The following is a 57,671-nucleotide window of genomic DNA, read 5'->3' on the forward strand; positions in this document are numbered from 1 at the left end:
AAAATCATAGCCGAGACCGTTAGCCACCATTATGAAAAAAATATGGACATCATTTCTAATTCTTGGTTTCATGATGATGTCTTGCACAAAAAAAGTTCCGTCGAATACATACTGGCTGGCAGTAGAATCCTACTCAACCTTCCCAAATGGAGGACGCAGCGTTTTAGATGGAGTAATTCTTCATTTCGAACAGGATTCCATTGAAACAGGTAATGTTTATTCGGGTTTTACGGAGAAACAATCCCTCGCTACTTCGAGAGAAGGAATTTACCTAAACGACACATTAACTTTCAATATATCCCAAATTTATTCAGACAGTATAATACTCGATTACGGTTTTGACACTCGAGTGAAATTTGTTAAGCTCGGAAGAGCCAAAAGTCTTGACGAAAAACGTAAATCGTTTTACTTAAGACATTGGAGTTTAACTTTTGATGAACAAGAAAACAAAAAGTTTGACAAAAAATTGATTTTAACTGACCTGCCATTTTACAACGAGAAAGGACCCCTAGTTTGTATTGAGAAAGATATTCTGAATAATCGCTTTACAAGCTCAACGGAAAAATGGAAATTCGATATCATAAACGGGGAACATATTTTTGCGATGTCAAGTGGACAATTAAATGATGATTTTTATATCATCAATGAGTATTTGGATAATTCTTCTGCTTCATTGATATGCGCTAACTGCAAAGACAGTATAAAAGCTAGACTTACTCCTATTAAAGGAATTGATAAATATCAGAAACTTGATATTTTAGAAACCATTTCAAATAAAAACTGGAAAATAGCTAGGCTTAATCAATGGGACACTATCTCATCAAGCTCTAGATTTCATGATTCAATTCCATTTCGGTTAAAATCAATTGAGAATATGAATTTGACATTCACTTTTTCAGACAACCATAAATTTATAATCAAAGAATCTGGAGGAACTGAAGTTTCAGGGAGTTGGAGTTTATCAGAAACTGGTCAAGAAATTGTTTTAAACAAAGGAATTAATCCTTCAGATTATATTGACCTAATAAACGTAACCGACGATAGTTTGGAAATTGGGAATTTGCGACTTTTTGAACCTGAGGGGAATAACTACGGAATGAAAGTTAATATGTATTTTAAGGTGACCCTAAAAAATAACGGTGGCTAACAATGGCTATAATTTATAGCTAGCCATTTAAAGGCTTCTCAGGAAATCCTAACGGATTTCCAAAACTCAATCCCTTTTTGCTAACTTTAGTTCTTCGGCTACAAAATCATAGCCGAGACCGTTGGCGGTAATTAGATTAAACCTTAAAAGAATTTGAAAGTCTAAAAAAGAAAATTAAATTGATGAAACTATTTCTTTACTTTACAATTATCGGAGTTCTATTTTGTTCGTGTAACTCTGATGATGAAACAAGCAACCCAGAACCCAATAACCCCTTGACTGAAAGTTTAGTGGAATTAGGAATTGAGTATGGTTCGGAGGATAGGCAATTTTTGGATTTATATAAGCCCGAATCCGATTGTCCCACGCCAATTTATTTTGATGCACATTTCAATGGCGGAACTACTACTTCTATTTCACCTGAAATTATAGCTGATTTAAATGCCAAAGGCATTACAGTGATTTCTTGGGAATCATCAACTTCTGTAGGTACACCAGAACAAGTTGAAACAGGATGGAATGATGCTGAACTTATGTTTCAATGGGTTATTGATAACGCGGAAACGTATAATTTAGATATATCCAACATAATTATAGGTGGTTCATCAAGAGGCAGTATCCTCAGTTGGGTTTACGGACACAAGCCTAATACTAATATTAAAGGACTTTATTTTTATAATGCGTTGCCAAGTACAGTATGGCAAGACCCAAGTTGGTGGTTGCCAACAGAAAATTTGACTATGGCGTCACCACCAATTTATTTTGTTTATAACAGAGAACCAGGTTCATCAACTGATCCCACTGACCCAGATATACACGACCCAAATAATGGAATAACGATAGTGAATCAATATCAAAGTCTCGGTATTGGAGATAGAACAACCCTTGTTCATAGCATAGGACAAACCAACAATACTGACAGATACCAATTTCTTGTTGATTTTGCTTTATCAGTATTTGAAACTTGTCCGTAAAGAATAATGGGAAGTAAAATAACTACCGCCAACACGGTGTATAAGTAATAGCGGTTTAAGTGAGAACATGAAAGTATAAATATAAAACAGAGGTAAGTACAAAACCGAAAGGTTTGTGAGTAGAAATCCGCTACTACTCATACACAAGACCGTTGTGCACAATTTGAGAAAATGGCGAAGTATTTAAGAGACATAAGCATTCATATTGAGTTTTCTCAAGAATTACCAAACGGATTCACACAAAAAGATTTTAATCTGACTACACATACTGTTCAAAACATTTTTTGGTATCAAATTCCGAAAAAGTTTGAATTAGACGGAATTTCAAAACTGAATATTCAAATTACCTCTAAAATTCCTAAATCTAATTATAGAAATTCAGCCGATGGAATTTCAGAATATACTTTCGGTGGATTTGACTTTGAAAAGTATTTTAAAAAAAGTATTGTCGATAAGAATAGAACAATTCTAAAAGTTTTGGAAACTGCCATTTCTGACATCTTAAAATCGGATAAAAAGAAATCTAGTGAATTGCTTAATATCACAAAATCGATTGCAGTAAACGGATTTAAATACCAAACCGAAAGTAAGAAATTATCGAAATGGAATAAAAATCGGACTTTAAGAGCATTGGTAGTTTGCTCGGTTGACGAAAATGGACAAAATGCTTTTGTGAAAATAGTTGATGAAAACGGAATTGAAGTTCTAAATGAACACTTGATTAAGAATAATATTTATGAATATTATAATAATTTGTACAAAACGAATTGGACAGAAAAAAAATTCCAAATATTAACAAGAGACGGAAAAATATTTAAAGAAATAGAACCAAAAAAAACTGTGCACAACAATGTATAACCCCAATTACGGCGGATTCGACTACGTCCGAACCCACTCGGAATTGCGAGCGTCAGTGCTTAACCGAAAAACAATAATTTAAAACCCGTAACTGGCGGTTATACGAGACCGTTGTGCTTCATTATAACCAACCACCAACCAATGATAAAATTCTTTAGAAAAATTAGACAAAATTTGCTTCTGGAAAACAAAACTGGAAAGTACTTGAAATATGCTATTGGAGAAATTCTTCTTGTGGTTATTGGTATTTTATTAGCCTTACAAATCAATAATTGGAATGAGCGTCGCAAATTGAAAATTAATGATCTTCAACTCTGCAAAGAATTACTGAATGACGCAATAGCCGACTCAATATTCTATGAGTCTCGACATGTGGGATTGAATGAATTAAAAGCTACAGTTAATTATATACTTGAAAAACCTGAACTACGCAAACCTGATTCTACTATTACAGAACTTGTAAATGAAGGTGACCAATTTATGACTATCATAGGATTTCGTTATCTATCAAATGTTGTAAGCAATAGAAAAAATAGCATACAGGAACTACAATCCAAATCGGTCATTAATGCTTTAAGACGTTATTTTTTAAGATACGATTATGTAGCCGCTGCCTTTCAAAGATTGAATACACTTAATGAAACGGAATTGAATCCTTTGAAAAAAAAGCATATGAATCATTTCATAAATTTAAAGGAAACCCATGACCTGAATATCTTGAATACCATTTACGATGATGAAATGGTGCAGAAATCTATGTTTATAATTGATGGTTACATTGATGATGTGATAAGTCACCTTCTTGTATTTCAGGAAGATAATCGAGAGTTAATAATAGTATTGAAGAAACGAATAGATAATAGTAAATAAATTGCACTTTCAAGAAGTTCCTATTTAAAATGATTAAAACATTTCGATTATCGAACCTTAAACATCAAATAATTAAAATAGTAACGCAAGCACAACAATGGCTATAATTCATAGCTAACCATTTAAAGGCTATTCAGGAAATCCTAACGGATTTCCATAACTCAGTCCCTTTTTACTAACTTTAGTTCTTCGGCTACAAAATCATAGCCGAGACCGTTGTGCGTAAGCTAAAAAAAGGTAGAATAACTCAAAGTTCTTATGAAAAGGTTACTCATTCTAATATTAATTTTTTCTCTATTAAGTGGAGGTGGCTATTTATTTTATTTGAATAAACGAATAGAAGGCGTTTGGGTACTTGACTATTCAACCGACAACGATAACTCTGAATTCAAAAGTCATGGATCAGGTTTATGGAATGTTCAAAATCAAAAAGTTTATTATCACCATTTAAGTTCTACAGAAAATGTTCAGGGTAGTAATTATTTTGATTATGGTATAAATTTCCAATTAGAACCAGATGCGAGTGAAAATGGTTTGTCTTTCAAGGTTAATCAAGTTAAAGGAGATAGCATAGTATTGCTAATAACTGGTGCGGTAAAACGTAAAATTGTACTAAAAAAAATTGCGGACACTCTAAAAAATAATTCCGATTGGAAAAAAAAATTGTCTGGGAAGGCCTTTGAATTTAAAATTTCTAATTCTGTTAAATTCTCGGAATTTGCCAAATTTCCAAAATCTAAGGATACTATTTATTTCGACAGCCAATTTATTATGCGCAAGAACCAAGCTTTTAACATTCCGAACTGGGAATCGCCTAGTTGGAGTTTAGCGAAAATTGAAGGGTTTGATATAATGTTTGCTCATAACTGGCCTACTTTGATTTTAACCGAAAATACTGATGGTATTGTATTTTATGGATACGATATAAATGGAGAAATATTTAAGTGTGAGTTGAATGAAATTCAAATAAATCTTTTGGAATTCAAAAAGAAAATAAGGTTCTAATAAAACACAACTCGGACCGAAAAGCCTACGCACAACAATGCCTAAACGTAATGCGGACTTTAGTGCTTAATCGAAAGGTCTGTGTATATTTATAAAGTCGCTAAATCTTCGGGATTTAGCTTAAGACAAGAAAAAATAAAACTAAACCAAAAGCTTTAGCTTCGTGCTCAGACGGAAACGAAAAGTTTCTTTAGCACCGCACTACGCTTAGCCTAGACCGTTAGGCACAATTTATACCAAACCTTATGATAAGAGAAAAAATATTTATACTGATATTTTTCATTATCTCAATTAATTGCTTTGGGCAAACTAATAATTGGACTAATGAAAATTTTGAATCTAAATTCATAACGTATGTTCCTGTAAAAAAAGAAAATGTTTCAAACAAAAATTTCTCCATTGGAGAAATGATAATTTTAGAAACAAAAAAAAATATTAAAAACAAACCTGAAAATTTCAATTATGCAGACTACTGGAATGCTACTACAGCATTATATGCCTTAAATGAAGAAAAAGAAATTTGGGAAATCTCTTTGAGAAAATTGGGGAAATCAAAAGGTGGATGTGAATATCTTGAATCATTTAAAGAACAATCAAAATTTTATAATGACTCTAAAGAACTTTATGATTCATTGATTCTGAATTGCAGCTCATTTTTAAAACAAAAAGAAATAGAATTTAACCTTTCTGAATATGTGAAGAAAAATGAATTGGATTTGGAGCTTGTTAAACTCGTTAATAATGTATCCGAAAACGACCAAAAATTTCGTATTGCAGATATGGAAAAGCAACATGACTTAGATTTTAAAAATCAAAAAATTATTGATTCTTTGTTTCAGAAATACAAAACTTATATTGGCAAATCGTTAGTTGGAAAAAAATACCAAAGTGCGATGTGGGCTGTGATTCAGCATTCGAATATAGAAATGATGGAAAAATATCTGCCAATAATTCAAAATGCAGTTAAAGAAGAAGAATTATCTGTAGTTCCATTTAAAATGTTAATTGATAGGGTTTATTGGATTAATAACGGGTATCAAATATTTGGAAGTCAAGCAGGAGTAGATTTAGCGGATAAAAAAACAAGAACGGAAGTTGCTAAAAAATATGGTGTGGAATAAAACTGTGCCTAACAATGGCTATAATTTATAGCTGCATTCTGCTAGCTTAAAAATAATTACTTTTAATACGGCTGGATTTCAGTCCGACAATTCCCGTTGGGAATCGCCGCTACGAAATCATAGCCGAGACCGTTATACACAAATAAAAACAAATATGAAATTACTAAAAACTATTACGCTATTATTTATATTTTCTACAGGGATATACGCTCAAACCACTATTTGTCCAGATGTTGAAGGTGCAGAACAACACCCACTCTTAAGTAGTTATAAGAATAGCTGTATCGTTGGTTATAATGTAACAAAATTTGATATGGTTACACTTCCCATTTCAAAAATAACATATGAAGGGGCTGAAAAGGAACTAACCGTAGAAGGTAAAGTTACGGATATACTTTATGGAATTGAGAGTAGTCAAAGTACCACCATTTTAGAAGTGCAACGCAATTATGAACAAGCACTAAAAAGTAGTGGTTTAGAAATTATATATTCTGCATTTGGCAAAAAAGGTGTTATGAATAATAACAGTGCTATTTCAAGAGAGTATGAATCTATTGCAAGCACAGAATACTTAGGTAGTTTTAAGTTTTTAAAAGATAAAGACTATCGTTTAGCTTTTAACTATCTAGGCAGAAATAAAGATAATGAATTAGCCTATTTTGTTGCACAAGGCAAAAGAAATGGTATTGATTATACCCTAATGCTCTATATAAATTATGGGAGAGGAAACTCCGAATTAATTGAAGATAAAATATTTATACAAGCCAAGATTATTGAGTCTGAATCTATGGAAACAGGACAGGTTTCAATCTTATCAATTGATGAAAAAATTAAGAATGAAGGAAAAGAAATATTTCATAACATTTTATTTGATTTTGGGAGCGATAAGCTTACTGAAAACTCTTATGATGTTATAAAAACTCTATCGGACTATCTAAAAGCAAATCCAAATCAAGAGTATTACATCGTAGGACATACAGATAATGTAGGTTCATTATCAGCAAATCAAACACTTTCAGAAAAAAGAGCCAAAGCCGTTTCTAATGCGTTAACTACCAAATATGGTATTAATGAGTCTCAAATTTCAGCTCACGGAGTAGGACAATTATCACCATTAACAATAAATACAACAGAAGAAGGAAGAGCATTAAATAGAAGAGTAGAAATAGTTCTGAAATAATATCAGTGTATAACAATGGCTATAATGTATAGCTACATTCTGCTAGCTTAAAAATAATTACTTTTAATACGGCTGGATTTCAGTCCGACAATTCCCGTTGGGAATCGCCGCTACAAAATCATAGCCGAGACCGTTGTGCAACATTTGACCAAAATATCGTGGAATGAAAATTGAATATATCGAAACAGAAAAAACAATTCAAATAAAAGACGGATTGAAAAATCAATATCTTTTTATAAAAATCCTAATGATACTCAACTTGACCAATGCTCTAATACGAATATTTGGAAAAAACACAACCGAATATGGATTTATTGAATATTTCTGGATTGGATTAGGACTTCTTTCATTGATTATACTTGTCATGTTTATAATTAAAATGTCAACATCGGAAAAAATTTCAATCGAAGAAATAAAGGGACTTGAAGAAAAAACTGTATTTGGAAAGAAAAGGTTTGCGCTGAAATTAAAAAACGGAAAGAAAAGGAATTTGGGAAATTTTAAAGACCAATTTGAGTTAGTTAAAGCTCGTGAATTATTTACAGAAATCGGAATTGCAAACTGAATTTAAAAAACGTTGCACAACGGTCTGAGCTATGAACAGTACGGGAGCAAACTAACGTTTTCTTTCCGTTTGGGACTTAGCCAAACCTTTTTGTTTTGCTTTTTCTTTTTTTTATTTAATGCCAAATCCAAAAGATTTGGCGGTGATCGTTGATATTCCGGGTTTATAACTTAAGCAGCTAAGCCCTTATTGTTTATAGGTTTTGTTAGGTTTTCGTACTTATTCCTTTATGAAATATTCAACTATTGTAAAACCTTGCCTACCTGAGTTATCTTTATAACTCCTTTTATTTGTCATTTTTAATTTTCCACCCATTAGCTCATACGTCACGAAACTCTCAGCAAAATTTGAGTCCCAAAGGAGTTCGAATTTACTAACTCCTTCTTCAATTCCATCAGCGTTATTTTTTCCCATATCACAATCTTTGGGTGTACATGAACCCCACATTTGAACAGCGTATTGATTGTCCGAAAATGTTATCTCACATTTTGTAATCCCACGTGTATTCTTGTCCTCATTTACCCATAGACCTACAAAATCATTATTCCATTTTTTTTCTGACCTATTATCTTTAGATTCAAAAGAGGTTTTTGATAATTTAACGTTGTTACTAATAATAAATGTAAAAAGGGAAATAGCTACGATGAAAATTTTCATGATTTTGAGTTTTTTTAGTATGAAACCTAACAATGGCTATAATTCATAGCTAGCCATTTAAAGGCTATTCAGGAAATCCTAACGGATTTCCAAAACTCAGTCCCTTTTTGCTAACTTTAGTTCTTCGGCTACAAAATCATAGCCGAGACCGTTAGCTAACATTTGCCAATGAAAGGATTTTTACCATTTCTGTTACTTCTAATCGTTTCATGCAAAGGCGACATGGAAAAGCTGGATGACAAAATCGACCTCAGAGGTAGAACTTTTGTCTTAAATCCAACAAATGATAAGGGAATTCTAACTATCCAGTTTATGGACTCAACTTGTAATATTTTTGAGGTACATGAATTCAATCAACCTTGGAGATTGGTGAATTTTGAAAATTCGAATACTTTAGTTTTAGGCCGTTTGATGATTGCTCTGCATCAACTAAACGATTCAACCATCACCGGACTCAATATCGGAGAAAAAGAAACCAAACTCATTTTAAACGAAAAACGACCAAAATGGAAATTAGACAAAATATTAGGGAAATGGACTGAGGAAATCTGGGTAGGAATTGAAAATTCTAAAATACCTCCACCTCCTCCTGCTATTCCTGAGCATGATACTATTTGGCCACCATATTATGAAATTTACAAAAATAAAATCATCAGCTACTGCCTGGGTATCGATTCTACTGAAACTCAACTGGATAACTCTTTGGTATATTTTAACATGAAGAAGAAACTTCATACTGATTTTGTTGGATATCAAAACAGTTGGAAAATATTAGACGTTAGTGATAGTGTGCTGACCATAGAGCGCAGATATACTAAAAAAACTTTTGATGCGCACACATCGCATTATTTGGACAGTATTGAAACTGTACGATTGATTAAAAAACGTAAGCTAACAATGGCTATAATTTATAGCTAGCCATTTAAAGGCTACTCAGGAAATCCTAACGGATTTCCATAACTCAATCTCTTTTTGCTAACTTTAGTTCTTCGGCTACAAAATCATAGCCGAGACCGTTAGCAAACATCTTAATAATGAAAAAAATCGTCGCGCTTACAATTTCATTATTTCTACTCCAATCCTGTTTGAATAAAGAAGAAAAAAATCATTCAAAGGATACTAAAATTGTGGATTCTGAATTTTATGGACTTTTGAAAAATGTGTACGAAATAGATGGAGAATTAATCGTGGAAGTGGACTTAATTGAAATTGACGAAAAAAGTAACATTAATAATCAAGATTTGAGGATTAGGAAATTAACTCTTGCTCCATCATGGGGACTAGAAAGACCTAAAAACAGCCTGTTTAGTGGAATAAAGGAACTTCAAGAATCAAAAGACATTTTCATATTCAAAACAAATTCGGACGGAAAAATAACCAGAATTACAAAACGTGAATAAAATAACGTTTGCTAACAACGGCTATAATTTATAGCTGATCTGCTTAAAGGCTACTCAGGAAATCCTAACGGATTTCCAAAACTCAATCCCTTTTTGCTAACTTTAGTTCTTTGGCTACAAAATCGTAGACGAAACCGTTGTGCTTCATTATGACCAACCAATAACCAATGATAAAATTCTTTAGAAAAATTAGACAAAAAATGCTGACTGAAAATAAATTTAGTAAGTACCTGATTTATGCAATTGGAGAAATTATTCTTGTCGTTTTAGGAATCTTGATTGCACTTCAGATTAATAATTGGAATGAAAACAATAAAAAGAGAAAATCTATCGAGCAATCCTTAATAGAAATTCGAGAAAATTTGAGAACGGATAATCTCGAAACACCTAAAATTATCGATAGAGCTGAAAACGAAATAAAAATTCAAGAAGAATTAATAGAAATTCTTGAAAATAAAGCATTATTAGATTCTACTCACAATTACAAAATTGGTAAATGCAATACGCTTAATGGTATATCAATTACTGTAACTGGATATGAAAAAATTAAAGAAATTGGATTGGGTAACTTGAAAAATAAAGAATTGGAAACTGAGCTTATTTTCTATTACGAAAAGCTTAAGAAAAGATTTGAACAGCAACAAGTTTATGACCGAAATAGCTTAACAAATATGTGGTTCCCATATATACAAGCTAATTTTAAGGACTTCAGCTATCGAAATTATGCTATTCCAAATAGTTATGAAGCCTTGAGTAGAGATAGCGAATTCTTGGTTTTGTTGAAAATAAATCTAGATACAAGGATACCAACTTTAAACAGTTTGATGGATTTACATGATTCGTCAAAAAAGTTAATTGAATTAATAGATAGTGAGCTTAAAATTAAAAAATAACGAAAGCACAACAATGGCTATAAATAATTGCTTGTTCTCGCCTAATTTGGAATTTCCAACTTGGTATGTACTTGCAAAGTTATGTACTAAACCACGCAACTACTCATAGCCGAGACCGTTAGCTGTAATTTCAAAAAGTTTAAATGACAAATTCCAAATACCAATCAAATACAGGCGCCAGGATTTTGGCTACAATTATTGATTATATCTTAATCATGTGTTTTACCATAATTTATGTTTATCAATTCGGAGAACCCAATGAAGAAGGAAGTTATGGTGTTAGCGGTATTAAGGCAATGGTTCCTATTTTATTTTGGTTTTTTTATCTACCATTTTGCGAGTGGAAAACTGGGACAACATTAGGCCATTGGGTAGTAGGACTTAAAATTATTTCGGAAAATGGGGCGGAACTGACACTTGGACAAAGTTTAAAAAGAAGGATTTTCGACTTAGTTGACATTTCTTTGTGCTTCGGACTTGTTGCCTTTATCGTTGTAATATCGACTGAAAAGAGACAAAGAATTGGCGATATTGTAGCAAAAACATTAGTTATAAAAAAGTAAAAACCACAGCTAACAATGGCTATAATTCATAGCTACATTTTGCTAGCTTAAAAATAATTACTTTTAATACGGCTGGATTTCAGTCCGACAATTCCCGTTGGGAATCGCCGCTACGAAATCATAGCCGAGACCGTTAGCACCAATGCAAAAGAAACAATGAGATTAAAACTAACATTGAGTTTTCTTATATTATTTTCAGTTAGAACATTTGCTTGTTCTTGTGTTACTGAACCTGATTTCAAAACACAAGAAGACTTAAACGAATATAGTTTCATTGCTCACATAAAAATAAATGGAATAAAAGAAGCCGAGAATATTGAAACGGACTCGTATGTTCACCAAATGAATTTTGAAATATTAGAATTATATAAAGGAGAACAAATCAAAAACATTCTTGTTTCAGGCTCTCATCCATTACTTAAAGGTTGGACATCTTGTGATTTAGGCGAAAGAGTCGGTGATGAATGGATAATTTTTGGCTCTTTAAATGACTATTTTAAAAAGTTAACAACTGGCTATTGCACTCGATCAGAAAGAATAAAAATTTTTAATGGATATGAAAATATCAAATACCCTAATCAGGTCACTTTAAAGAAAAAACTACAACAATTATTTAATAAAGAAAACATTGAACCGAAATACGACGGAAAGAGAATAAAATATTACCAGAATGGAAATAAGCAATTGGAGGAAAATTATGAAGGTGGTGTTATAAATGGTCAAAGGTTGTTGTGGTATCCTAATGAAACTATTGAAAGTAAACAAACTTATAACAATGGAAAGAAAAATGGGGTTTTTAAATGGTTTTCAAGTAAAGGAAATTTAACTAAAATTGAAAAATTTAAAAAAGATATTCCAATTGATACAACAACTATTTGGAGGGCAATAGACACTTCATATTTAAATTTAAAAATCTACTCAGACTTAAATAAGGTCAATTTAAAACAAGCTAAAGAAATACTTTCCAAAAGAAAGATATGGATAGAAAGAGTATATAACGATAAAGGACAGATAATTTCAAATATTGTCTTTCGTCAAAATGGAGAAAAGGACCAAGAGAATATTTATTACCCTAAGCAAGAAAAACAAGTAGTTAGGTACTTTCACAAAAACGGAATTTTAAGCTCTGAAATGTTTCGCGAAAAAGGAAAAACTACAGGAATTTATAAAGATTGGGACGAAAATGGAAAATTATTGAGGTCTTGGGAATATGATGAAAACGGGGAAATTATAGAATCGACAAGAAAAAAATATTAAAAGCAAAGGTGCTAACAATGGCTATAATTTATAGCTACATTCTGCTAGCTTAAAAATAATTACTTTTAATACGGCTGGATTTCAGTCCGACAATTCCCGTTGGGAATCGCCGCTACGAAATCATAGCCGAGACCGTTGTGCTTCATTATGACTAATCAATAACCAATGATTAAATTCTTTAGAAAAATTAGACAAAAACTGCTCTCTGAAAATAAATTCAGTAAGTATTTAATCTATGCAATTGGAGAGATTGTGCTTGTCGTAGTTGGAATTTTGATTGCGCTAGCCATTAACAATTGGAATGAACAAAAAAAGAACGATGAAGCAGAAAGAGAATACTATTGTCGTATTCTACAAGATTTGGAACTTGATAAGCAAAAAATAAATGAAATCATCGCAACTTATGATAATAGAATAAGGGTCTCTAAAGAAATTCTTTTAGAATTAGATTCTGGTAAAAATGACAAGAATTTTCTTCTAAATAAATTTCTGATAGCGTTTAGAGGTGAAGCTTTTGTTCCTCGCAATGTAACTTTTCAAGATATGGTTTCTTCTGGTAACATAAGACTTATTACAGACAGTGAAATTAAAAATAGTCTAATTCAATTTTATAGTGAATTGGAAAATAAAGTTTCTCACCTTCAACAGAATTCTGATGAAAATTCTAAGCAAACTTTCAGCCTAATCAATTCCTCAATTGAATTTGGAATTTCTGAATTCAATTACGTCAACATTTTATTGGGAAATGAAATCATTCAAACTTTGCCTGAATTAGATTGGTCTAAAGACAGAAATAGTAAATATTACAAGGATTTTCAGTTGATGGTAGTATTTAATATTACTATGAGCGACAGAAATAAACAGGTTATAAATGAGATTATTAAATTAATGGATGATCCTTATGACTTATTAGCTAAAAAATGTAAATAGGATAATAATTAACGAAAGCACAACAATGGCTATAATTCATAGCTACATTCTGCTAGCTTAAAAATAATTACTTTTAATACGGCTGGATTTCAGTACGACAATTCCCGTTGGGAATCGCCGCTACGAAATCATAGCCGAGACCGTTGTATTCAAGCCAAAACAAATATTCTACAATGAAACAAACATTTATAATAACATTCTTATTTCTTGGAATAAATGCATATTCCCAAGAATTGGAAAATCCAATAATTGACAGGCTCGACAGTCAGATTGAGAAATATATCGATGGGATTTCGCCAGGAATGGCAGTCGGAATTGTAAAGGATGGAGCAACTGTATTCGAAAAGTATATTGGTTATTCAAACCTTGAACACGAAATAAAAATAGACAAAAATACAAGTTTCAATATAGCCTCAAATGCCAAACAATTTACCGCTTTGTGCATATTGAGACTAATTGAGCAGGACAAATTAGCCTTAGATGATGATATCAGAAAATATTTACCCGAATTATATAAAGAAATTGGATACAAAATTACTGTATCAAATCTATTGACACATACAAGTGGAATTAGAGATGTTTACGGTTTATGGGCATTGAAAGGTAAAGATTGGTATGAACTTTTTATAGATAACGATGATGCAATCGAACTTTTACAATCTCAAACAGACTTGAATTTTGAGCCAGGAAAAGAGTATCTATACAGCAACTCTAACTATATACTTCTTACAGAAATCGTTGAAAAAGTTACCGGCATTAAATTCAAAGATTTTTCTAATTCATTGTTTACAGAATTAGGAATGAAAAATTCATCATTTCTCACCAATTATATGGCCATAATTCCAAATAAGGCAAGACCTTACGGTAATTGGAATGGTTGGCGAGAATATCCAATAGTAACAGAATTGAATGGAGATGGTGGTTTATTCACAACTTTGGAAGACCAATTAAAATGGGAGCAAACTATTCAACAAAATAATGGGAAATACCTATCAACTTCAATGATCGACCAAAGTCAATCGACTATAGGAAATGTAGATTTTGACGACTACGGATACGGATTAATGTTTGGAAATTATGAAGGCTTAAACTACACATATCACGATGGTAGTACTGGAGCATATAATGCGACATTTTTTAGATTCGCAGATAAAAACCTATCGATAGTCATAATGTCAAATAATGGCAACGTACCTACAAACTATTTAGCACAACAATTGACAGATATTGTTTTTGAATTAGACATAAATAATGATAAATACCCATCAGTTCCCAAGAAAACGGAAATACTGAAAAATTTCAAAAGTGTTGTAGGTAATTATCAAAACGTTGATGGGACGATAATAAAGATAAGTGAAAAAGATGGTTCTTTATTTCGAGAGATTTATCAACGAGAGCCAGTAAAAATGATAAAAGAAAAACAAAGCTTGTTTCATTATGAGACGAACGATAAGCTTAAAATGAACTTTTCGAATATTGGGAAAGAGCAACAAAAATTCACTTTATATTTAGCTTCTCAAAAACCAGGCGTTTATCATAAATTACCAACTGAAGAAATAGAAAATGGTTATGATACGAGCTTAAACGGAACCTATTTCAATGAAGAAACCGATACAGAGATTGTAATTGAACACGTCAAAGATGCTAATTACAACATTATCAAAAATGGAAGAAAACGAGATGGAAAACTCATTACAAAAGACTTTCTAAGAATGATGAGCTCATACAAAATTATAGTTATTAGAGATGAAAATGGAGATGTACAAGGGTTAAATTTAGAGAACGGACGAATTAAAAATGTCATTTTCAAAAAGCAATCCGTCTAAAAAAGACTTGAAAAAGGCCAGTGTACAACATTGTATAAAAATATTAGCGGTTTAATCGCTTAAACGAAACAAAATGAATAATTTAAAGGTCATTACCAAACTGAAAATTAGTGCATAAAACCCGCTACTTTTCATATACAAGACCGTTGGCAATAATTAAAAGAAACAGAGAATCTAAAATAATATGCTTGTAAAAAAATGAAATACTTCTCTGCAAATCTTTATGTAAAAATGCTTAACTGCGCCATAGCAGAAGGCATGAATCATGAAGATTTTGCAGATTGGACAACTTCTTTGGAGGAAGCTAAAAAATTAGAGGTTATTTCTGCTGAGGAGTTTTTAACCGCACACGAATTACTTGATGATAGATTAGGTCCTGGTTTTGGTGTACGTGTTGGACAGCAAATGATTATTGAAGATTATGGCGTGTTAGGTTTATCTTGGCGTACCTGCTCAAGGGTAGGCGAAATTTTTGAGCGGAGTGAACGTTTTTTTAAACTATTATCCAACACTTTTGTATGGCAAATTCAAAAAAAAGGTGATGTCTCTCATGTTATTCTTCATAGGGAAGCACTTAGAAGAGGCATGGAATTATCCACAGAAGCTAGTCTTTCTGCTACGGTTGTAGTATTGCAAGCCATGTCTGAGCAGAAAATAGCACCAACTCAAGTCAGTTTTAAGCACAGTACACCAAATGACTTATCCAGCTTTCACAAAGCATTTAATTGTTCCATCTTATTTAACCAACCTCAATATGCGATAAGCTATAAAACAAAAGACCTTAATTTAAGAACAGCCAAAGCAGATGCCAGTATTAATAGTTATCTACTACAACAAGTGGATGAAAAAACTAATGGTATCAAAATCCCAGGCTCAAAATTTGTGCGCGACGTTGAATCCCTGATAAAAGACTCGCTACCGACGGGTATTCCTAGTATTCATCATATTGCTGACCTTACGGCTATGAGCAACCGAACACTAACAAGAAGACTTTCTGAAACTGGCGTAACCTATCGTGACTTAATTAAAAAAACGCAAGAATCTATTGCAAAAGATATGCTTTTCAATACTACGCAAAGCGTAGGCGAAATTGCCTTCTTAACAGGTTTTTCCGAGCAAAGTGCATTCAATCGTGCTTTTAAGAAATGGACTAACCAAACACCTTCCGAATTTAGAAAATCTAACTAAAATTAGCCTTTTGGCGTAAAATGTCAAAACGTTGTCTTTAAGTGTCAAAAATTCCTTTTGAACACTTTGCACCTTTGTATCATCAAATTAATTAATACAATTTAATGATGGTTACACTAGTAAAATTTTTAATCGGAATTAGTATAGCACTTCTAGTTAATTCAACAAATAATTATCAGTCGATTCGTGAGTCTAATAAATTGACTGAGGTATATGTTTCAAGCAATGGAATAAAAGAGTCAAAGCCAGACGCTTTTCAAATTTTGGACCATAAGTGTAACGTTTGTCATCGTAAACGCAACAAAAAACGTGTATTCACAACAGAAAATATGAATACCTGGGCTGATGATATTTACACGCAAGTCTTTGTAAAGAAACGCATGCCTAAAAGCAAAAAAATAAAGCTCACTTCTAAAGAATATCAAGATTTATTAACCTGGATATCATCCACTAGAACTTCAACCAATGGAATTTAAATTAAAATTTATCGTGTTAATACTAGGCTTAGTATTTACTGGTTTAACGGCTGGACTATGTTTTACTTGGTCTAATGCTGTAACACCAGGAATTGGACGACTTGATAACCTAAGCTTCCTTAAATCTTTCCAAGCCATGAATAGAGCAATCATTAATGGCAAATTTATGATTGTATTTTTTGGCCCGGTTCTACTACTCTTTCTTAATACTTATTTATTTAAGGGAAACAACACTAGCTTTTGGCTATTTCTGATTGCAGCAATACTATTTTTTATAGGAATAGGTTTGGTAACCATTTTTGGAAATGTGCCTTTAAACGAATTATTGGATAAATCGAATCTGGAAGCACTCTCTAAAATAGAATTGCAAGAGCTTCGAGATAAATTTGAGAAACCATGGAACCTATTGCATACTATAAGAACACTCTCATCATTTAGTGCTTTTATGCTCTTAATTATTGGAATGCTGTATTCAAAATAAGACAACTCATCAATCAAAAAACGAACAATAAATTTATAAAATAACAATCATGAAACAATTTAGAATCATAGCTGTAGGGATTATAATTTGGATAATCGGAGTATGCTTATACGCATCGTCCTACTATGTACAACTTCTCGAAAATGCAGAACAACAAGCCAATATATGGTTATCAATAGTAATAATTCCCTTGGTTTGGTTTGGGGCAAGATTATACTACGTAAAGGATAATCGTGCTCATGGGTTTAAAGTAGGATTGATATTCTTCATCATATCCGGAATTTTAGACGCACTCATCACAGTGCCCTTTACTATACTTCCCTATGGAGGAACATATTCTGATTTCTTCCTCGATTTCGGATTTTGGTTCATTGGTCTCGAGTTTATAATAACAACAACTTTGTATTGGTATCTCAAAATAAATCGTAAAAGGACTACTACTACTTATTAATAGAAAATAGGATCAAAAAGCTTCAGGTATTTGAAGGATAGATTATTAACAATCGTAAAAACGTACAATTAATTTAAAAAAATAAATCATGAAAAAAATAATCACAATCGCAGGAAGTAATAGTCAGAAATCTATCAACAAAAGTTTGTTGTTATATACTTCCAACTTATTAGAACATGTGGAAATCATTTCAATCGACCTAAACGATTATGTCCTACCAATGTATGGAGTCGATTATGAAATTGAAAATGGCATACCAACAGCCGTAAAAAAACTCAATGAATTATTGGATAACGCTGATGGATTTATAATAGCATTGGCAGAACATAACGGAACCTACACAGCAGTATTTAAAAACACCTTAGACTGGTTGTCTCGTGCTAATGTAAAAGTATGGCGAGACAAGCCCACCTTCTTAATGGCAACCTCACCTGGTGGTCGCGGTGGAGCTACTGTTTTAAAAGCAGCGGTTAGCTATTTTCCATTTTTAGGGGCTAATGTCGTTGCAGACTATTCCTTGCCTAGTTTCTTTAATAATTTCTCAGATAATGATATTTCAAACACAGAATTAAAAGAAGAGCTGACTCAAAAGGTTCAACTTTTCAAACAACACTTAATTCTCAATTCAATCCTATAATAATTATAAACTTTAAAAACAGAAAACATGAAAACAGAGAACATTTTAATTATCGGAGGGACTGGAAAAACGGGTCGCCGAGTTGCAAAAAATTTAACACAATTAGGTCACAACGTAAGAGTTGTTGGACGAAAAACAAATCCAGCATTTGATTGGGAAAATCCTGAAACTTATGACGCAGCTTTAAAAGATATGGATAGAGCCTACATTGTATACTATCCAGATTTGGCGGTTCCTGGTTCTAGAGATGCCATTACAACACTTACTAAAAAAGCATTAGAAGCTGGTTTAGAAAAAGTAGTATTACTTTCTGGTAAAGGTGAGACTGAAGCTGAAGCTTGTGAGGATATCGTAGCTAATTCAGGTTTAAATTACACCTTAGTTAGAGCCTCATGGTTTAATCAAAATTTTAGCGAAGGTGCATTCTTAGATTTTGTATTAGATGGAGTGGTTGCACTACCTATGCCGGAGGCGGAAATTCCATTTGTTGACGCCGATGATATTGCCGATGTTGTATCTAAAGTGCTAATCGATGATTCATATAATGGACAAACAATTACAGTTACTGGACCTCAAAAAAGAACCTTTAAAGAAGTCGTAGAAATTATGGCTGAAGCTTCTGATAAACACATTCAATTTATACCTATTACGATAGAGGAATTTAAAGATGGTATGCGAAAAGCAGGATTACCAGATTCTTATGTGTGGCTCTTTGGGTATTTGTTCCAAGAAGTATTAGGAAATCCAGATAACCAAGAAGTTTCAAATGATATTACCAAAGTTTTAGGTAGACCTGCAAAAGATTTTGAAACCTACGCAAAACAAACGGCTGCTACTGGGATATGGAACCATTCCATTACACAGAATTTTTAATGACATTTAACAATTTTTAAAAACATATAACATGAAAAATAAGAAAATGGCATTAGGCGTCCTTTTTGGCGCAGGAATCGGACTTTGTATTGGAATCTTGTCAAATAATATTGAAATTGGTTTGTCTTTAGGAGCTGGCGTGGGTTTAGTCTATGGAACCGCTATTGGAACTAGATTTAAAAAAGAGAATGAGAAATAAAAAATCATAATTAAACTATTGCCAACAACGTGTATAATTAATAGCGATTTGAACCTTAATCCAAGTCGCTATTCTTTTTTATTTTGTATTTTAATTTCCCAAATGTAATACAGATAAACTCGCTACTAATCATAAGCAAGACCGTACGAAATTATACCAGACATTTAAATGGCAACTACAAAATGACAAAATACTCAGGATAGCAAGGACAATGGACTTAGGAACGATTGTAATCATACTTCTACTGGCTATTGGCTCAATTCAAGGATTAATTTATGGATTCATCCTACTTAAATCGAATAAATATAATCGGTTGGCAAATAGAATATTAGCAGTAATTCTTCTTTTACTCTCTTACCGACTTTCTATTCAAATAATGCGGCTATTTGGTTTAGGATATTATGATAGTTGGTATTATATAATGATAGACATAAGTTGGGTCTATGGTGCACTTATCTACTTTTACACAAAAGCACAAACACAATCTAATTATAAGTTTTCAAGTAAAGATTGGGTGCATTTTCTTCCTTTAGTCATTCAAATATTCTGTAGTGTTTTTGTGAGACTACAGAATTTATATTGGGATGGCACAAAAGAAAGTTTGTCGTGGTTAGGCTATTATGGCTATGTGGTATGGATGAACAATTCAACCATTTACATAGTGGCAAGTATTTTAATTATTGCGTATGCCTTTAAATCTCAAAAGCTATTGAATTCAGTAGATGAAAGGTTTGAAATCGATATAACTAAATTGGCTTGGATTAAACGCATTATAAAATCATTTTTGGTCTACTTTTCCTTGGTACTTTTTGTTCTTTTAGTTGACCTAGTGATTTATAAATCCATTAACGATGGATCTTATTTTTACTTTACACGATTTTACTACTATCCATTTTTTATAGGGATTGCTGTTATAACATATTGGATAGGACTAGAAGGTTTTTCCAGACGAAACGACCCAGAGCTTACCATCAAGACTATTATTAATCCTGACGATTTAGAACGACTTAAGGATATTTCTAAAAAGCTTGAAAACGCAATGGAGAACGACAAGTTATTTAAAGACCAAGAGCTTTCTCTAAAAAGTGTTGCAGAACAACTAAATATTAAACCATACCTCATTTCAAAAAGCCTCAGTGAAATTTATAACAAAAGATTTAATGATTTTGTAAATGAATACAGAGTAAAAGAAGTGCAATCACTTTTGCAAAACTCCAATAATTCAAAATATACTTTACTCAGTTTAGCTATGGACGCAGGTTTTAATTCAAAATCTTCATTTAACCGTGCAGTTAAAAAGCAATTCGGTATTTCACCAAGCGAATTAAAGATTAAAAAGTAAGGTGTCAATTTTCATAATGACACCATTTTAACCCACTAAATAGGTTTCAATTTGCCATTTGAAACCATTTTTTATTTGCCAAAGCATAGGTTTGTCTAAAATCAAAAAAAATTATGATAAAGAAAATAGCATACTTTCTATTAATGGCATTTCCTCCTCTAATAATAAATTGTCAATCGATACAAGAGAATGTCAAAGGTTCGTTTAATACAACCTTTACCATTTCTAAGAAAACAACCCATAAAATAAATAAGAAACAGAAATATACATTTGGTTACCTAGAAGTACCGGAAAATAGACAAGACTCAAATAGCCAAACGATTAAGATTCCTGTTTATATTTTCAAAAGTCGCAGTAAAAGCCCAAAGAAAGACCCTATTATTTATACCGTTGGAGGGCCTGGGCAAACCACTATGCCAAGTGCTCAATATATGGAGTACTACAAATACTTAGATGACAGAGATTTTATACTTATAGAACAACGCGGCAACTATTACGCAAAACCGCATTTGGACTGTCCTGAATTGGCAAAAGCGACGTTTAGATCCAATCTGCCAGATTTCGATGAAACGGAATATGATGTTCTAGTTGCGAAAGCAACTAAAGATTGTAGAAATAGACTTGCTAAAAAAGGTATCGATTTTGATGGATATAATACGAATGAAATAGCAGCCGATATAAATGATTTGGTCAATATTTTAGAAATTGAAAAATACAACCTACTTACCATATCCTACAGCACCAAAATAGCTCAAGTTTTGATGCGGGATTACCCTAAAAAAATTAGAAGTATAGTAATGGATTCACCACTTCCCTTAGAGTCAAACTATGATGAAGAAAGTGTGAAAAACTTATTGGAAACAGTTGATAAATTGCTTTCTGATTGTGAGGCAAATGAAGGGTGCAATAATGCTTTTCCAAAAATAAAAACTAGGTTTTATAATTATCTAAAAGAAAAGACAGAAAAACCTCTGGAGGTCAAAATAGATAATCCAAACAATGGGAAAATTGAAACCTTTAATCTAACAGGTGCAGATTTAATAGGGGTTTTCACTATAGCTTCTACTGAGGATATCGTAAATATACCTTATGAAATAAATAAACTGCTCAGTGATGATTTAACTTCGGTAAAAGAACAACTTTCATATCTATTTCAAGAATCAAATTATGGTTCTGGATTGGGCATGCGGCTTTCTGTTTGGTGTGCAGAAGAATATCCATTTAGTTCTCAAAGCATTATTAAAACTGAAACTACAAAATACCCAGAAGTTAAGGGGTTATCTTCTGAAACTTTTGAAGAAGAGATATGTAAAATTTGGGGTGTTCAAAAAGTATCGGAAATTGAAGATTTAGCGGTCAAAAGTGATATTCCTGTTTTACTTATAAATGGCGAATATGATAATTTGACTCCACCTAAATGGGCAAATTCAATGAGTAATAACCTCGTAAATAGCTATCAATTCGTTTTTAAAGGATGGAAACATACCCCAACAACCAATTGGGGTAACCCATGTGCAATGATCTTAGCAAATGAATTTTTCAATAACCCTAAGGAAAAACCAAATTCTGACTGTTTTGAACAAATTGGAAGTCCGGAATTTAAAACAGAATAAATAACTTTTTACAACAACTTGTATAGTTTATTGCTAGCATAGGTACCTACGAAAATCTTGGCGGATTTTCTATTCGAGTCACTTCAAGAATTGTTAAAACAGGAGATGGAGGTCAGCAGAACGCTTACCACTGAGAAAATAAAAAACTTTTTTTTTAATCCATCTTGTTAGGATTATTTTATTCAATATAAACTTAATCAAAATTGAATTAACTCATACCTGCAAATACTTCTTGTGACGACGCAAATAATTTTCTTAGAAAAATTATTAATGAACTTCCAAAATTCAAATAATGAAGTGAACGATATCATATGATTGCAGAAAAAATGAAATACCCTGACAACCAAAAGACTAGCAGGGTATTGAATTTGCCAAAAAGATGGTCCGTCGGGATGACAGGATTTGAACCTGCGACCACACGGCCCCCAGCCGTGTACGCTAACCGGACTGCGCCACATCCCGTAAAAAGAAACGCAAAAATATAAATTTATTATGATTTGTGAAGGTGCAACAAGCCGAAATTACGTTGAATTAGTTGCCTATAAGAAATTCTCGTATATCCATATAAAATGCCTCTCGAGCTCCTGCCGAATCGTTCTGTGGATTAAAAAGAAAGTAACTTATAGTTTGGTTCTCACAAAAATCTTCAATGTCATCGCCTTTCCATAAATGGTAGCTCATCAAAAGGGTATTATAGTCTATAGAATAGGGTTTCTCATCAACAGCATTTAAATATAAATTCATCATAAAGATGGATTCTTTATTAATATCAAAATCACTATTGAATAAAAAGGAAGTTGCGTGGGATTGTCTTTCTTTTTTCATTAATTATGGTAATGGAGAAGGTTCGTTCCAGTTTAACATTACTTTACTTACAGCAAATTAGACCAATATATAGTAATAGCAATGCTGTTAATAGGTGAATCGACTATTTATAACGGTGAATAGACAATATTATATAGTGAATTGAAAATGTAAATTAAGTTTTATTTAACATATTGATTATCAATAGATTAAACTAGCTATTATCTATATAAGGTGAAATGACCGAAGAACTGCTGTTTTTCATTGTCATTGGTGTTCACAACATACCAGTAATCTCCTGTTGGAAGTGGATTACCCTCATAACTACCATCCCAACCTTTAACTTCGTTTAAAACGGCTACAACGCGGCCATACCTGTCGTAAACTTTAACTTCAATATCAGGAAAGAACTCACTATTCTCTGGGAACCATTCATCATTTAAATTATCGCCGTCTGGCGTAAAGAAATCTGGAAATTCTGGCATTCCATCAAAATCAAAAGGCATTACTAAATTAGCGACACACCCGTTTTGGTCACGAACCATGATATTAATGTTTGCATCTTGATTTATGGTAAAAACGTTGACATCTCCGTAAGATTCATCTTGAAAAAAGAACTCATATCCTCCAAAACCACCAGTAACCGTTGCAGTAACTTCATTAGGTCCAGTCTTCTCTGCTTCTAAAATTAGTGGCATATATTCATCAATTTCAAACTCCGTAAATGTTACACAACCGTTTTCATGATAAACATATACAATGTGTTGACCTGCTGGCAAATCACCAAATACTCTAGTATCAGTGGCTAAAGAAATATCATCAACATCTAAAGAAAAGAGAACATTAGAAAGTAGCGAGTTATCGGTAAGTTCAATTGTGGTAGTGCTATTTGGGAAAATTCCATCACAGCCATATTGAACAATTGGTTCAGCCATTAAATCAATACCAATACCGACTGGCACGATAATATTTGTTTCGCATCCGGCTGAATCTCGAACAAATATCACATAGTCTTCTCCACCAGCTAAATTATCGAAGAATAGCGCATCATTCTGAACAAAATCAGCATCGTCAGCAGAGTTAACACTTGTGAAATAAGGTGCTGTTCCTCCCATGACATTTAAAGTAATGGTACCATCATCATCACCTAGACAAGTTTCTGGAGTTGAATCGGCTAAGCCAGCAACTAATTCCATTGGCTGCTCAATAACCACAGTTCTCGTAATAGTACAACCAAGCTCATCTTGGACGATAATATCATATTGTCGTGGAGCTAAATCAGTAAAGGTTTTTCTATTAGGATTTGCGGGATCATCACCTTCAAAAAACTCACTTAAGGTATCAGAAATTGAATATCTAATTACTCCTGTTCCACCGCTTGCTTCTAAGATTATTTGTCCATTAGTTTCTCCAAAACAGGAAGCATTCATAACTTCAAAATACTCTAATACTAATGGTGGTTTAGGCTCAATAACTATTGGAGGTGAAATGGCCTCACAGCCTCCACTTGTTGCGAAAACATAATAAGTACCAGGTGCTAAATCTCTAAATATACCAGAGCTTTGTGCAGCACGAATGGTATTACTAGGGTTTGGATACGGAGGCACGTTGGTACTAAGCAACATATAAGAGTAGTTACCAATTCCGCCAAATGCTTCTGAACGAATAATACCAGTTGCTTCTCCAGCACAATTAATTGTTGCGTTTGTTAAATCTAAAGAAATAACTAATGGAGCTGCGGGATCAAGCGAGATTTGATTTGATAATTCAAAAGGACAACCATTAGAGTTTTGAACATCATATTGAAAAGGTCCAGGATCTATGGTAATATCTTCTGCAATTTCAATACTGGTTAAACCCGTACCAAAAGGAACAAAAGGGTCTGTAGTGCCTGATCGACGGTAATAATAATCAACGCCTAATTCCGGATTTGTTACGGTTAATAACATTCTACCCAAATCGCCGCAACCTGGCGGCTGAAGTTCAACTAATTCAGCGATAACAATCTCAGGGTCTTGAACATTAATTGGTATTGTTGTAAAACTACAATTCCAACCGTCAAAAACTGTTATTGTATAATCACCTGCTGCTAAATTTGCAAAAGTTGGATTCGTCTGTAAACCACTAGTTGTTCCATCTGTTAATCTGTTCAATTGATACAGATAATTACCAGCTCCTTGACCGCCAGAAATATTGTAAGCTTCTATACTACCGTCATTGTCGTTATTACATCTTAAAGGACTTACGACTTGAATATCAGCGTATATCGCTGTTGGCAATGCTAAATCTATTGTAGTTGTGGTCTCACAACCATTACTGTCTCTTATGGTAACTGTATAGAGGCCTTCTTCTAAATCAGAAAAAATTGGATTGTTGTTAGGAAAATCAACTAGCATACTTCCATCTGGAGCTTCTAATCGATATTCATAAGCCCCCCAACCACCATCGCCTGAAACAGTAATCTCGCCTTGACCAGGTACGTTACAAGTAACTTCGGCAGTTTGACTCGTTGTTACCGTTAACGCCCTATCTGGGGAGCGCACTGTAACTAAATTACTCACCACATCACAAAAAGGGCTATCTAATGCTTCTATTCGAACTACCATATTACCTGCAGGTAGACCATTTATAATTTCTGGTGAGTTTATAGGTGCATTGGTATCAAAAGAACCTGTAACACCAGTAGTAGTTTGAACACCACTATTGTCACGAGAGAAAACTTCGTAATTATAGTTGCCACTATAATTTGCTATTTCAACACTAATTTGTCCATCATTGCCATTGAAACAACTTACTGGTCTTACCTCAGCAATAGTTGCTTGAATATTATTATACTCTGGCATATTTATCACGCTTGTCAAATAACTACATCCTCCTCCTGATAAATCTGTAACAGCAAAAATATAATCACCGGGTGTTGAAATTGGCCAAACAACCCTATCAGTACCGCCTGAATTTAGTGCTGGCTCTGAACCTAGTGGAAGTATTTCGACTTCATAGTTGCCGACTCCTTGATTAATGACAATTTCAATTGCGCCAGGAGCTACACCAGACCCGGAAACATCACACGTAATTGGATTAACATTATAACTAAAAGTCAAATCAGTTGGCGCATTAATATTTACAGTTGTAGCAACCTCACATCCGCTTTGATCTCTTGCAGTTATCACAATACTTTGGTTGCTACCATTATCAATAACTTCAAAAACACTGCTCGTTTGAAAATTAGTACCGTCAAATGCTGCTGTTCCATCATTCATGCTATAGGTGTACGGACCAGTACCGGTTAAAACACCAGAACCATCACCATTTGAATCAACAAAAGCTGTAATTGTTGCTGTACTAAATTGATTACTTGAAGGGTTACAAGTAAACTCCGTATTTGAAGTATTAATCTGAAGTGCAGTTGGTTCGCTAATAATAATATCTGTCGAACGGTCAGTACAACTCCTATTTGATTCAACTCCAACTTGATAAGTACCAGGACCTAAGTTGTCAAAAACTGATGAACCTTGTGGACCTGCAATTATTGTTGTTGTACTGCCATCATAAAGGGTATAACTCAACGGTGTATCGGTATCTGTACCCGGTTGAAGTTCAACCGAAATTGATGCGTCACTGGCTCCAAAACAACTAATTGAGGTATTGGGTGTTGCTGTAATAACTGGAGTATCTACAGTTGTCACATTTACAACAGCATTATCTGTGCATAAGGGCACAGTATTAGAACTTAAATCTGTAACTAAAATATTATAATCTCCTGGAACAATACCTGTGAATACATTCGAACTTTGAGGTGCTCCAATAGCCAATAATGTGATATCATCTCGTAATTGATATTCAAAATTTCCACTTCCTCCACTTGTGTTTACAGTAATGATTCCATCTCCAGCGTTACAAGTTGGGACTGACGTAGCATCAGCAGTTATTGAGAAAAAGTCAAAAACATCGGCACCTATTGTTACTGTACAACCATTACCATCTCTTATAGTAATCACATAGCTCCCAGGGTTTGGAACCAAAAAATTAGGACTGTCTTGAAAACCACCTCCAATATCATACTGAAAAGTAGTTTCTGGTCCACTGGCTGGCACAGTTAAAGGTGCTGTAACATCAATTTGATAACCACTTGTTGCTGTACATTGGTTAATTACATTAATTGATGGTGCAGGTATCCCTGCTGTTTCCGTGACGGTCTCAGTAACTAAGTTTGTACATCCATTAGCATCTTGAATATAGAAATCATAGTCAGCTGGATAAGGTCCAGCAATTTCAAAAGTAGTTTCCGAAACAAAATTAGATGGAACTGGGTCACCATTCGGCACAAAAGCAAAACCATATGGTGCGGTACCACCTTGTCCATTTACCGTAATCAAAGCACCTGCATTACAAGTAGCAGGCATATTATTTATAATTAAAATATTTGGTAAATCTTGGGTAATAAGTACTAAATCACTTGCACTACATTGTGTGTTTAAATCATTAACAATAATTTGATAATTGGCAGGTGGAAGATTGGTAAAAGAACCATTATATGGGATTGGCTCATTATTAAATGTTGAAGGTCCGGAAACAGTAACACCTGTATCTGTATTTTGTAATTCTATAGTAAAATCAGCAGGGCTTGGAGCAATACCGGTAATTTCAAAGAAAATATCGCCAGTACCCGCCGGTGAGCAGGATGCTGAAGAACTAGTTGTATTTACATTAATTGGGCTTGGGGGAATAATAGGATCTATTTGTTCTATGTACGTACAACCATTTGCATCTCTAACTTCAACAAAGTAGGTTACACCAAACGTTACTACTGCAGAAAAATCATGAATATCAATACTATTTACATTTGCCAACACAAATGTAGGATCTCCAACTAATCTAAATTCATAAGGAGCGAGCCCCCCTGAAGCCTGTACGCGATAAGAAATAAAAGGGTCAGAACAATTTAAAGGAGGTGTATCTAAAGGAGTTAAATCTAATTGATTCTGCTCTATACTAACTATATCTCTATCCTCACAACCTGAGGCATCAGTAGTTATCACTGTATAATCACCTATAGGAAGATTTGGAAAATTTTCCGAAGTACTTACTGTTGCCAATGAAGAACCAACTAGGGTATTACTATTGTCGTAAACTTCATAATCATAAGGGGCAACACCATTCAAAATACTTACATCTATATACCCTTCAGTAGTTGCAGGTGGAAATGCACAAACTGCGTCAGTTACAACCACATTTGCATCTAATGCAACACTAACAGCTATTGTTGCGGAAATTGCGGGGCTAACACATCCTCTGCTATCTCTAATGTATAAATTACTATAGGTACCTGCTGCATAGCCCGAGAATAGATTTTGATTACTGAAAGTTGTACCACCATCATTACTATACTGGTATGGTGGAACACCCTGAGTTGTATCTGGTATTAGTTCTATTATTCCATTATCAAAGCCACAGGTTGTATCAATAACATTAGTGCTGCCCGCGATGGTTTCTTGTGGAGTCAAAATCACCTCATTTGAAGTATTTTCACAACCCTGACTGTCTCTTACGACAAACCGAAATGTAGTATCTGCAATAATAGATCCATTATTCGGGATAGTATGAACGAAAGTATTACCAGTAAAGGCAATATTTGAAGAGGTCAAAACCCCGTCAACATAAACATCATAATCCACATAATTACTACCTGAAGGGTAACCGTTGGAAACCGTTACTTCAATCTCAGCATCAGGTCCTGAACATTCTAATTCTCGTATTATGCTTGCATTTGCTGTAATTTGTGGTTGAATGGTTATAGCTAAATCATCTCTACAATCATTAGCATCTACCACCTCAATAGTATAGTTACCTGGGTTTAATCCGGAAAACGTAGCGCTGCTTTGAAGTGCTCCACCATTTATTCTATATTCATATGGCGCAAGTCCGCCAGTGGTACTCATAACTAGGGAAGCAGCGTCGAATGCATCATAGCAAAAGTCCGACGCTGCAACATCCACAGTCAAAGTAGGCGTGCTCAAGGCACTTAGAGTAAATGTATCAGTAACCGTACATCCGTTGGTGTCTGTAACACTTACTTGATAAGTACCCGTTTGTGATAAATTTGAAAATGTATTTCCGTTTTTTGGTCCTCTGGTTGAACTATCTGGTTGTGTTAGCGTATATCTATTTCCACCCCATCCACCAGAAGTATTGACAATAACACTTCCAATATTTCCATTTTGGCAATTCATAACCTCAACATCAAGGTTATCAATAACTAAAGCAGCTGAAGGCCCTTCTATAGTCAATGTTGCTGTTGAAGTACAGTTCGTATCTTCATCTGTTACATCAATACTATAATTACCAGCAGCTAAAGAAGTTAAATCAATAGTACTATTTGTCTGACCGGTGAATACTGTTCCACCATCAATGCTATAGCTATAAGTGACATTAAATCCATCAATTAAAAAACGCCCTTCTCCATCACTATCGCCAAAACAGGTAATAGGACTAATTTGTTGAGATTGTGCTTCAATGGAGCTGATATCTGTAATTGCATAGTTTTCATCATAAAAACAGCCCGCTGAATCCGTTACTCTAAAAGTATATGTACCTAACCCTAGACCTGTAAAAGTAGAATTTGCACCATTATCAATAACACTTGCACTAGGTGCAATAATTTCGTAGTTAAAGGGGCCAACCCCATCAGTCACTGTAAGAGTTATAGAAGCAGTTGTTGAAATACAGTCTAAACTAGAAATAGCAAAATCTAGATCAGTTGGTTTATCTAAAGTATCAAATACAATATCCGGTAAAGCTTCAACACAGCCATTGGCATCGCGAACTAATGGTGTGTAGGTCCCTACTCCTAAATTAGAAAAAACCGCCCCGGTACTGAAGCCAGCTCCAATACTATATTCATATGGTCCTGTTCCACCAGATACACCTGAAATTGTAATCTGCCCACCTGTTTCATTAGAACATGAAGGTGTTGAGTCTGGGTTAGCACTTGCTAAAATAGTTGAAGGTGTGCCTATAGAGGTGGTTAATGCACCAGTATTACAAGTAAAAGAATCTTGTGTATATCGCAGCATGATATCGTAAGATCCAGGAGCAAGATTTGAGAAAACATTACTTACTTGATACGTTGTTCCATTATCAATACTATACTCAATATTATAACCAAACCCATTGGTAAGATTAACCACTATTTGACCGTTGTTGGCACCTCCACAGTTAGCATCAAAAGGAGTTACCGTAAATGTGGGAGGTGGAATATCTGCTACATCAACCGAAGCAGTTCTTTGGCAGCCATTAGCATCTTCAATCAATAAGTTATAAGTGCCTGAAGAAGTCACAGAGAACATAGTTGAACTTGTATAGTTAGCACTAAAATTAGTGCCCCCATCTAAACTATAACGGTAAGGAGCTGTTCCACCCGTTGTATTCACTGTAAGATCAACTGAAGTTGCTCCACAACCAAAACTATCAGAAGTAGTTGCTGAGACATCTAAAGGACTAATTCCTGTTCCAATTTCAATTAAATTGCCGCTAATATCTGTTGTGACGGTTTGATCACAGTCGTTTGTTTCAACACGAATGGTGTATATTCCTGAACCTACATTAGCAAAAGTATAAGTGTCTGCTCCGTCTGGGCCAAATGTATCTACTGTTACACCATTTTTGATTAAGCGGTAGGTATAAAAACCAGGAACACCAGTAACTTGGACATCAATACTACCCTGTTCGCCACTGCATTGAATATCATTTTTGGTAACTTCAACCGTCATATCTAAACTCTGTACGGTCACCGTGTTTGATGGAAATAGACAAGAACTAGAACCAGAACCTACTAAACGTACCCATACTAAATAATCGTCGGCCACTGTAACATCAAAAAATGGATCGGTCTGATAAGGTCCCGCTGAACTATTCAGACTATACTCATAACCATTAGGAACATTTGTTATTTCAACTCTTCCTGGATTCCCACATACAATATCTTCGAAAATTAACTGCGGATCTAGAGGGTTTTGAGTCGCCTTTAGATAATAGTAAGGTCCTGAATCAACTCGAACGCGATACTCGCCCGGTGCATCTAAATCATATGTGGCAGCGCTACCGACTGGATCCCAACAAGTATCTGCCGCACTAAAAGTTGGGCAATCGTCGATAACACTAGGTGCGCAAGTACTTGCATCTAATTTTTCCCATTCATACGAACTTCCTGTTTGGCTAAGTGACAAAGTGCGAATATCACTAGTACCACAAAGAAAAAATTTGGCTAAGGTACTCGCATCATTGGGACAAATAACTTCTTCATTTGCACCTTGAATAATTGTGGTAAACAAGGGAGCAAAAGTCGTTAAGGAGCTTTCTGTAACATCTTTATTATCATTTTTAATTATTACACGAGGTAAAGTAGTCTCGATAGAATTAGGCATACCAGACTTTGTATCAAATAAAAGGTCATTTGATTTTATTACTGCCGAATAAACTACAACTGATGATAACACCAATAGCAGGACGTACAGATGACGTCTTGTTTTTTTGCGGGGCATAGGTTAAGCTCGGTATTTTAGTATATCGGGATTTGGGAGCCAAATACACTAATTAGTAATTATCTATACTTATAAATTCTTTTTAATTTTAACATCCATTGAACGACATAAAAACGTCATTGGACTAACTTTATATACATTCTAACGATAAAATTATGAAAAACCGTTCATTGTATACCTATTTTTTCGTTGTACTGCTCTTTGAAGCTTGTGGCCAAACCACTGACAAGGGTATAAATTTACCCGTAACTAATTCATTTACAGAAGTATTAGTGGTTGACAACCTTCAAAATCCATGGGGAATGGCTTTTTTACCTGATGGATCAATTTTAACATCTGAAAAAGCCGGAAAACTCATTTTATACAAGAACGGTCAAGAAACCGAAATCAATAATTTACCTGATATCTATGTCCGAGGTCAAGGTGGGTTTATGGATGTTAAACTCCATCCAAATTATAAAAAAAATGGCTGGATTTATTTCTCATATTCTTCAAGTGAAGGAGAAAATAGCGGAGGAAATACAGCTATTATGAGAGCAAAATTAGACGGTAATCAACTTACTGATAAACAATTGTTATACAAAGGCACCCCAAACACTAAAATAGGTCAACACTGGGGTTCAAGAATTGAGTTTGATAATGAAGGTTATTTATATTTCTCTATAGGAGATCGTGGAAATCGCGATGAAAACCCACAAGACATAAAGCGAGATGGTGGTAAAATATATAGACTGCATGATGATGGACGTGTACCAAATGATAATCCCTTTGTTAATAAAAGTGGTGCAAAAAAAGCAATTTACAGCTACGGACATCGTAATCCTCAAGGATTAATTAAGAACCCATACACCGGTGAAATTTGGAATCATGAACATGGTCCAAGAGGTGGTGATGAAATCAATATTGTTAAAAAAGGAATGAACTATGGGTGGCCTGTTATTACATATGGTATAAACTATGTTGGCACTAAAATTACCGATGAGACAACTAGACCCAACATGGAACAACCGATATATTATTGGGTGCCTTCTATTGCCCCATCGGGTTTTACTTTTGTTACTTCAGATAAATATCCGGAATGGAAAGGAAATCTTTTGGTGGGCTCTTTAGCGTTTCAATATTTAGAACGCTTAGAATTAAAGAATAACAAAGTAGTCTATCGTGAAAAACTACTGGACGGTATTGGTCGGGTTAGAAATGTTCGTCAAGCTCCTGACGGCTTCATTTATGTTGCCGTTGAAGGAAAAGGAATTTTTCGGTTGGATCCTAAATAAGTTTCTACTTAGGACTATTTAAAATTAATTTTTTAAATTTTTAATTGCCGCCCTAACCGAGCCATACTTTTTCAAAGCTGATTCAGCATCTTTATATTCTATATTTAAAGCCTCGACAAGGTAGCGTGTTCCTCGATCAACCAATTTAGTATTGGTTAATTGCATATCAACCATTTTATTTCCTTTTACTCTACCTACCCTAATCATAAAGGCCGTAGAAATCATATTTAAAGCGAGTTTCTGACTCGTACCGCTTTTCATTCTTGTACTACCGGTTACAAATTCAGGTCCAACATTTAGTGCAATTGGAATATCAGATTCTTCCGCCAAAGGTGAACCTGGGTTATTGGTAATACCTGCTGTTAGTATTCCGTTACCTTTTGCATCTTTGATACCGCCCAAAACATAAGGAGTGGTACCTGAAGCGGCAATACCTACCAAAACATCATTTGCATTAATATTAAATTCCTCTAAATCTTTCCAAGCTTGTAAGGTATTATCCTCAGCAAATTCAACTGCTTTTCTAATCGCCGTATCGCCACCAGCAATAATACCGATAACACGGTCATGGGGCATACCGAAAGTAGGTGGAATCTCAGAAGCATCTAAAATACCTAGCCGTCCACTAGTACCTGCACCAATATAAAATAAGCGCCCTCCTTTATCAAAACGTTTTACCAAGGCCTCAACTAACTTTTCAATTTCAGGAATAACATTGGTTAATGCGTGTGCTACCTTTATATCTTCTTGATTCATTTTTCTTAATAAATCAAGTGTAGACAACTGCTCTAAATTATCGTGTAAAGACGATTGCTCGGTAATTTTAGTGTAATTCATAGGTTATAACAAACTGATATTTTGACTTTTAAAAGCATCTAATTCTTTATGATCAGGATTTAATTCGGTAATCATGGTACTAATGGCATTAATCTCACAAGTCTTATAACGATGTTGAGAGTTTAACTTTTCAGAAATACACAAGAGTACCGTTTTCTTTGATGCACTAATAACCGCTTTTTTAGTTTGAACAATATCCCAATCAAATTCTGTTAATCCAAAATCAGCATCCACATACCCAGTGCCAATAAAACTATAATCCACTTTAATTTCAGATAGGTTATGAATAGTATTTGCTCCAATCGCAATCTGAGAATCTTTAGACAATTTACCTCCAATAAAGATAGTTTCAACGTTAGGTTTATTCAATAATTCAGAAGCCACTGTTAAGCTCAATGTGAAACAGGTTAACTGAATTTTGAGTGGTAATAGTCTGGCAAGTTCAAGGCAAGTTGTGCCTCCGTCAATTAAAACCACGCTATTATCTTTTAATAATTTGATAGCTTTTTCGGCAATGGCAGTTTTCTCTTCTAAAGCATAAACATTATTACGTGCGGGGCTATAATTTGCAAAACCCAAAGAGACAGCTCCACCATGTACTTTTCTTAATCGATTTTCGCTATCCAATTCCTTGACATCACGTCTAACAGTATCAATTGATACATCTAGCTTTTCTGCAATATCTGTGAGTTGAACTCTATTATGAAGCTCAACCTCATTTAAAATGGTTCGCTGTCTTTCTTCTTTTAGCATAAATCTTATTCAAAACACAAAGATATACAAATCCTCAAAACTGCTGTTTTAATCCGTTTTAATATTAAACAAATGTTATTAATTGCAAAAAACAGCAAATAAAAAAGCATAAAACTGCAATTATGTTTATATTTGTACTGCGTAACCGCAAAACCTTGCAATATTAACAGCATCGATTTACTATTATGAAAACCACTTTACTATCTAAAAAAAGTTTCGACATTTCATACAAGCCTGTTGGGCAATTTGAAGAAACACGTTTTGAAAAAATACATAATGTAATTTTTGATAGCTCAAGCCAAGCCTCAATAATTGTAGCTCAAGAAATTGCTGAGCTCATTCGAAAAAAACAACAACAAAATTTGCCTTGTGTTTTGGGCCTTGCTACTGGTTCATCTCCAATACGAGTATATGAAGAACTAGTTCGTATGCATAAGGAAGAACAATTAAGTTTTTCCAATGTAATTACGTTCAATTTGGATGAATACTTACCTATGGAAAAAGATAACCGACAGAGCTATTGGTATTTCATGCATGAAAATTTATTTAACCATGTAGATATACCTTCTGAAAATATAAATATCCCAGATGGAACTCTATTGGGTGATGATATCATTCCTTATTGCTTGAATTACGAACAAAAAATAAAAGATGTTGGCGGACTTGATTTTCAATTATTAGGTATTGGTAGAACGGGTCATGTCGGGTTTAATGAGCCGGGTTCGCATTATAATTCGGGTACTAGAGTGATTACTTTAGACCATATCACAAGAGTAGATGCCGCTCCCGCATTTTTAGGAATTGACAATGTACCTAGAAGAGCAATAACAATGGGAATTTCTACCGTTCATAATGCAAGAAGAATTGTATTGCTTGGCTGGGGTCAAAATAAAGCGGACATTATTAAAAAAACTGTTGAAGGAGAAATTTCATCAGAAGTGCCTGCAACTTATTTGCAGAAACATCACAATTGTACTTTTGTTCTAGACAACGGAGCTGGCAGTAAGTTAACAAGAAATAAAACCCCTTGGTTAGTTGATGAATCTTGTGAATGGAATGAAATACTAACTGCAAAGGCTGTACTCTGGTTAAGTATAACTTTGAATAAATCAATTCTAAGTCTAACTGATAAAGATTATAATGACAACGGAATGTCCGGATTACTCGCGCAACAAGACTCTTATGATCTTAACATAAAAATGTTCAATAGTCTGCAACATACAATTACCGGTTGGCCTGGTGGTAAACCAAAAGCAGATGATACTAGCAGACCTGAAAGAGCACAACCTGAAAAGAAAAGAGTAATTATTTTTAGTCCTCACCCAGACGATGATGTAATTTCAATGGGAGGTACTTTTGATAGACTAATAGAACAAGGTCATGATGTTCACGTGGCTTATCAAACCTCAGGTAATATTGCTGTAACGGACACTGAAGCTTTAAAATTTGCAGAAGTCTTGGATAATGTAAATTCATCAAAAAAATCAAAAGACTTAATTTCTGCAATTACAACAAAAACGGAAAGCGGAATAGATACTTTAGAAGTACGCAAACTAAAAGGAAGCATCCGAAGAGGTGAGTCATTTGCAGCTACGCGCTATTTGGGCTTACCGGATACAAACGTGCATTTTTTGGACCTACCCTTTTATGAAACAGGAACTATTAAAAAAAATAATCTAACCCAAGATGATGTTGCCCTAATGATTGATATCATTAAAAAAGTTAAACCACATCAAATTTATGCCGCAGGAGATTTAGCTGACCCACATGGAACTCATAGTGTCTGTCTAGACGCTGTTTTTGCCGCATTGAATGATTTAAAAAATGAAAAATTTATGGAAGACTGCTGGGTTTGGCTGTATAGAGGTGCCTGGCATGAATGGGATATTCATGAAATTGAAATGGCAGTTCCTATGAGTCCTACACAAGTCTTGAAAAAAAGAAATGCCATTTTCTGTCATCAATCGCAAAAAGATGGAGTAATGTTTCAGGGAGATGATACCCGCGAATTTTGGATGCGTGCAGAAGAAAGAAATAAAAATACTGCGGAAAAATATCGAAAGTTAGGACTTGCAGAATACGCTGCAATAGAAGGGTTTGTTCGCCATCGTTATATCTGAAGTAAAAGAACTATTTTAGTAGAAACCACTATCAAATGATTGAAAAAAATAAATGGGCTTGGGTTTGGGTTCCCATACTATATTTCACCCAGGGCCTGCCGTATGTTATGGTAGTTACGGTTTCAGTGATAATGTATAAAAAATTAGGAATTAGTAATGCCGATATTGGTTTATATACGAGTTGGTTGTATTTACCGTGGGTAATTAAACCGCTTTGGAGTCCATTTTTAGAACTAATAGGCACCAAACGTAATTGGTTTTTAATCATGCAAATGGTTATTGCAATTTCACTTTTGGGGGTAGGCTTTTTACTGCCAACAAACATATTTTTTGTAACTACCCTGGCCTGTTTTTGGATGGCTGCCTTTGCTTCGGCAACCAATGATATAGCCTCTGATGGTTACTATATGATAGGTCTTACCCAAGAAAAACAATCCTTTTTTGTAGGGCTGCGGAGTACTTTTTACAAACTAGCAAATGTTACTGGACAAGGGCTTTTGGTAATTATGGCCGGGTTTTTAGAAAATCATTACGGAGATAATACCAAAGCCTGGTCTATTACCATGATTGCTGCCGGAATTTTGATGCTCGTTTTGACAATTTCCAATTTATTTGCAACACCAAAATATGAATCTTCTATTACCATCATTAAGGAAAAACCAAAAGGCTATTTAGAAGTGTTCAAGTCTTTTTTTACCAAGCCTAACATGGGTATGGCGCTAACTTTTATATTATTTTTTAGATTAGGCGAATCGCAACTAGTTAAAATGGCCTCTCCATTTCTTTTAGATTCAAAGGAAGTTGGTGGCCTGGGATATTCAACAGCAGAAGTTGGTACCATTTATGGAACAGTTGGTGTAATAATGCTAACTATTGGAGGAATTTTAGGAGGAATTTTAATATCAAGAGATGGGTTAAAAAAATGGTTCTTTTTAATGGTTTTATCGTTGAACATACCGAATGCATTCTACGCATTTTTAGCCTTCACCAAAACTACAAGTCTTGCAGCTGTAGTAACCACAGTAGTCTTAGAACAATTTGGTTACGGATTTGCGATTGCAGGGTTTATGGTTTTTCTAATCTATATCGCAGAGGGTATGTCAAAAACGTCGCATTATGCAATTGCTACTGGATTCATGGCTTTAGGCATGATGTTACCTGGTTTAATCAGTGGTTATATGCAAGAATGGTTAGGTTATGATGGTTTCTTTATTTGGGTTGTATTAGCAGCAATACCGTCATTAATACTATTAAAATATATCAAGTACCCACCAGATTATGGTAAAAAAGCAACTTAGTTAATGAGTAAAATACCACCCTATAATCAAGCAAAAGGCATGTTGACTTTAAAAGAAAAAGTCGGTCAATTTTTTATGCCTGCAGCTTTTATTAATGATTCAGAAGACGAGATTCAAAAAATTGAGAATCTGATTAAAAACTGCGGCATCGGGTCTGTTTGTTTTTTTCATAGTCGTGCTAGTGCAGCAACAAATTATGAAGGCAAAAAAGAGGTTATTTATAATGCTAAAAGTCTCGACAAATTAAGAGAATTGATTGCCCGCTATCAGGCTGCTTCAAAATATCCATTACTGATTGCAATTGATGCCGAATGGGGCTTAGCTATGCGGGTAGAGCAAACACCACAATATCCTTACGCGCTTACTTTAGGGGCGATAAAAGACAATCCTGAACTTATTGAAGCTGTCGGAGAACACATTGGAGTAGATTGTAAAAAAGCAGGAATTCATTGGAATCTCTGTCCATCAGTAGACATTAACAATAATCCTGATAATCCGGTAATTGGTTATCGCTCTTTTGGTGATGAACCAGAAGAGGTATACCAAAGAGCGAAAGCCTTTATTAATGGAATGAATAAAAGCGGTGTATTGAATTCCATTAAACATTTTCCTGGTCATGGAGACACCTCAGTTGATTCTCATTTAGGTTTACCTCGAATAGATAAATCAAAAGAGGAGTTACTTAAAAATGAATTATTTCCTTTCAAACAATTAATTCAACATAAAGTAGATTCTGTAATGGTGGGTCATTTAGCGGTGCCCGCTATTAGTCATAGTCAAACTAAATCCTCAACCATTTCAATACCAATAGTTAATGATTTAATTCGTAAAGAATTTAAACATTCTGGTGTAATTATAACAGATGCATTAAATATGCATAGCGTATCTAAATTATATGATACGTATGGTCAACTAGAATGGGAAGCCTTTGAAGCCGGAAATGATGTTTTATGTTTTGCAGAGCATACTGCAGAAGGAATTGATCTAATTCTAAAAAATGCAACAAAGAAGGAAATCGAAAACAGTTTTGAACGCGTATGGTCGCTGAAGGAGAAGGGATTTAAAAATTCTGCAAAAAATATTGCTTATGATTATCAGGACTTGATGAATACTTTGGCAGCAAAAACCTTGACTATGGTCAAAGGAAAACCAGAGGATATTGAAAAGTTACATCAATCTGAGTTTCAATTCATCCAAGTAGGCAAAAAAGAACGTACCATCTTTGGTGAAAGCATCAAAAGAGACCAAAAAAATAAGAAGAATACTATCGTTGCAATATTCCCACCAGAAATGAAACCAACGAATCATTTTGGGCTTTTTGGAGATGACATCAAGAAAGTAAATGATCTTATTGCAAGTACTAACTGTATTGTTTATCTCTTTGGAAACCCCTATACATTAAGACTATTTAATTGGGAAAAGGCAACAGCAATTGTTGTTGTGTATCAAGATTTTGATATGTTTCAAGAAAATGCCGTAGCCCATTTTTATGGACGCATTCGAGCCGAAGGTCACTTACCCGTTACATTGTAATGTCACTTAAATGAATGAAATCATTACTTCATGGGAACTCAATGCAGCGGAATGGATTAAAACCATTTCCGATGGGTCCATAAGCTCTCGACAATTCACCAACCAGGCAATTCTTGATGTTATTCTAGCTTTGGATTCAAATACTATTATTGATGTAGGCTGTGGTGAAGGTTGGTTGACAACTGTCTTGTCAAATTCCGGTAAACAAGTTGTAGGTATTGACGCCGTTGAAGCATTATTGCAACATGCTCGTAGCAAAAGTGATGTGCCCTTTTTAAAAATGACTTTTGAAGAAATCACCTCAGGGATTCCGATTCCCCATGGTCCGTTTGACCTAGCCGTTTTTAACTTTTGTCTCTATCAAAAGGATGGGCTGACCGATTTATTGACACAAACTAAAAAAAGGCTTGTAAAAACAGGAGCTATTTTAATACAAACCCTTCACCCTTACTTTTTAATGGAACAGCAACTGCCTTATGAAAGTCAATGGCTTCAAGATTCGTGGAAAGGACTTGACGGCAACTTTACCAATGGACATCATTGGTTTGCCCGAACTTTTGAGGATTGGCATACTGAATTACAAAGGATTCCTGATACCAAAATATCTTTTAAAGAAATAACGAATACTTGCGGTAAACCTTTATCATTAATCATAACTATTAAGAAGACTACATGAAAAAATTTAAGGTTTTGGGTATGATGTCCGGTACATCTCTTGATGGGTTAGATATCGCTTACTGTCATATTTGGAAGGAAAATAATACTTGGGATTTTGAAATTCGTCAAACTCGAGCTATTTCCTATCATGATGAATTATTCGGATTACTAAAAAATGCCATACACCTTTCCGAAAAAGAGCACGCTAATTTGCATCGCGATTATGGTGTTTGGCTGGGCGAACAGGCTAAGGTATTTATTGAAGAACATGATTTTGATATTGATTTTATAGCTAGCCACGGTCATACCTCACACCATAGACCCGAAGAAGGAATTACTTTTCAATTAGGCCATGGACAGTTACTCGCCAATACCGCCCAACAAAAGGTGATTTGTGATTTTCGCACATTTGATGTGGCTAATGGTGGTCAAGGTGCTCCCCTAGTTCCAATAGGTGATTCTCTATTACTCCCAGAATATGAGTTCTGTCTAAATCTTGGCGGCATTAGTAACTTCTCTTTTGAAAAAGATGGTAGTCGCATCGCATATGATATTGGACTTGCCAATATGCCTTTGAACTATCTCACTGAAAAAATTGATTTAAAATATGATGACGATGGAAAATTGGCGAGAAATGGAAAATTAATTCCGACTCTTTTGAAAGAACTAAATGCTCTTGAATATTACAAGCTCTCATATCCAAAATCTACAGGTTATGAATGGTTTACTTCCGAAATAATTCCTTTAATTGAAAGTCATGAGGGAACTATTGCAGACAAATTACGTACCATCATTCAACATAATTGCGAACAAATTTCTAATGCAATAACTAAAGAACAACCTCGTAAAAATAGTCAGGTTTTAGTTACTGGTGGTGGAGCGTTAAATTCATTTTTTATTGATACGCTCCAAGAAAAATTAGGTAGCCATACTAAAGTACATATACCACCTAAAAAATTTATTGAATTTAAAGAAGCTCTTGTTTTTGCCTTTATGGGAGTCCTGAAAGACTTAGATGAAATAAATGTTTTATCATCTGTTACGGGTGCGAGAAAAGATTCTAGCAGTGGAGTTGTTTTTGAACCCACAAAGAATCACTAAGTATTTGACAAGGCAACCTTCTTTCTTCTTGATAAAAGAATCAAAAGAACGGCTCCAAATCCGCAAAAAGCCAAACCAATAAAAAGAGGCAAAGCCAAATCTTCAAGAAATGCCCCAATAAAAGTTGCTATAGGGACAGAAATCAATGTTGAAACAAAACCATTTATTGCAGCTCCAATTCCCGCAATATGACCAATTGGTTCCATAGCAATAGACCTAAAATTCCCCCACATAAATCCTAAACAGAAGAATTGTAAAAAGAGAAAAACCACCAAAACAATTACTTCCGGATTAGGTGAATTCCAAAAAAACACTAAATAACTCATTGCCACTAAACTAAAGGCTATAGTAGCAGCAAGGGAAAGATTACGCATACCAAAACGCATCACCATAGTACCATTTGTGAAAGTAGAAGTCCCGATTGAAACAGCCAAACCGGCAAAAATGTAGGGAAAAGCCTCTCTTAATCCATATTGATCTTCAAAAATATGCTGTGCTGAACTCAAATAAACCAAAAAAGCGCCTGTCACCAATCCAGAAACAAAAGTGTATAAAACCGTTTCCGGGTACTTCATCATCTCTTTAGCCCCTCCTACAAAGTTTTTAGGCGAAAATTTGACTTTATACTCTGGATTAAGCGTTTCTTTTTGTCTTTTCCAAAACCAAATCCATAGTATTAAACCTAAGAAAAGATGTACATAAAATATTGTTTGCCAATTAAAATGGTCAATGATGAATTTACCCAAAGCAGGGGCAACTACGGGAACAAGAATAAAAAAAGCAGTTATAAAAGACATCACTTTAGCCATATAATCACCCTTGTAAGAATCACGAATTATAGAAATTGCTATAGTTCTATGTGCTGACAATCCGATACCTTGAAGCACTCTTCCAACTACCATAACCTCTAAATTTGGAGCTAATAAGCAAATTAAACTGGCGACTCCAAAAACTACGAAACCAGCATACACCATAGGTTTTCGCCCATATTGATCCGAGAGCGGTCCGAAAAATAATTGCCCGACTCCCAATCCCAAAAAAATCATGGTGATTAATAATTGATTGTCTTTTGAGTCGTAACTATTTATAGTCGCTCCAATATCAGGAATAGCAGGTAAAAGGGTGTCTATAGACAATGCAACAATCGACATTAATGAAGCCATTAATGCGATAAATTCAAAGTTAGGTTTGGTACTATTCTCTTGCATCCGGCAAAAGTAAGTATACCTCAAACACTAAAAAACAATAAGCTATGGTATTTGTATTTTGTAGACTCAAAGAAACATTTGTGCACCTTTTTTATTCTAAAGGGAAATTTTCATGTATTCTTCAAAGAAGCCCTTTAAATCGGTTATAAAGGAATATTTCCATGCTTCTTTTTAGGTAATTCTACTTGTTTATTTTCTAACATTGCATAGGTCTTTAGTAGCTTCCTACGGGTATTTTCAGGTAAGATGACCTCATCAATAAAACCGCGTTGCGCTGCTCTATAGGGGTTAGCAAACTTATCCGCATATTCCTTTTCTTTTTCTTTAAGCTTAGCTTCTTGGTTGTTGGCTTCTGAGATTTCACGTTTAAAAATAATTTCACTTGCTCCTTTTGCTCCCATAACAGCTATTTCGGCGGACGGCCAGGCAAAATTAAAATCAGCACCAATATGTTTGGAATTCATAACATCATAAGCACCTCCATAGGCCTTCCTAGTTATTACGGTAACCTTAGGTACCGTTGCTTCACTTAGAGCGTACAATAATTTTGCACCATGCATAATAATACCATTCCATTCTTGATCTGTGCCAGGTAAAAAACCAGGAACATCGACTAGAACCAAAATAGGAATATTAAAAGCATCACAGAAGCGGGTAAATCGAGCAGCTTTCTTAGAACTATCCACATCGAGTACTCCTGCCAAAATTAAAGGTTGATTAGCTATGACTCCAATACTTCTGCCACCTAACCTGGCAAAACCTACAACAATATTCTCTGCATAAGTTTTATGAATTTCAAAAAAAGATTCCGTATCAATAATTCCATTGATAACTTCATGCATATCATAAGGTTTATTGGGATTATCTGGTACTATAGTATTTAAATCGTCACGTATCTCATCAGTTAAGATAAAAGCTAACTTAATCGGTTTCTCAGTGTTATTTTGAGGTAGATAGGATAGTAACCTTTTTAAATCTATCAAACAAGCAGCATCATTAGAAGATGTTACATGGGCGACGCCAGATTTTGAAGCATGAGTCTTTGCTCCCCCTAATTCTTCAGAAGTTACTTCTTCATTGGTAACTGTTTTTACCACATTCGGACCGGTAACAAACATATAACTCGTTTGATCTACCATTACAATAAAATCAGTAATTGCTGGTGAGTAAACGGCACCACCAGCACATGGACCCATAATAGCAGATAATTGAGGTATTACGCCAGATGCCTGAACATTTCTATAAAAAATATCAGCATAACCTCCTAAAGATTTAACCCCTTCTTGAATTCTGGCACCACCAGAATCATTTAGGCCAATTATTGGAGCTCCAACTTTCATTGCCAAATCCATCACTTTACAAATTTTTTCAGCATGTGTTTCAGAAAGTGATCCACCAAAAACCGTAAAGTCCTGTGCATACAGGTAAACCAACCTCCCGTCAACCGTACCATAGCCTGTAACTACGCCATCGCCTAAATAAATTTCTTTATCCATACCAAAATCCGTGGTACGATGGGTTACTAAAATTCCCATTTCTTCAAATGATCCTTCATCTAAAAAGAATGCAATGCGTTCTCTTGCTGTAAGTTTCTTTTTGGCATGTTGTCTTTCAATCCTTTTTTCGCCTCCACCTAGTTTTGCCTCTGAAATACGGTTTTGTAACTTTTTTACTTTCTCGTCCATGTCATTTAATTTATAGGCAGTCTTAGGATTTTTTGATCTTCAAAATATTTTTTCAAAGCGATAATCGCTGCAATTCTAGCATCTTTTTCATGTTCTTTTTGTAATATTTTAGGAGCATAATATTTTCTCACAAAATGGGTGTCAAAATTACCGGAACGAAAGGCTTCATGACGCATCACATAAGCGCCAAATGGTAGTGTTGTTTGCACACCTTTGACTTCGTAATTTTCTATAGCCTTAATCATTAGCTCTATAGCTTCTTCACGAGTTTTACCGTAAGTAATCAGCTTAGAAAGCATTGGGTCATAATAAATGGGAATATCCATGCCTTCTTCGAAACCGTTATCGACTCGAATACCTACTCCTTTTGGTAATTTATAACGATTTAACGTACCAACACTTGGTAGAAAATCATTTAAAGGGTCTTCCGCATAAACTCTTAACTCTAAGGCATGACCGTTTATTCTTAAATCTTCTTGCTTGATATTTAGTTCTTCACCGCTTGCAATTTTGATTTGCAACTCAACTAAATCTAAACCGGTAATTAACTCAGTTACCGGATGTTCAACTTGCAATCGGGTATTCATTTCTAAAAAATAGAAATTGTGTTCTGCATCTATTAAAAATTCAACTGTACCAGCACCGACGTAGTCGCAGGCCTCGGCTACTTTTGTCGCCGCAATACCCATTTGATTTCTAAGTTCAGTGGTCAAAACAGAGGAAGGAGCTTCTTCAACAACTTTTTGGTGACGTCGCTGAATGCTACATTCACGTTCAAAAAAGTGAAGAAAATTACCATGTCCATCAGCCATTACTTGAATCTCAATATGACGAGGAGAGCTAACATATTTTTCAATAAAAACAGAGCCATCACCGAATGCCGAAGTAGCTTCACTTATCGCTCTTGTCATCTGTGATGCTAACTCCGCTTCTTTTTCTACAATTCGCATTCCTTTTCCACCGCCGCCGGCCGAAGCTTTTATTAAAATAGGAAAACCAATTTCTTTTGCTATTTCAAGTGCCTTTTTCACATCTGTTATAGCTTTATCAACACCAGGCACCATCGGAATGTCATATTTTTTTACGGCTTCTTTTGCAGCCAATTTGCTCCCCATGACACGAATGGCATGAGATTTTGGTCCAATAAATAGTAATCCATTATCCTCTACTGCTTCTGCAAACTCAGCATTTTCACTTAAAAAACCATAACCGGGATGAATACCATCAACACCTAAATTTTTTGCGACTTCGATTATTTTATCACCTAACAAATAAGACTGATTTGATGGAGCCGGACCAATACAAATCGCTTCATCTGCAAAACGAACATGCGGTGCGTATCTATCCGCTTCTGAAAACACAGCGACAGTTTTAATTCCCATTTTTTTCGCTGTTCGCATAACACGAATGGCAATCTCTCCCCTATTGGCTACTAATAATTTTCTCATGAATTACCCTATTCAAATGTAATTAGCGTTCTTTTCTTTTCTACTGCTTCACCTGTATTTACTGAAATACTTTTAATAACTCCATCTCTTGGAGAAACAATAACATTCTCCATTTTCATGGCTTCCAAAATAAGAAGCTGATCATTCTCCTTAACTTCTTGACCTTCTTGAATTGAAACTTCTAGTATAAGACCTGGCATTGGTGCCTCAATACTTTCAACTAAAGCAGAATTGTTCAATACAAAACCCATGCTATCAATTAAGCTATCTAATGGAGTTTCAATAACCACATCATAGTCATCATTATTTATTTTTAATTGATAACGCTTATTTCCAAAATCAGAATGTGTGGTCTGTATATGAAATGATTTATTCTCGTGTAAAAGATGAAAAGAAGCTTCGCCGGTCTTTACAATATCTAAAGAATCTAAATCTTGTGCGGTAAGTTCAAATTCATAGGCACCGTTCACTTTAAGCTTATACGATTTCTCCATTGGGTTGTTTTACTTTTAGGTCTTCTAAGATAAGTGATTAAGCTTGAATTTGCTATCTGGCTAAATTGAAGGAGTATATGATTTTTAAATAGAATGGGCGGTTTTAAATGGAAAGGTCATGATAATTTAACCACTCACTTAAAGTTGTTCTTCTATCAAATACTAAGATCAAATTATTACTTTTGATTTAAACTTTTTTTATGCTCATCATTGGAATTGCTGGAGGAACAGGTTGTGGAAAAACTACAGTGGTCAAACAGATTATTGATGAACTACCAGAAGATGAAGTGGTAGTGATTTCTCAAGACTCCTATTACAATGACTTGGCTCATATGACTAAAGAAGAAAGGAGTAAGGTAAATTTTGACCATCCAAACTCTATTGATTTTGAGTTACTGATGTACCATTTAAATGAGTTAAGAAAGGGTAATTCAATCGAAATTCCTGTTTATTCCTTTGTAGAAGAAACTAGATTAGCTGAAACAATTACCACTGTACCAAAAAAGGTGATTATTGTTGAAGGGATTTTAGTTTTAAGTAACCCAGAACTAAGAAAGTTATTTGACATTAAAATATATGTTCATGCCGACTCTGATGAACGCCTCATAAGACGTTTACAACGCGACATGAAAGAAAGAGGTCATGACCTAGAAAAGGTGTTGCATCGTTATCAAAATGCGGTAAAACCCATGCATAATGAGTTTATTGAACCATCAAAAGAGTTTGCAGATATCATTATTCCAAACAACCATTACAATACGGTAGCAGTCGATATGGTTAGAACTATTATTATTGAAAAATTGGTTTAGTCGATGAGCTGGAAAGATTTAAAACAAAAAGGTTGGTTTCGATTTTTGACAAACATGTATGTTTTAGTCTTAACGCTGTTTGTTATTTGGATGGCATTTTTTGATACTAACTCTCTACTTATTCATTTAGAATTAAAAAAAGAAATCAATAAACTAGAGCAACAGAAAGCCTTTTTAAAAGATGAAATTGAGAAGGATAAAAAAGTATTAAAAAAACTTTCTAATGAAGATGAACTGGAAAAGTTCGCTAGAGAGCAATATTATATGAAAAAAGACAATGAAGAAATTTTTCTCATTGAACATGAAGACAGTTTAAAGCAGAAGCATTAAATAGTTGAATTTATGACCATGAAAAACGAATCACTTTTTTCAGAATTTCAAGAAGTTTCTGCTAAGCAATGGAAACAAAAAATTCAGTTTGATCTAAAGGGAGCAGATTATAATGAAACTCTAGTTTGGGAATCTTTAGAAGGTATACATGTTAAACCGTTTTATCATAGTGAAGATTTGGATAAAACATCTAGTCTAGTCTCAACTCACAATGATATTTGGCAAATTGGGCAATCTATTTATGTTAATGATGAAGTCAAAGCCAATGAAAAAGCCAAAGATGTTCTTAATAAAGGGGTTTCATCTTTAGTTTTTAAAATTTCTAATTCATCTATTACTTGGTCTGTACTTTTTAAAAATCTAGATCTCACAAATACACCGATTCATCTTCATCTAAATTTTTTGGATAATGAATCCATCACTAGATTAATAAATTTTGTTGATGACAAGGTTATAGAGGTCTATCTGCACATCGATATTTTAGGACATTTAGCCAGAACAGGAAATTGGTTTTATAATCAAGCAAAAGATCATCAAATTCTCGAAGATATATTCCATACATGTGCTACAAAAAAAAACTTCTCAGTTTTAGCAGTTGATTTAAGCTTGTACCAAAACGCTGGTGGCAATATGGTTCAACAATTAGCCTATGGCCTTGCCCATGCCAATGAGTATTTAAATCATCTCTCACTTTTAAAACAGGGTTCAGAAGAAAAGTCAATATCAATGACTTTTAATGTAGCTGTTGGTGGAAATTATTTTTTTGAAATAGCAAAGTTAAAAGCGCTACGAGCTCTCTGGTCCGCTTTAAGTCAAGAATATAACTATGATTTACCTTGTCATATTAAAGTAAGACCAAGCAAGCGCAATAAAACTATATATGATTATAACGTGAACATGCTTAGAACAACTTCTGAATGCATGTCGGCTGTGCTTGGCGGAGCAAATACAGTATGTAATCTACCTTATGATTCATTATATCATAAAGACAATGAGTTTGGGGAAAGAATAGCTCGTAATCAACTATTGTTATTAAAGGAAGAAAGCTATTTTGATGATGCGGTAAAAGCTGTTGAAGGTACATATTACATCGAAAGTCTAACGCAACAATTGGCAGAAAAAGCACTTGTCCTTTTTAAACAAATAGAAAATAGTGGTGGCTTTTTAAAACAATTGAAAGAAGGAATCATTCAAAAGAAAATAAAAGAAAACGCAGCAAAAGAACAAACAAAATTTGATAAGGGAGAATTAGTTTTAATTGGCACAAACACCTTCCAAAACTTGGAAGATAAAATGAAAGATGATTTAGAATTGCACCCTTTTGTAAAAACAGAAAAGCGGAAGACGGTGATTGAGCCGATTATACAGAAAAGACTTTCAGAAGTTTTAGAACAAAAGCGATTACAAGATGAGTAGAAAGAATCTTCAGTATATAGAACTTCATACTCAGAATATCGAGAGAGATAATAGAGGTTTTGATTTCGCCGCGGGCATCCCTCCTTTTCTTCGGGGTCCTTATTCCACGATGTATGTCCGTCGCCCATGGACAATACGACAATATGCCGGTTTTTCAACGGCCGAAGAGAGTAATGCCTTTTACCAACGAAATTTAAAAGCTGGTCAAAAAGGCCTTTCCGTTGCCTTTGATTTGCCAACCCATCGAGGGTATGACAGCGACAATGAACGCGTTATTGGTGATGTAGGTAAAGCTGGGGTCGCCATTGATTCAGTCGAGGATATGAAAATTCTTTTCGACAATATTCCATTGGATAAAATGTCAGTTTCTATGACCATGAATGGTGCAGTTTTACCAATTATGGCCTTCTATATTGTAGCAGCTGAAGAGCAAGGAGTATCTCTTGACCAACTTACAGGTACTATTCAGAATGATATTTTGAAAGAGTTCATGGTGCGCAACACTTACATTTATCCTCCAGCGCCTTCCATTCAAATTATAGCTGACATTTTTGAATTTACTAGTCAAAAAATGCATCGTTTCAACAGCATAAGTATTTCTGGTTATCACATGCACGAAGCAGGTGCACCAGCAGCATTAGAGGTTGCCTATACACTAGCTGATGGCATCGAATACATTAAAACAGGAATTAAAGCTGGATTAAAAATTGATGATTTTGCACCTCGGCTTTCCTTCTTTTGGGGGATTGGAATGAATCATTTTACTGAAATTGCTAAAATGCGCGCTGCGCGAATGCTATGGACCAAATTGGTTAAAAAATTCAATCCGAGTAATGAAAAATCTTTAATGCTCAGAACGCACTCTCAAACCAGTGGTTGGAGTTTAACAGAACAAGACCCTTTCAACAATGTCGCAAGAACGACTATTGAAGCTATGGCGGCGGCTTTTGGAGGAACGCAAAGCCTACATACCAACGCTTTAGATGAAGCTATCGCATTACCAACAGATTTTTCTGCACGCATTGCCAGAAACACTCAAATATACCTGCAAAAAGAAACTGAAATAACTAGAACTGTTGACCCTTGGGCTGGCAGTTATTATGTTGAAGAACTAACCAAATCAATTGCTGAAGAGGCTTTTCAATTGATCAATGAGGTAGAGGAACTTGGGGGTATGACAAAAGCAATTGAAGCAGGTATTCCTAAATTGAGAATTGAAGAGGCCGCGGCAAAAAAGCAAGCACGATTAGATAGTGGTCAAGAAGTTTTGGTGGGCGTAAACAAATTTGTTTTGGAAGATGAAGATGATCTTCAGATATTGGAAGTGAACAATAAAATGGTCCGAACGCAACAAATAAATAGCCTTACAAAAATTAAATTAGCTCGAGATTCTCAAAAGGTAAGTTCTTGTTTGCGTGAAATTGAAGTTGTCGCCGGACAGAAAATGAATGGTGAATCCAGTAAAAATTTACTAGCTTTAGCTGTAAATGCGGCTAGAGAACGTGCTACTTTAGGTGAGATTAGTGATGCCTTGGGAAAAGCCTTTGGTCGTTATAGAGCTAAAATTCAATCCGTAAGCGGCGTGTATTCAAAAGAAATTAAAAATGATACTAGCTTTAAAAAAGCTAAAAAGATGGCTGATGATTTTGCTGAAAATGAAGGACGTCGCCCAAGAATAATGGTGGCTAAAATGGGGCAAGATGGTCATGATCGGGGTGCCAAGGTAGTTGCCACTGGGTATGCCGATTTGGGCTTTGATGTAGATATTGGACCATTATTTCAGACTCCACAAGAAGTAGCCAAACAAGCCGTTGAGAATGATGTTCATGTACTTGGTATTTCGTCTTTAGCGGGAGGTCATAAAACTTTAGTCCCAGCAGTTTTAAAAGAGCTTAAATCATATAATCGAGAAGATATTATGGTGATAGTTGGGGGTGTAGTTCCAAAGCAAGACTATGATTACCTCTATGGAGCTGGCGCAGTGGCGGTGTTCGGACCCGGAACAAAAATCAGTGATACAGCTATAGAAATACTGACTATTTTATCTACTTAACTGTCATTTAAATTCCAACAAAGTTCGTTTTTATCAAACTTTAACTTTCCTTAACGCACATTACATTACTTATTCACTTTGTGTTAACAAATTACATTTAATAGCTTTATAAATAATTGTATTTTTACCTTCTAACTTACGCAACAAATGGGCAAAATCATTGCTATTGCAAACCAAAAAGGAGGTGTTGGTAAAACGACTACAACAGTAAATCTTGCTGCCTCTCTAGGAGTTTTAGAAAAGAAAGTTTTATTGATAGATGCGGACCCTCAGGCAAATGCAACTTCAGGATTGGGTATTGATGTTGAAAGTGTTGAAAAAGGGACATACCAGTTATTAGAGCATACTGCAACTGCAAATGAGACCATAATATCGACGAATTCACCAAACGTAGATTTAATACCTTCTCATATTGATCTTGTTGCGATAGAAATTGAATTGGTCGATAAGGATAATCGTGAATACATGATGAAGCAGGCTATTGGTGCATTGAGAGAGGCTTATGATTACATTCTTATAGATTGTGCCCCCTCATTAGGTTTATTGACATTGAATGCCTTAACTGCTGCTGACGCAGTTATGATTCCAATTCAGTGTGAATATTTTGCTTTAGAAGGTCTTGGCAAATTATTGAACACAGTAAAAAGTGTTCAAAAAATACATAACCCAGATTTAGATATTGAAGGAATGTTATTGACCATGTATGATTCTCGATTACGATTATCTAATCAAGTGGTGGAAGAGGTTAAAAAACATTTCGCAGATATGGTTTTTGATACTATCATACAACGAAACGTCAAATTAAGTGAAGCTCCAAGTTATGGAGAAAGTATTATTAAATATGATGCAAGTAGTAAAGGGGCATCTAATTATTTGAATTTGGCTAACGAATTATTACAAAAAAATAAGGAGACAGTTTAGATGGCGAAAGCAACTAAGAAACAGGCTTTAGGTAGAGGTTTATCTGCCCTTTTAAAAGATCCTGAAAATGATATTCAATCAGTTTCTGATAAGAATGCTGATAAGGTAATCGGTAATGTGGTTGAACTTGAAATAGAAGCTATTGAAGTCAACCCGTTTCAACCGCGTTCTAATTTTAATGATGCGGCGTTAAAAGAACTTGCCAGCTCTATTCGTGAGTTAGGTATTATTCAGCCAATTACAGTAAGAAAACTAGATTTTAATAAATTTCAATTAGTATCCGGTGAACGACGTTATCGTGCCTCTAAATTAGTTGGGTTAGAGACCATACCTGCGTACATCCGAATAGCTAACGACCAAGAATCCTTAGAAATGGCCTTGGTTGAAAATATTCAACGCCAAGATTTAGACCCTATTGAAATTGCACTCTCTTATCAACGATTAATTGATGACATTCAATTAACGCAAGAAAAGATGAGTGAACGAGTTGGAAAAAAACGTTCTACAATCACTAATTATTTAAGGCTATTAAAATTAGACCCTATCATACAAACGGGAATGCGCGATGGCTTTTTAAGTATGGGACATGGTCGTGCCTTAGTCAATATTGAAAAGAAGAAAAATCAATTAGGAATTTATGAACGTATTTTAACTGAAAAACTTTCAGTGCGTGAAACAGAGCAATTGGTTAAGAATCTGCGTGATGGTAAAAACAGTAAAAGTTCATTGCCAGCTAAAGAAAATTCTAAAGAGCTTCCTGGTTATATCACAAAGCATTTAGATGCCATCAAAAACCACTTGGCTGTTAAGGTTGATGTTTCATCATCTGCAACTGGGAAAGGGAAAATTGTTATTCCTTTTCATTCGAAAGAGGAATTTCAGCGATTGAAAAAATTACTTTCTGGTGAATAAAGTTAGCTATCTTTTTATTCTTTTTTGTTTGGTATTCTCCATCACTTTCTCACAAGAAAACGAAGAGGAAGAAAAAACTATAACCGAACAGAAAGCAGATTCTTTACAAACAAATTTAGCACAAGAAGGTGTGGTTTTTGAAGAAGTTAGCTATGAAGGGATAAAAATTAACCCACTAGCACCAAGTAAAGCGGCATTTTACTCGGCAATTTTACCAGGTTTAGGTCAAATTTATAACAAACGTTATTGGAAGGCTCCATTAGTGTGGGGGGCACTTGGTTTAAGCATTGCTGCTTATTCAGCGAACAACACCCAATACAATCAAGTAAGAGATGCTTTTAAGAGAAGGCGTGCAGGTTTTACTGATGATGAATTCTTTGATTTAAATGGCGACGGTGTCGGTCCAGATTTTAGTGATGAATCGTTACAAGACGCTCAAGAATCAACACAAAGAAATAGAGATTTAGCATTGGTTATAAGTATCGCATTGTATGCTCTAAACATTATTGATGCCAACGTGGATGCCCACTTAAAACAATATAATGTTGATGAGCGGTTGGGTATAGATTTTAAACCATACCTCAATATCAATCCAATCAACAATGATCCAAACTACGGATTGGCATTAGTTCTAAAATTCTAGCATATGAAGATAGCCTTATTTGGATATGGTAAAATGGGTCAAATGCTTGAGAAAATTGGTCTAAGTAGAGGTCATCAAATTGTAGCAAAAATTGATGCTGGAACTTCTGAAATAGCTTATTCTGACTTTGATGTAGCCATTGATTTCAGTACACCGGATGCAGCATTCAAAAATATTACGGATTGTTTTAAACATGGAGTTCCTGTAATTTCAGGCACTACAGGTTGGTTATCCAAAATTGATGAAGCTAAAACCATTTGTAAAGAAAATAAGAGTGCATTTATTTATGCCTCAAATTTTAGCTTAGGAGTAAATATTTTTTTTGAGTTAAATAAAAATTTGGCTCAAATGATGGCTAATCTGGAACAATACAAGGTGTCTTTAGAAGAAATACACCACACCGAAAAATTAGACGCTCCAAGCGGCACAGCTATTACCTTAGCTGAGGGAATCATCGAAAACTCGTTATATTCGGGTTGGAAACTAGAAGAAGAAGTTGAAAATCATATAGCAATAACTTCAAAACGAATAGGGAAGGTGCCTGGAACACATACCATTAATTATGAAAGTTCGGTTGATGCTATTGAAATTAAACATACGGCTCACAATCGTGAAGGATTTGCCTTAGGAGCAATTATTGCAGCAGAATGGATTCAGAGTAAAGAAGGCATCTTTTCTATGAAAGATGTGTTAAATCTGACTTAATCCGTAACAAATAAGAAAAATAAAGGTCTAAGAAACAAACATTTTTTATGAACGGTACGCAGTGGATTATTTTTATACTTATTGTTCAGGTTATTCATTTTCTTGGAACATGGAAATTATATGTAAAGGCAGGGCGTAAGGCCTGGGAAGCTGCCATACCCATTTATAATGGTATTGTTTTAATGCAAATTATTAACAGACCAAAATGGTGGGTTTTGTTGTTATTTATCCCAATAATTAATCTATTAATGTTTCCGGTAATTTGGGTAGAGACCATTCGAAGTTTTGGTAAAAACAAGTCAGTAGATACTTGGTTAGCTATTCTGACTTTAGGCTTTTACATTACTTACATTAACTATACACAAGATGTCGACTATATTGAAGATCGCGATTTAAAACCAAGAACCGGACTTGGTGAATGGGTTAGTTCAATTGTATTCGCAATTGTAGCAGCAACCTTTGTACATACCTATTTTATTCAACCCTACGTGATTCCAACTGGTTCGTTAGAACGCACCTTACGTGTTGGAGATTTTCTATTTGTAAGTAAATTTCATTTTGGAGCACGAACTCCCATGACTGCTGTAGCAGCGCCAATGGTTCATGATACCATACCAGTTCTAAAAAAGCGATCCTATCTAAATAAGCCTCAAATTCCATATTTTAGATTACCTGGCTTTCAAACACCTAAGAAGAATGATATTGTTGTTTTTAGTTGGCCTGCAGATACAGTAAGGGTCTTTTTCAAGGCAGAGGAAGGTGTTCAAAAACCTATTGATAAAAAATCAAATTACGTTAAAAGGTGTGTTGGTACTCCTGGAGATTCTTTGTCGGTCGTAGATGGTTTTGTCCATATTAATGGTGAAAAATTAGAACTATCTGACCGAGCTAAGGTCATGAAAAATTATAAAATTTATTCAAGAAAAGGAGTTTCAAGTAGGTTGTTAGGTGAAATAGATGCAAGCGATTATACCCGAAAATATATTCCTGCGACACTTTCTCAAAATCAATTGAATATACTTAGAGCTAATGGTATTGCCGCTGGGTCAGATGAAAAAGGCAAACCAGTAATATTAACTGGACCACAAGGTTTACCTATTGAATTGATAAGAGAACTTCGTTTATCATTAAAGGAAGAATCACCATTATCAAGAGTCGCGAATATGACTGATGATATGGTGGCAAAACTTCGAGCCAATTCCTCTATTGATTCTGTAGTTATGGAAGTTCAAATAAAAGGAACTCCTGGTTACAATGTTTTTCCGCAGAGCCCTTATTACCGATGGAATGTTGACAATTTTGGACCTATTTATATTCCTAAAGCGGGAAGTACCGTTGAAATCAACAACAAAACAATTCCGCTTTATAAAAAAATTATAAGGGACTACGAGCATAATCAAGTTAAAGTAGAGTCCAATCGAGTATTAATTAACGGCGAAGAAGTTAGCTCTTATACCTTTAAGCAAGATTACTTTTGGATGATGGGTGACAATAGAGACCACTCAGAAGATAGCAGAGCCTGGGGTTATGTAGCTGAAGATCATATCGTGGGTAAACCAGTATTCATTTGGTTGAGTTTTGATAATTTTCAAGACGGAATTAGATTTAATGAAAAACTGCGCTGGGACCGTATATTTACTACTGTCGGAGGCAGCGGTGAACCTGTTTCCTATTTTAAATACTTCCTGATTTTATTAGCAGGTTACTTTGTATTTGATTTTTTCCGTAAAAAAAAGTCTAAATCAGCATCTTAAGCATTCATAAAAATTGAAAGCACTATTTCACCCTACCTATTTTCCAAATATTGCTACTGTAGCAGCAATGATAAAAAATGAGGTCGTTTGGGAAGTGAATGATAATTATCAAAAACAGACTTTTCGTAATCGTTGTAATATATGTAATGACCAAGGAAAACATCTTCTTACCATTCCTATAAAACACGTTGGAGGCAGTTCTGGTCGACAACGCTATAAAGATGTAAAAATTGATAATAGTTACAATTGGCAAAGACAGCATTGGAGAACTTTACAAACATCTTATAGAACTTCTGCCTATTTCGAGTTTTATGAAGACGAGCTAGAACCTTTATTTCATGAAGAATTTGATTCGTTGCTAGAATTTAATTTAAAAACTATTGCATTCATTACCGAAGCTTTAGGTATTGATTTAGCATACTTAAAAACGGAAAGTTTTAACCTAAATTTTAATGAAGGTTTAGATATGCGTTTTTTAGTTAATGCAAAAAAGGAATTTACTTTGAGCCAAGAGCCTTATTTTCAAGTTTTCGATGATCGCAATGGTTTTGTTCCAAATTCAAGCACGCTTGATTTATTATTTAATGAGGGTACTAATGCTCTCAATTATTTACAAAATCAGAACTTATCCTTTTTAGATGCTTAGGTTCTTGCTACATTATGGAACGCACTTTATTTTTCCTGTTTTAATTGGTCTTATTTTTTTCAAAAACAATCAAAAAAGAGTCATATTGATTCTATTAGCAGGAATTCTAATTGATGTTGATCATGTATTTGCAACTCCAATTTTTGACCCTCATAGATGTAGTATAAATTTTCACCCACTTCATAGTTATTGGGCCATAGGAATATATGCGATGGGCTTACTTTTTAAAAGGAGTCGTATTATAGCGATAGGATTATTAATTCATGTTCTAGCTGATCTAGTCGACTGTAGCCTTATCTGATTTCAACTTCAAAGTTGCCATAACCGGAAAATGATCTGAATACTCGACTTCATAATTAGTGTGAGAGGTGAACTCAAAACTATTATCAGCAAGTATATAATCTATACGCATTGGAAAACCTTTTAAACTAAAAGTTTTACCAAAACCATGACCAGTCTCTAAAAAAGAATCTTGAAAATCACCGATTACCTCTCTATATACACTCGAAAACTGGGTATTATTCAAATCACCGCAAAGTACGCTTTGATATTTATTAAGGTTAATATCATTACTAATCTGTAAAGACTGTTCTTGTTGTTTAATAAATGTTCTTGTAATTTTTCTTAGTGTTCTTCCAGAATTCTCGTTCTTAAGCACTTCAGAGTCAGGAACTATTCCAAATGATTCAAAATGAACATTATATACCGTTATGGTGTCTTGATTAATTAAGATGTTTGCCGCGATAGCACTATTTCCACTTTTTTTGAATTCAAAGACTTTTTCATTCAAAATAGGATGTTTTGAAAAAATAGCTTGAATGATTTTACCCTTTGGCTTTTCTTCATTAAAATCAACAAAACGATAAGGGTAATTCTTAAAGTTACCGTCATATTGTTTAATATGGTAGAATTCTTGAAAACAAATAATATCTGGGTCTAAATCATTTACAAACTTGATTATTTTTTTATCAATGTCTGGCTCTTTAATCGCTTCATTATTGTTAAAACTTCTGGTATTATAAGTGAGTATTTTAAGGTCCCCGATCGCACTCTCGTTATTCCCGAACAATTTAAAAAAGCTTCCAAAAACAAAATAACTTATTGTTAAAGTAATAAAAGACAAAAGAAATCTAGAGTTTTTTCTAATGACCCAATCAATCATAAATACGAGATTCACAAAAACTAGTATTGGCACCATCAAACTAAGTACACCAAAAATACCAG

General features: G+C 34.5%; 51 protein-coding genes and 1 tRNA gene (1 of these 52 running past the window's edge). 41 read left to right on the top strand and 11 right to left on the bottom strand.

The genetic code is table 11. The features are described 5' to 3' along the window. Positions 1 to 31: 31 nt before the first annotated feature. The 8 genes from RM520_RS13650 (at position 32) to RM520_RS13685 (ending at position 7,720) form a co-directional block, all read left to right on the top strand. Complete coding sequence (locus RM520_RS13650) at positions 32 to 1,147, top strand: hypothetical protein (RefSeq protein WP_311388367.1); 1,116 nt, start codon at positions 32 to 34, stop codon at positions 1,145 to 1,147. Positions 1,148 to 1,329: 182 nt separating this feature from the next. Further along, on the top strand, positions 1,330 to 2,121 hold the full coding sequence (locus RM520_RS13655) for a hypothetical protein (protein WP_311388368.1): 792 nt from the start codon (positions 1,330 to 1,332) through the stop codon (positions 2,119 to 2,121). A 171-nt stretch (positions 2,122 to 2,292) separates the two neighbouring features. Beyond that, entirely contained in the window at positions 2,293 to 2,979 is a 687-nt protein-coding gene (locus tag RM520_RS13660; protein ID WP_311388369.1) for a hypothetical protein, read from the top strand. A 141-nt stretch (positions 2,980 to 3,120) separates the two neighbouring features. After that, positions 3,121 to 3,849 (top strand): DUF6090 family protein, encoded by a 729-nt coding sequence (locus tag RM520_RS13665; RefSeq protein ID WP_311388370.1) that lies wholly within the window; start codon positions 3,121 to 3,123, stop codon positions 3,847 to 3,849. A 258-nt stretch (positions 3,850 to 4,107) separates the two neighbouring features. Next, positions 4,108 to 4,854, top strand: coding sequence for a hypothetical protein (locus tag RM520_RS13670; protein WP_311388371.1), 747 nt, complete (start codon positions 4,108 to 4,110; stop codon positions 4,852 to 4,854). A 245-nt stretch (positions 4,855 to 5,099) separates the two neighbouring features. Further along, positions 5,100 to 5,975 carry a DUF6624 domain-containing protein gene (locus RM520_RS13675; protein WP_311388372.1) on the top strand — a complete coding sequence of 292 codons (876 nt, stop codon included), beginning with the start codon at positions 5,100 to 5,102 and terminating at the stop codon, positions 5,973 to 5,975. A gap of 154 nt (positions 5,976 to 6,129) precedes the next feature. Next, positions 6,130 to 7,155 carry an OmpA family protein gene (locus RM520_RS13680; protein ID WP_311388373.1) on the top strand — a complete coding sequence of 342 codons (1,026 nt, stop codon included), beginning with the start codon at positions 6,130 to 6,132 and terminating at the stop codon, positions 7,153 to 7,155. A 163-nt stretch (positions 7,156 to 7,318) separates the two neighbouring features. Beyond that, entirely contained in the window at positions 7,319 to 7,720 is a 402-nt protein-coding gene (locus RM520_RS13685; protein WP_311388374.1) for a hypothetical protein, read from the top strand. Between the two features lie 219 nt (positions 7,721 to 7,939). On the opposite strand, the gene RM520_RS13690 is transcribed toward RM520_RS13685, so the two are convergent. Then, positions 7,940 to 8,377: a hypothetical protein gene (locus RM520_RS13690; protein ID WP_311388375.1), complete on the bottom strand. Its 438-nt coding sequence runs from the start codon at positions 8,375 to 8,377 to the stop codon at positions 7,940 to 7,942. Positions 8,378 to 8,545: 168 nt separating this feature from the next. On the opposite strand from RM520_RS13690, the gene RM520_RS13695 reads away from it, so the two are divergent. From RM520_RS13695 to RM520_RS13770, 16 genes are all read left to right on the top strand, one after another. After that, complete coding sequence (locus RM520_RS13695) at positions 8,546 to 9,295, top strand: hypothetical protein (RefSeq protein WP_311388376.1); 750 nt, start codon at positions 8,546 to 8,548, stop codon at positions 9,293 to 9,295. A gap of 167 nt (positions 9,296 to 9,462) precedes the next feature. Further along, the gene (locus RM520_RS13700; RefSeq protein WP_311388377.1) at positions 9,463 to 9,777 is read left to right on the top strand and encodes a hypothetical protein; all 315 of its coding nucleotides are present in this window, start codon (positions 9,463 to 9,465) and stop codon (positions 9,775 to 9,777) included. Positions 9,778 to 9,944: 167 nt separating this feature from the next. Beyond that, positions 9,945 to 10,670, top strand: a complete 726-nt coding sequence (locus tag RM520_RS13705) for a DUF6090 family protein (RefSeq protein ID WP_311388378.1) — start codon at positions 9,945 to 9,947, stop codon at positions 10,668 to 10,670. 143 nt (positions 10,671 to 10,813) lie between these two features. Further along, positions 10,814 to 11,233, top strand: a complete 420-nt coding sequence (locus tag RM520_RS13710) for an RDD family protein (RefSeq protein WP_311388379.1) — start codon at positions 10,814 to 10,816, stop codon at positions 11,231 to 11,233. A 156-nt stretch (positions 11,234 to 11,389) separates the two neighbouring features. After that, positions 11,390 to 12,490, top strand: a complete 1,101-nt coding sequence (locus tag RM520_RS13715; RefSeq protein WP_311388380.1) for a toxin-antitoxin system YwqK family antitoxin — start codon at positions 11,390 to 11,392, stop codon at positions 12,488 to 12,490. 165 nt (positions 12,491 to 12,655) lie between these two features. Then, complete coding sequence (locus RM520_RS13720; RefSeq protein WP_311388381.1) at positions 12,656 to 13,420, top strand: DUF6090 family protein; 765 nt, start codon at positions 12,656 to 12,658, stop codon at positions 13,418 to 13,420. Between the two features lie 173 nt (positions 13,421 to 13,593). Beyond that, a complete protein-coding gene (locus RM520_RS13725; RefSeq protein ID WP_311386122.1) occupies positions 13,594 to 15,246 on the top strand; it encodes a serine hydrolase domain-containing protein in 1,653 nt (550 codons plus the stop codon). A 198-nt stretch (positions 15,247 to 15,444) separates the two neighbouring features. After that, complete coding sequence (locus RM520_RS13730; RefSeq protein ID WP_311388382.1) at positions 15,445 to 16,434, top strand: AraC family transcriptional regulator; 990 nt, start codon at positions 15,445 to 15,447, stop codon at positions 16,432 to 16,434. A 104-nt stretch (positions 16,435 to 16,538) separates the two neighbouring features. Then, complete coding sequence (locus RM520_RS13735; RefSeq protein WP_311388383.1) at positions 16,539 to 16,910, top strand: hypothetical protein; 372 nt, start codon at positions 16,539 to 16,541, stop codon at positions 16,908 to 16,910. Further along, a complete protein-coding gene (locus RM520_RS13740) occupies positions 16,900 to 17,391 on the top strand; it encodes an anthrone oxygenase family protein (protein ID WP_311388384.1) in 492 nt (163 codons plus the stop codon). The genes RM520_RS13735 and RM520_RS13740 overlap by 11 nt, the downstream gene beginning before the upstream one ends. A gap of 49 nt (positions 17,392 to 17,440) precedes the next feature. Beyond that, positions 17,441 to 17,842, top strand: coding sequence for a DUF5367 family protein (locus RM520_RS13745; protein ID WP_311386126.1), 402 nt, complete (start codon positions 17,441 to 17,443; stop codon positions 17,840 to 17,842). Between the two features lie 88 nt (positions 17,843 to 17,930). Then, the gene (locus RM520_RS13750) at positions 17,931 to 18,479 is read left to right on the top strand and encodes an NADPH-dependent FMN reductase (protein ID WP_311388385.1); all 549 of its coding nucleotides are present in this window, start codon (positions 17,931 to 17,933) and stop codon (positions 18,477 to 18,479) included. Between the two features lie 27 nt (positions 18,480 to 18,506). Further along, positions 18,507 to 19,352, top strand: coding sequence for an NmrA family NAD(P)-binding protein (locus RM520_RS13755; protein ID WP_311388386.1), 846 nt, complete (start codon positions 18,507 to 18,509; stop codon positions 19,350 to 19,352). 31 nt (positions 19,353 to 19,383) lie between these two features. Beyond that, positions 19,384 to 19,551, top strand: coding sequence for a hypothetical protein (locus tag RM520_RS13760; protein ID WP_311386129.1), 168 nt, complete (start codon positions 19,384 to 19,386; stop codon positions 19,549 to 19,551). A 211-nt stretch (positions 19,552 to 19,762) separates the two neighbouring features. Next, entirely contained in the window at positions 19,763 to 20,893 is a 1,131-nt protein-coding gene (locus RM520_RS13765; protein WP_311386130.1) for a helix-turn-helix domain-containing protein, read from the top strand. 113 nt (positions 20,894 to 21,006) lie between these two features. After that, the gene (locus tag RM520_RS13770; RefSeq protein WP_311388387.1) at positions 21,007 to 22,506 is read left to right on the top strand and encodes an alpha/beta fold hydrolase; all 1,500 of its coding nucleotides are present in this window, start codon (positions 21,007 to 21,009) and stop codon (positions 22,504 to 22,506) included. A 387-nt stretch (positions 22,507 to 22,893) separates the two neighbouring features. Here RM520_RS13770 and RM520_RS13775 read toward each other — a convergent pair. The 3 genes from RM520_RS13775 to RM520_RS13785 form a co-directional block, all read right to left on the bottom strand. Further along, a tRNA-Pro gene (locus tag RM520_RS13775) sits at positions 22,894 to 22,968 on the bottom strand. A gap of 69 nt (positions 22,969 to 23,037) precedes the next feature. After that, a complete protein-coding gene (locus RM520_RS13780; RefSeq protein WP_311388388.1) occupies positions 23,038 to 23,331 on the bottom strand; it encodes a hypothetical protein in 294 nt (97 codons plus the stop codon). A gap of 200 nt (positions 23,332 to 23,531) precedes the next feature. Continuing rightward, a complete protein-coding gene (locus RM520_RS13785; RefSeq protein WP_311388389.1) occupies positions 23,532 to 31,850 on the bottom strand; it encodes a T9SS type B sorting domain-containing protein in 8,319 nt (2,772 codons plus the stop codon). A gap of 155 nt (positions 31,851 to 32,005) precedes the next feature. Here RM520_RS13785 and RM520_RS13790 point away from each other — a divergent pair, with 155 nt between their 5' ends. Next, positions 32,006 to 33,124 (top strand): PQQ-dependent sugar dehydrogenase, encoded by a 1,119-nt coding sequence (locus RM520_RS13790; RefSeq protein ID WP_311388390.1) that lies wholly within the window; start codon positions 32,006 to 32,008, stop codon positions 33,122 to 33,124. Between the two features lie 24 nt (positions 33,125 to 33,148). Here the strand turns inward: RM520_RS13790 and murQ are convergent, their stop codons facing one another. Continuing rightward, the gene (gene murQ, locus RM520_RS13795; protein ID WP_311388391.1) at positions 33,149 to 33,961 is read right to left on the bottom strand and encodes an N-acetylmuramic acid 6-phosphate etherase; all 813 of its coding nucleotides are present in this window, start codon (positions 33,959 to 33,961) and stop codon (positions 33,149 to 33,151) included. Between the two features lie 3 nt (positions 33,962 to 33,964). Beyond that, entirely contained in the window at positions 33,965 to 34,714 is a 750-nt protein-coding gene (locus RM520_RS13800; RefSeq protein ID WP_311386145.1) for a DeoR/GlpR family DNA-binding transcription regulator, read from the bottom strand. A gap of 185 nt (positions 34,715 to 34,899) precedes the next feature. On the opposite strand from RM520_RS13800, the gene nagB reads away from it, so the two are divergent. From nagB to RM520_RS13825, 5 genes are read left to right on the top strand one after another with little or no spacing between them, the layout of a single operon-like run. After that, complete coding sequence (gene nagB / locus RM520_RS13805) at positions 34,900 to 36,834, top strand: glucosamine-6-phosphate deaminase (RefSeq protein WP_311388392.1); 1,935 nt, start codon at positions 34,900 to 34,902, stop codon at positions 36,832 to 36,834. A 35-nt stretch (positions 36,835 to 36,869) separates the two neighbouring features. Then, positions 36,870 to 38,132, top strand: a complete 1,263-nt coding sequence (locus RM520_RS13810) for an MFS transporter (RefSeq protein WP_311388393.1) — start codon at positions 36,870 to 36,872, stop codon at positions 38,130 to 38,132. A gap of 3 nt (positions 38,133 to 38,135) precedes the next feature. Continuing rightward, positions 38,136 to 39,665, top strand: a complete 1,530-nt coding sequence (locus tag RM520_RS13815) for a glycoside hydrolase family 3 protein (RefSeq protein WP_311388394.1) — start codon at positions 38,136 to 38,138, stop codon at positions 39,663 to 39,665. A gap of 10 nt (positions 39,666 to 39,675) precedes the next feature. Then, a complete protein-coding gene (locus RM520_RS13820; protein ID WP_311386149.1) occupies positions 39,676 to 40,341 on the top strand; it encodes a class I SAM-dependent methyltransferase in 666 nt (221 codons plus the stop codon). Then, positions 40,338 to 41,423 carry an anhydro-N-acetylmuramic acid kinase gene (locus RM520_RS13825; RefSeq protein WP_311388395.1) on the top strand — a complete coding sequence of 362 codons (1,086 nt, stop codon included), beginning with the start codon at positions 40,338 to 40,340 and terminating at the stop codon, positions 41,421 to 41,423. Before RM520_RS13820 ends, RM520_RS13825 begins: the two co-directional genes overlap by 4 nt. On the opposite strand, the gene RM520_RS13830 is transcribed toward RM520_RS13825, so the two are convergent. From RM520_RS13830 to RM520_RS13845, 4 genes are all read right to left on the bottom strand, one after another. Beyond that, complete coding sequence (locus tag RM520_RS13830; protein ID WP_311388396.1) at positions 41,420 to 42,631, bottom strand: multidrug effflux MFS transporter; 1,212 nt, start codon at positions 42,629 to 42,631, stop codon at positions 41,420 to 41,422. The two genes, RM520_RS13825 and RM520_RS13830, sit on opposite strands and share 4 nt — an antisense overlap. A gap of 143 nt (positions 42,632 to 42,774) precedes the next feature. Further along, positions 42,775 to 44,316, bottom strand: a complete 1,542-nt coding sequence (locus RM520_RS13835; RefSeq protein ID WP_311388397.1) for an acyl-CoA carboxylase subunit beta — start codon at positions 44,314 to 44,316, stop codon at positions 42,775 to 42,777. Between the two features lie 5 nt (positions 44,317 to 44,321). Further along, positions 44,322 to 45,764: an acetyl-CoA carboxylase biotin carboxylase subunit gene (gene accC, locus RM520_RS13840; protein ID WP_311388398.1), complete on the bottom strand. Its 1,443-nt coding sequence runs from the start codon at positions 45,762 to 45,764 to the stop codon at positions 44,322 to 44,324. Positions 45,765 to 45,772: 8 nt separating this feature from the next. Then, positions 45,773 to 46,258, bottom strand: coding sequence for an acyl-CoA carboxylase biotin carboxyl carrier protein subunit (locus RM520_RS13845; protein ID WP_311388399.1), 486 nt, complete (start codon positions 46,256 to 46,258; stop codon positions 45,773 to 45,775). 200 nt (positions 46,259 to 46,458) lie between these two features. Here RM520_RS13845 and udk point away from each other — a divergent pair, with 200 nt between their 5' ends. The 11 genes from udk to RM520_RS13900 all read left to right on the top strand — a co-directional run bounded on the left by udk (position 46,459) and on the right by RM520_RS13900 (position 56,748). Next, positions 46,459 to 47,067 (top strand): uridine kinase, encoded by a 609-nt coding sequence (udk, locus tag RM520_RS13850; protein ID WP_311388400.1) that lies wholly within the window; start codon positions 46,459 to 46,461, stop codon positions 47,065 to 47,067. Between the two features lie 3 nt (positions 47,068 to 47,070). Then, positions 47,071 to 47,397: an FtsB family cell division protein gene (locus tag RM520_RS13855; protein ID WP_311388401.1), complete on the top strand. Its 327-nt coding sequence runs from the start codon at positions 47,071 to 47,073 to the stop codon at positions 47,395 to 47,397. Between the two features lie 18 nt (positions 47,398 to 47,415). Further along, positions 47,416 to 48,813 carry a methylmalonyl-CoA mutase subunit beta gene (locus tag RM520_RS13860; protein ID WP_311388402.1) on the top strand — a complete coding sequence of 466 codons (1,398 nt, stop codon included), beginning with the start codon at positions 47,416 to 47,418 and terminating at the stop codon, positions 48,811 to 48,813. Continuing rightward, the gene (gene scpA / locus RM520_RS13865; protein ID WP_311388403.1) at positions 48,806 to 50,866 is read left to right on the top strand and encodes a methylmalonyl-CoA mutase; all 2,061 of its coding nucleotides are present in this window, start codon (positions 48,806 to 48,808) and stop codon (positions 50,864 to 50,866) included. Before RM520_RS13860 ends, scpA begins: the two co-directional genes overlap by 8 nt. 147 nt (positions 50,867 to 51,013) lie before the next feature. Then, complete coding sequence (locus tag RM520_RS13870; RefSeq protein ID WP_311386159.1) at positions 51,014 to 51,787, top strand: ParA family protein; 774 nt, start codon at positions 51,014 to 51,016, stop codon at positions 51,785 to 51,787. Beyond that, positions 51,788 to 52,699, top strand: a complete 912-nt coding sequence (locus RM520_RS13875; RefSeq protein ID WP_311388404.1) for a ParB/RepB/Spo0J family partition protein — start codon at positions 51,788 to 51,790, stop codon at positions 52,697 to 52,699. It abuts the gene before it with no gap. Continuing rightward, positions 52,692 to 53,342 carry a DUF5683 domain-containing protein gene (locus tag RM520_RS13880; RefSeq protein WP_311388405.1) on the top strand — a complete coding sequence of 217 codons (651 nt, stop codon included), beginning with the start codon at positions 52,692 to 52,694 and terminating at the stop codon, positions 53,340 to 53,342. Before RM520_RS13875 ends, RM520_RS13880 begins: the two co-directional genes overlap by 8 nt. A 3-nt stretch (positions 53,343 to 53,345) precedes the next feature. Then, positions 53,346 to 54,047, top strand: coding sequence for a 4-hydroxy-tetrahydrodipicolinate reductase (gene dapB / locus RM520_RS13885; protein WP_311386162.1), 702 nt, complete (start codon positions 53,346 to 53,348; stop codon positions 54,045 to 54,047). Between the two features lie 47 nt (positions 54,048 to 54,094). Continuing rightward, complete coding sequence (gene lepB / locus RM520_RS13890) at positions 54,095 to 55,801, top strand: signal peptidase I (RefSeq protein WP_311388406.1); 1,707 nt, start codon at positions 54,095 to 54,097, stop codon at positions 55,799 to 55,801. 13 nt (positions 55,802 to 55,814) lie between these two features. Beyond that, on the top strand, positions 55,815 to 56,447 hold the full coding sequence (locus RM520_RS13895; RefSeq protein ID WP_311386164.1) for a WbqC family protein: 633 nt from the start codon (positions 55,815 to 55,817) through the stop codon (positions 56,445 to 56,447). Further along, positions 56,440 to 56,748: a DUF6122 family protein gene (locus RM520_RS13900; RefSeq protein ID WP_311386165.1), complete on the top strand. Its 309-nt coding sequence runs from the start codon at positions 56,440 to 56,442 to the stop codon at positions 56,746 to 56,748. Before RM520_RS13895 ends, RM520_RS13900 begins: the two co-directional genes overlap by 8 nt. On the opposite strand, the gene RM520_RS13905 is transcribed toward RM520_RS13900, so the two are convergent. Next, positions 56,725 to 57,671, bottom strand: partial view of an endonuclease/exonuclease/phosphatase family protein gene (locus tag RM520_RS13905; protein WP_311388407.1) — the 3' portion only. The gene runs 85 nt beyond the window's last position; only the last 947 of its 1,032 coding nucleotides appear in the window; its start codon lies beyond the right edge, outside the window; the stop codon is at positions 56,725 to 56,727. The two genes, RM520_RS13900 and RM520_RS13905, sit on opposite strands and share 24 nt — an antisense overlap.

The organism is Croceitalea vernalis, assembly GCF_031846405.1.
In the GTDB taxonomy this organism is placed as follows: Bacteria; Bacteroidota; Bacteroidia; order Flavobacteriales; family Flavobacteriaceae; genus Croceitalea; species Croceitalea vernalis.

Coding starts and splice junctions, on each gene's coding strand:
- RM520_RS13785 (WP_311388389.1), bottom strand. CDS start 31,850: ATGCCCCGCAAAAAAACAAGACGTCATCTGTACGTCCTGCTATTGGTG.
- RM520_RS13830 (WP_311388396.1), bottom strand. CDS start 42,631: ATGCAAGAGAATAGTACCAAACCTAACTTTGAATTTATCGCATTAATG.
- RM520_RS13670 (WP_311388371.1), top strand. CDS start 4,108: ATGAAAAGGTTACTCATTCTAATATTAATTTTTTCTCTATTAAGTGGA.
- RM520_RS13835 (WP_311388397.1), bottom strand. CDS start 44,316: ATGGACGAGAAAGTAAAAAAGTTACAAAACCGTATTTCAGAGGCAAAA.
- RM520_RS13650 (WP_311388367.1), top strand. CDS start 32: ATGAAAAAAATATGGACATCATTTCTAATTCTTGGTTTCATGATGATG.
- RM520_RS13790 (WP_311388390.1), top strand. CDS start 32,006: ATGAAAAACCGTTCATTGTATACCTATTTTTTCGTTGTACTGCTCTTT.
- RM520_RS13735 (WP_311388383.1), top strand. CDS start 16,539: ATGATGGTTACACTAGTAAAATTTTTAATCGGAATTAGTATAGCACTT.
- RM520_RS13765 (WP_311386130.1), top strand. CDS start 19,763: ATGGACTTAGGAACGATTGTAATCATACTTCTACTGGCTATTGGCTCA.
- RM520_RS13655 (WP_311388368.1), top strand. CDS start 1,330: ATGAAACTATTTCTTTACTTTACAATTATCGGAGTTCTATTTTGTTCG.
- murQ (WP_311388391.1), bottom strand. CDS start 33,961: ATGAATTACACTAAAATTACCGAGCAATCGTCTTTACACGATAATTTA.
- RM520_RS13675 (WP_311388372.1), top strand. CDS start 5,100: ATGATAAGAGAAAAAATATTTATACTGATATTTTTCATTATCTCAATT.
- RM520_RS13815 (WP_311388394.1), top strand. CDS start 38,136: ATGAGTAAAATACCACCCTATAATCAAGCAAAAGGCATGTTGACTTTA.
- RM520_RS13900 (WP_311386165.1), top strand. CDS start 56,440: ATGCTTAGGTTCTTGCTACATTATGGAACGCACTTTATTTTTCCTGTT.
- RM520_RS13800 (WP_311386145.1), bottom strand. CDS start 34,714: ATGCTAAAAGAAGAAAGACAGCGAACCATTTTAAATGAGGTTGAGCTT.
- RM520_RS13780 (WP_311388388.1), bottom strand. CDS start 23,331: ATGAAAAAAGAAAGACAATCCCACGCAACTTCCTTTTTATTCAATAGT.
- RM520_RS13740 (WP_311388384.1), top strand. CDS start 16,900: ATGGAATTTAAATTAAAATTTATCGTGTTAATACTAGGCTTAGTATTT.
- lepB (WP_311388406.1), top strand. CDS start 54,095: ATGAACGGTACGCAGTGGATTATTTTTATACTTATTGTTCAGGTTATT.
- RM520_RS13685 (WP_311388374.1), top strand. CDS start 7,319: ATGAAAATTGAATATATCGAAACAGAAAAAACAATTCAAATAAAAGAC.
- RM520_RS13860 (WP_311388402.1), top strand. CDS start 47,416: ATGAAAAACGAATCACTTTTTTCAGAATTTCAAGAAGTTTCTGCTAAG.
- RM520_RS13855 (WP_311388401.1), top strand. CDS start 47,071: ATGAGCTGGAAAGATTTAAAACAAAAAGGTTGGTTTCGATTTTTGACA.
- RM520_RS13825 (WP_311388395.1), top strand. CDS start 40,338: ATGAAAAAATTTAAGGTTTTGGGTATGATGTCCGGTACATCTCTTGAT.
- RM520_RS13730 (WP_311388382.1), top strand. CDS start 15,445: ATGAAATACTTCTCTGCAAATCTTTATGTAAAAATGCTTAACTGCGCC.
- RM520_RS13760 (WP_311386129.1), top strand. CDS start 19,384: ATGAAAAATAAGAAAATGGCATTAGGCGTCCTTTTTGGCGCAGGAATC.
- scpA (WP_311388403.1), top strand. CDS start 48,806: ATGAGTAGAAAGAATCTTCAGTATATAGAACTTCATACTCAGAATATC.
- RM520_RS13705 (WP_311388378.1), top strand. CDS start 9,945: ATGATAAAATTCTTTAGAAAAATTAGACAAAAAATGCTGACTGAAAAT.
- RM520_RS13845 (WP_311388399.1), bottom strand. CDS start 46,258: ATGGAGAAATCGTATAAGCTTAAAGTGAACGGTGCCTATGAATTTGAA.
- RM520_RS13660 (WP_311388369.1), top strand. CDS start 2,293: ATGGCGAAGTATTTAAGAGACATAAGCATTCATATTGAGTTTTCTCAA.
- RM520_RS13770 (WP_311388387.1), top strand. CDS start 21,007: ATGATAAAGAAAATAGCATACTTTCTATTAATGGCATTTCCTCCTCTA.
- RM520_RS13875 (WP_311388404.1), top strand. CDS start 51,788: ATGGCGAAAGCAACTAAGAAACAGGCTTTAGGTAGAGGTTTATCTGCC.
- RM520_RS13820 (WP_311386149.1), top strand. CDS start 39,676: ATGAATGAAATCATTACTTCATGGGAACTCAATGCAGCGGAATGGATT.
- RM520_RS13695 (WP_311388376.1), top strand. CDS start 8,546: ATGAAAGGATTTTTACCATTTCTGTTACTTCTAATCGTTTCATGCAAA.
- RM520_RS13690 (WP_311388375.1), bottom strand. CDS start 8,377: ATGAAAATTTTCATCGTAGCTATTTCCCTTTTTACATTTATTATTAGT.
- RM520_RS13715 (WP_311388380.1), top strand. CDS start 11,390: ATGAGATTAAAACTAACATTGAGTTTTCTTATATTATTTTCAGTTAGA.
- RM520_RS13725 (WP_311386122.1), top strand. CDS start 13,594: ATGAAACAAACATTTATAATAACATTCTTATTTCTTGGAATAAATGCA.
- RM520_RS13665 (WP_311388370.1), top strand. CDS start 3,121: ATGATAAAATTCTTTAGAAAAATTAGACAAAATTTGCTTCTGGAAAAC.
- RM520_RS13745 (WP_311386126.1), top strand. CDS start 17,441: ATGAAACAATTTAGAATCATAGCTGTAGGGATTATAATTTGGATAATC.
- RM520_RS13710 (WP_311388379.1), top strand. CDS start 10,814: ATGACAAATTCCAAATACCAATCAAATACAGGCGCCAGGATTTTGGCT.
- accC (WP_311388398.1), bottom strand. CDS start 45,764: ATGAGAAAATTATTAGTAGCCAATAGGGGAGAGATTGCCATTCGTGTT.
- dapB (WP_311386162.1), top strand. CDS start 53,346: ATGAAGATAGCCTTATTTGGATATGGTAAAATGGGTCAAATGCTTGAG.
- udk (WP_311388400.1), top strand. CDS start 46,459: ATGCTCATCATTGGAATTGCTGGAGGAACAGGTTGTGGAAAAACTACA.
- nagB (WP_311388392.1), top strand. CDS start 34,900: ATGAAAACCACTTTACTATCTAAAAAAAGTTTCGACATTTCATACAAG.
- RM520_RS13870 (WP_311386159.1), top strand. CDS start 51,014: ATGGGCAAAATCATTGCTATTGCAAACCAAAAAGGAGGTGTTGGTAAA.
- RM520_RS13755 (WP_311388386.1), top strand. CDS start 18,507: ATGAAAACAGAGAACATTTTAATTATCGGAGGGACTGGAAAAACGGGT.
- RM520_RS13680 (WP_311388373.1), top strand. CDS start 6,130: ATGAAATTACTAAAAACTATTACGCTATTATTTATATTTTCTACAGGG.
- RM520_RS13810 (WP_311388393.1), top strand. CDS start 36,870: ATGATTGAAAAAAATAAATGGGCTTGGGTTTGGGTTCCCATACTATAT.
- RM520_RS13720 (WP_311388381.1), top strand. CDS start 12,656: ATGATTAAATTCTTTAGAAAAATTAGACAAAAACTGCTCTCTGAAAAT.
- RM520_RS13750 (WP_311388385.1), top strand. CDS start 17,931: ATGAAAAAAATAATCACAATCGCAGGAAGTAATAGTCAGAAATCTATC.